Annotated in this window: 36 protein-coding genes and 1 pseudogene; 18 read left to right on the top strand and 19 right to left on the bottom strand. The window is 65.5% G+C overall.

Going from position 1 to position 41,870, the window contains the following annotated elements; translation table 11 throughout:
• Positions 1-166: 166 nt before the first annotated feature.
• From ACIPZ5_RS26780 to ACIPZ5_RS26770, 3 genes are all read right to left on the bottom strand, one after another.
• Positions 167-982, bottom strand: coding sequence for a sugar phosphate isomerase/epimerase (locus tag ACIPZ5_RS26780; protein WP_261943785.1), 816 nt, complete (start codon positions 980-982; stop codon positions 167-169).
• Positions 983-1,006: 24 nt separating this feature from the next.
• On the bottom strand, positions 1,007-2,059 hold the full coding sequence (locus ACIPZ5_RS26775; protein WP_400811526.1) for a Gfo/Idh/MocA family protein: 1,053 nt from the start codon (positions 2,057-2,059) through the stop codon (positions 1,007-1,009).
• 139 nt (positions 2,060-2,198) lie between these two features.
• Positions 2,199-2,975 (bottom strand): IclR family transcriptional regulator, encoded by a 777-nt coding sequence (locus ACIPZ5_RS26770; protein WP_400811523.1) that lies wholly within the window; start codon positions 2,973-2,975, stop codon positions 2,199-2,201.
• Positions 2,976-3,160: 185 nt separating this feature from the next.
• On the opposite strand from ACIPZ5_RS26770, the gene ACIPZ5_RS26765 reads away from it, so the two are divergent.
• The 3 genes from ACIPZ5_RS26765 (at position 3,161) to ACIPZ5_RS26755 (ending at position 5,669) form a co-directional block, all read left to right on the top strand.
• Complete coding sequence (locus ACIPZ5_RS26765) at positions 3,161-4,873, top strand: FAD-dependent oxidoreductase (protein WP_400811520.1); 1,713 nt, start codon at positions 3,161-3,163, stop codon at positions 4,871-4,873.
• Between the two features lie 87 nt (positions 4,874-4,960).
• Positions 4,961-5,347, top strand: coding sequence for a YidH family protein (locus ACIPZ5_RS26760; protein ID WP_400811517.1), 387 nt, complete (start codon positions 4,961-4,963; stop codon positions 5,345-5,347).
• Positions 5,340-5,669 (top strand): DUF202 domain-containing protein, encoded by a 330-nt coding sequence (locus ACIPZ5_RS26755; protein ID WP_261943780.1) that lies wholly within the window; start codon positions 5,340-5,342, stop codon positions 5,667-5,669. Before ACIPZ5_RS26760 ends, ACIPZ5_RS26755 begins: the two co-directional genes overlap by 8 nt.
• 10 nt (positions 5,670-5,679) lie before the next feature.
• On the opposite strand, the gene ACIPZ5_RS26750 is transcribed toward ACIPZ5_RS26755, so the two are convergent.
• Positions 5,680-8,523, bottom strand: a complete 2,844-nt coding sequence (locus ACIPZ5_RS26750) for an HD domain-containing phosphohydrolase (RefSeq protein WP_400811514.1) — start codon at positions 8,521-8,523, stop codon at positions 5,680-5,682.
• 245 nt (positions 8,524-8,768) lie between these two features.
• Here ACIPZ5_RS26750 and nhaA point away from each other — a divergent pair, with 245 nt between their 5' ends.
• The 6 genes from nhaA to ACIPZ5_RS26720 all read left to right on the top strand — a co-directional run bounded on the left by nhaA (position 8,769) and on the right by ACIPZ5_RS26720 (position 18,174).
• Positions 8,769-10,127 (top strand): Na+/H+ antiporter NhaA, encoded by a 1,359-nt coding sequence (gene nhaA, locus ACIPZ5_RS26745; protein WP_400811512.1) that lies wholly within the window; start codon positions 8,769-8,771, stop codon positions 10,125-10,127.
• A 125-nt stretch (positions 10,128-10,252) separates the two neighbouring features.
• Positions 10,253-11,632: an 8-oxoguanine deaminase gene (locus ACIPZ5_RS26740; protein ID WP_060485395.1), complete on the top strand. Its 1,380-nt coding sequence runs from the start codon at positions 10,253-10,255 to the stop codon at positions 11,630-11,632.
• A 134-nt stretch (positions 11,633-11,766) separates the two neighbouring features.
• Positions 11,767-13,278, top strand: a complete 1,512-nt coding sequence (locus ACIPZ5_RS26735; protein WP_400811509.1) for a nucleobase:cation symporter-2 family protein — start codon at positions 11,767-11,769, stop codon at positions 13,276-13,278.
• Positions 13,279-13,569: 291 nt separating this feature from the next.
• Complete coding sequence (mrdA, locus tag ACIPZ5_RS26730) at positions 13,570-15,462, top strand: penicillin-binding protein 2 (protein ID WP_261943772.1); 1,893 nt, start codon at positions 13,570-13,572, stop codon at positions 15,460-15,462.
• Between the two features lie 261 nt (positions 15,463-15,723).
• Positions 15,724-16,638, top strand: coding sequence for a transcriptional regulator FeaR (gene feaR / locus ACIPZ5_RS26725; protein ID WP_400811506.1), 915 nt, complete (start codon positions 15,724-15,726; stop codon positions 16,636-16,638).
• Between the two features lie 204 nt (positions 16,639-16,842).
• Complete coding sequence (locus ACIPZ5_RS26720) at positions 16,843-18,174, top strand: hypothetical protein (protein ID WP_400811503.1); 1,332 nt, start codon at positions 16,843-16,845, stop codon at positions 18,172-18,174.
• A gap of 142 nt (positions 18,175-18,316) precedes the next feature.
• Here ACIPZ5_RS26720 and ACIPZ5_RS26715 read toward each other — a convergent pair whose 3' ends face one another.
• A complete protein-coding gene (locus ACIPZ5_RS26715) occupies positions 18,317-18,829 on the bottom strand; it encodes a nuclear transport factor 2 family protein (RefSeq protein ID WP_400811500.1) in 513 nt (170 codons plus the stop codon).
• 7 nt (positions 18,830-18,836) lie between these two features.
• Positions 18,837-19,946: an amidase gene (locus tag ACIPZ5_RS26710; RefSeq protein WP_400811540.1), complete on the bottom strand. Its 1,110-nt coding sequence runs from the start codon at positions 19,944-19,946 to the stop codon at positions 18,837-18,839.
• Positions 19,947-20,120: 174 nt separating this feature from the next.
• Between ACIPZ5_RS26710 and ACIPZ5_RS26705 the strand changes: the two genes are divergently transcribed.
• A complete protein-coding gene (locus ACIPZ5_RS26705; protein WP_079228674.1) occupies positions 20,121-20,600 on the top strand; it encodes a MarR family winged helix-turn-helix transcriptional regulator in 480 nt (159 codons plus the stop codon).
• A gap of 29 nt (positions 20,601-20,629) precedes the next feature.
• Here ACIPZ5_RS26705 and ACIPZ5_RS26700 read toward each other — a convergent pair whose 3' ends face one another.
• The 7 genes from ACIPZ5_RS26700 to iacA are packed head-to-tail and all read right to left on the bottom strand — an operon-like array spanning position 20,630 to position 26,213.
• Entirely contained in the window at positions 20,630-21,127 is a 498-nt protein-coding gene (locus ACIPZ5_RS26700) for a flavin reductase (RefSeq protein ID WP_103446926.1), read from the bottom strand.
• An 11-nt stretch (positions 21,128-21,138) separates the two neighbouring features.
• The gene (locus ACIPZ5_RS26695) at positions 21,139-22,098 is read right to left on the bottom strand and encodes a PDR/VanB family oxidoreductase (protein ID WP_400811497.1); all 960 of its coding nucleotides are present in this window, start codon (positions 22,096-22,098) and stop codon (positions 21,139-21,141) included.
• Between the two features lie 48 nt (positions 22,099-22,146).
• Positions 22,147-22,878 carry an SDR family NAD(P)-dependent oxidoreductase gene (locus tag ACIPZ5_RS26690; protein ID WP_400811495.1) on the bottom strand — a complete coding sequence of 244 codons (732 nt, stop codon included), beginning with the start codon at positions 22,876-22,878 and terminating at the stop codon, positions 22,147-22,149.
• 10 nt (positions 22,879-22,888) lie between these two features.
• Positions 22,889-23,365 (bottom strand): aromatic-ring-hydroxylating dioxygenase subunit beta, encoded by a 477-nt coding sequence (locus ACIPZ5_RS26685; protein WP_400811537.1) that lies wholly within the window; start codon positions 23,363-23,365, stop codon positions 22,889-22,891.
• A complete protein-coding gene (locus ACIPZ5_RS26680; RefSeq protein WP_400811493.1) occupies positions 23,365-24,648 on the bottom strand; it encodes a Rieske 2Fe-2S domain-containing protein in 1,284 nt (427 codons plus the stop codon). Before ACIPZ5_RS26680 ends, ACIPZ5_RS26685 begins: the two co-directional genes overlap by 1 nt.
• 15 nt (positions 24,649-24,663) lie before the next feature.
• Positions 24,664-25,026: an IacB protein gene (locus tag ACIPZ5_RS26675; protein ID WP_261943763.1), complete on the bottom strand. Its 363-nt coding sequence runs from the start codon at positions 25,024-25,026 to the stop codon at positions 24,664-24,666.
• 17 nt (positions 25,027-25,043) lie between these two features.
• On the bottom strand, positions 25,044-26,213 hold the full coding sequence (gene iacA / locus ACIPZ5_RS26670; RefSeq protein WP_400811491.1) for an indole-3-acetate monooxygenase: 1,170 nt from the start codon (positions 26,211-26,213) through the stop codon (positions 25,044-25,046).
• 518 nt (positions 26,214-26,731) lie between these two features.
• On the opposite strand from iacA, the gene ACIPZ5_RS26665 reads away from it, so the two are divergent.
• From ACIPZ5_RS26665 to ACIPZ5_RS26630, 8 genes and pseudogenes are all read left to right on the top strand, one after another.
• Positions 26,732-27,655 carry a LysR family transcriptional regulator gene (locus ACIPZ5_RS26665; protein ID WP_400811489.1) on the top strand — a complete coding sequence of 308 codons (924 nt, stop codon included), beginning with the start codon at positions 26,732-26,734 and terminating at the stop codon, positions 27,653-27,655.
• Between the two features lie 270 nt (positions 27,656-27,925).
• On the top strand, positions 27,926-29,209 hold the full coding sequence (locus tag ACIPZ5_RS26660; protein ID WP_400811487.1) for a Rieske 2Fe-2S domain-containing protein: 1,284 nt from the start codon (positions 27,926-27,928) through the stop codon (positions 29,207-29,209).
• The gene (locus ACIPZ5_RS26655; protein ID WP_400811534.1) at positions 29,209-29,685 is read left to right on the top strand and encodes an aromatic-ring-hydroxylating dioxygenase subunit beta; all 477 of its coding nucleotides are present in this window, start codon (positions 29,209-29,211) and stop codon (positions 29,683-29,685) included. The genes ACIPZ5_RS26660 and ACIPZ5_RS26655 overlap by 1 nt, the downstream gene beginning before the upstream one ends.
• A 10-nt stretch (positions 29,686-29,695) precedes the next feature.
• Positions 29,696-30,655, top strand: a complete 960-nt coding sequence (locus ACIPZ5_RS26650; RefSeq protein WP_400811485.1) for a PDR/VanB family oxidoreductase — start codon at positions 29,696-29,698, stop codon at positions 30,653-30,655.
• Between the two features lie 126 nt (positions 30,656-30,781).
• A complete protein-coding gene (locus tag ACIPZ5_RS26645; protein ID WP_400811483.1) occupies positions 30,782-32,026 on the top strand; it encodes an OprD family outer membrane porin in 1,245 nt (414 codons plus the stop codon).
• A 22-nt stretch (positions 32,027-32,048) separates the two neighbouring features.
• The gene (locus tag ACIPZ5_RS26640; RefSeq protein ID WP_400811481.1) at positions 32,049-33,347 is read left to right on the top strand and encodes an MFS transporter; all 1,299 of its coding nucleotides are present in this window, start codon (positions 32,049-32,051) and stop codon (positions 33,345-33,347) included.
• A 525-nt stretch (positions 33,348-33,872) separates the two neighbouring features.
• Positions 33,873-35,147: pseudogene (locus ACIPZ5_RS26635) on the top strand (HAMP domain-containing protein); the annotation flags it as partial.
• A 102-nt stretch (positions 35,148-35,249) separates the two neighbouring features.
• Positions 35,250-36,005, top strand: coding sequence for a methyl-accepting chemotaxis protein (locus ACIPZ5_RS26630; protein ID WP_400811531.1), 756 nt, complete (start codon positions 35,250-35,252; stop codon positions 36,003-36,005).
• Here ACIPZ5_RS26630 and ACIPZ5_RS26625 read toward each other — a convergent pair.
• The 6 genes from ACIPZ5_RS26625 to ACIPZ5_RS26600 form a co-directional block, all read right to left on the bottom strand.
• Entirely contained in the window at positions 35,967-36,983 is a 1,017-nt protein-coding gene (locus ACIPZ5_RS26625; RefSeq protein WP_400811479.1) for a 3-hydroxybutyryl-CoA dehydrogenase, read from the bottom strand. The genes ACIPZ5_RS26630 and ACIPZ5_RS26625 overlap by 39 nt on opposite strands.
• Positions 36,980-38,080 (bottom strand): NAD/NADP octopine/nopaline dehydrogenase family protein, encoded by a 1,101-nt coding sequence (locus ACIPZ5_RS26620; RefSeq protein ID WP_400811478.1) that lies wholly within the window; start codon positions 38,078-38,080, stop codon positions 36,980-36,982. Before ACIPZ5_RS26620 ends, ACIPZ5_RS26625 begins: the two co-directional genes overlap by 4 nt.
• Positions 38,081-38,177: 97 nt before the next feature.
• A complete protein-coding gene (locus tag ACIPZ5_RS26615; RefSeq protein ID WP_400811476.1) occupies positions 38,178-39,137 on the bottom strand; it encodes an AraC family transcriptional regulator in 960 nt (319 codons plus the stop codon).
• 1 nt (position 39,138) lies between these two features.
• Positions 39,139-40,497 (bottom strand): spinster family MFS transporter, encoded by a 1,359-nt coding sequence (locus ACIPZ5_RS26610; protein WP_400811474.1) that lies wholly within the window; start codon positions 40,495-40,497, stop codon positions 39,139-39,141.
• A gap of 260 nt (positions 40,498-40,757) precedes the next feature.
• Entirely contained in the window at positions 40,758-41,693 is a 936-nt protein-coding gene (gene catA / locus ACIPZ5_RS26605) for a catechol 1,2-dioxygenase (protein ID WP_400811473.1), read from the bottom strand.
• Between the two features lie 51 nt (positions 41,694-41,744).
• The coding region (locus tag ACIPZ5_RS26600; RefSeq protein WP_400811529.1) for a muconolactone Delta-isomerase family protein at positions 41,745-41,870 on the bottom strand (126 nt) is incomplete at its 5' end.

Raw genomic sequence — 41,870 nt, 5'->3', positions numbered from 1 at the left:
AAGGCTGACAACCATGGCCTCACAGGCAAGGCCACGTTGCAACAAATGTAGGAGCGGATTTATCCGCGATGCGCCGCGCGGGCGGCGCTCGATCTCATAGGCGCTACACACCCCAAGGCAAGCACACCATGTAGTGGTCTACTAACCCCGGACACCTTTTATGAGCTCAGACGCTGGCGAGTACGGCCTTGGCCTTCTCCAGTGCCATGCGCGCACGCTGCTCACCACTGATGCCCTGCTCCATCAGCTGCCGGGTGGGGATCTCCAGGCTCAACGGTACGGTTGCCGGCAAACCACGCAACAGCCCCACCAGGTCGGCATCGCCCTCCCCCGGGAAGCGCCGTTCGTTGCGCGCCTGGCGCAGGATCTCGTCCATGTCGGCCGGCACCGGGCCGGCGACGTCGCACAGCTGGGCATAGCGCATGCACTGCGCGGGCAACTGCGCCAGGTCGTCCAGCGAAGAACGCGAGCGGTTGAAGTGGAAGGCATCCACCAGCACGCAGCCATTGGCCCGGTCGGCGTTGGCTACCACGCGCATGGCCTGGCGCAGGTCGCGCACGTCGGTCCAGGGCATGAACTCCAGGTGCGGGTAGATGCCATAGCCGGCAGCCAGGTCGCACAGCTCGGCAAAATTTGCGGTAAGGCGCGCTTCGTCCGGGTCGTTGCCAGCCACCAGCAATTCGCTGCCACCCAGCTCGGCACCGACAGCCAGTATCGCTTCGAAATCGGCCACGCAGGTGTCGGCCTTGAGCCGCAGGATTTCCAGGTCGAGCACCTTGATACCGGTGTCGCGCAGGCGCGCCTGGGTCTGCCGGCGCAGGTCGGCGTCAGCCACCAGCGGGAAGTGCTGCTCCTGCTCGGTGGCCGGCACCAGGCGCAGGCCCACATGGCTGTATCCGGCACGGGCGGCGGCTTCCACCATGTCTGGTGGGGAAAGTTCGAGCACCGTCAGGGCAGCCAGGGAAAAGATTCGGTCGGTCATGTCATTTACCTAGGGACAAAAAAATCAGGCGATGAGCGCTGGCGCACAGGCCCGGCCGGTTTCGGCGGCCTGGCGGATCGCTTCGACAAGGGCCAGGGTGCGGCCACCGTCGGCGGCATCGATCAACGGCGCTTCAGTGCCTTGGGCGACGCGGATGAAATGCTGCAGCTGCAAGGTCAGCGCCTCGCCTGCGGGAATGGCTTCCTCGCTCTGCAACAGCGGTGTGTGCCAGCCAGAACCCGCCTCGGCGTAATGCCAGCGCTTGAGTTGAGGAATGCTCAGTGCGCCCTCGGTGCCGGCCAGCAGATAGCAAGGCTGGCCTTCCTGGCGCGGGTAGATCGGGCTTTCGCCGGAGTCCAGCTCCCAGCTCCATGGCGCGGCCACCGCGTCGGAGCCGGTCAGGCTGCCCAGCGCACCGTTGGCGAACTGCAACAACACCGCCGCGCTGTCTTCGTTGGCGAAGCCGCGCACGTCGTTGCGGGTGAAGGCCTGCACCTGCACCACCTCGCCGCACAGGTGGCGCAGCAGGTCGAGGTCGTGGATCAGGTTGGTGAGCAGAAAGCCCGCCCCCGGCTCGCGGCGCCAGGGTGTTTCGAAGTAGCTGTCGGGCTTTTGCAGCTGCCACAGCGCGGTGACGTTGATCAACCGCCCCAGCTTGCCTTCGCCAATCACTTGGTGGGCCTTGGCGATCAGCGGGTTGTGCCGCCGGTGATGGCCGACCAGCACTGGCACGCCGCGGCGGCGCGAGGCCTCGACCAGCGCACGGACTTCATCGAGGTGTACGCCCACCGGTTTTTCCACCAGCACCGGTACACCGGCCTCGACACAATCCAAGGCGCAGGCCACGTGCAGGTTGTTGGGGTTGGCCACGATCACCGCATCGGGCCGGGCCTGCTCAAGCATCTGCCGGTGATCGGCGAAGCAGGCAACCCCGCACTCGGCAGCGAACGCTTCAGCCTGTGGGCCGGGGTCTGCCACGGCGCACAGTTGGGCTTGCGGCAGGCGGCGCAGGTGCTGGTAATGCTGGCGGCCCATGATGCCGGCACCGATCAGGGCGATTCGTAGGGGTGAGTTCAACGCACTGTCCTCTTGTCGTTATTGTGGCGCGGATTGTGAAACCAAGTTCCAGAATCAACACTACACAATGTAGAACCAAGTTCAGCTTTTAAGAACGTCCCACCCCACAGACTGTGCGATTACCGACCAGAAATGCGCCTCAGGCGAACAATTCGCTCGCCCGGCTGGCCGCCGACAGCTCGTCTGCCGCCGCCAGCAGCAGCGGTGCCAGCTCGGCCAGGCGTGTTTGCGCCAGGCGGGCGCTGGGGCCGGCCACGCTGAGCACGCCGATCACCTCGTCGCTCTGCGGGCGCCGCACCACGGCGGCCAGGGCGGAAGTGCCGACGGCCGAGGTCTGTTCGACCCAGGCATAACCGCGCTCACGGGCGCGGTGCAGGTAGGCCAGCAGCTCATCGGTCGAACGCGGCGCGTTGGGGCCGAACTGGGCGGGGTCTGCAATGCCTTGGCGCAGCACCATCTGCAGCGCGTCTTCATCGCTCAGGCTGGCCAGCCAGGCATGCCCGGAAGCGGTATAGAACAGCGGCGCGTCACGCCCCATGTCGGGGTCGTAGCGCAGCCCGGAGCGGGCACCCTGGGACTTGGCAATCCAGGTCTGGCGGTTGCCTTCGATCACCCCAAGGCGCACCAGTTCGCCGCTGTCCTGGGCCAGGCGGTCGAGAATCGGCTGAATGATGTCGGCGCCGCTGCTCGACAGGTAGCGAAAGCCCATCGCCACCAGCTTGGCGGACAGTTGATAGCGGCTGTTGTCGCGGTTCTGCCGCACGTAACCCAGGCGCACCAGCTCGGTGAGCATGCGGTGGCAGGCGCTCTTGGGAATGTCCAGGCGCTCGGCCAAGGTTTGCAGCGGCAAGCCGTGCGGCTCGCCAGTGAGGCTTTCAACAAGACTGAAGGCGCGTTCGATCTGACTACCAGCCATGATGCGGATCCCTGAAAATTTGCCGAATTCTAGAAGATGATTCCATATCGTCGATAGTCGTCGTGCCCGCCAGGCACTGAAGTGTCCGGTAATCGACCGAAAGTTGGTACTTGGCCTTGCAGTGCCGCCCGCATAAAAAGAATATTGTGGAATCAGGTTCCAATAATAATGCAGGAGATACCGCAATGCCCGCCGAACCCTTCCCAAGCGACTGCGACGTACTGGTCATCGGCTCTGGCGCGGCCGGGCTGGCAGCGGCGGTCACGGCCGCCTGGCACGGGCAGAAGGTCATCCTGGTAGAGAAGGACCCGGTCCTCGGCGGTGCCACCGCCTGGTCCGGGGGCTGGGCCTGGGTGCCACGCAACCCGCTGGCCCGGCGCGCCGGCATCAGCGAAGACATCGAGCAGCCGCGTACCTACCTGCGTCACGAACTGGGCACGCACTACAACGCCGAGCGCGTCGATGCCTTCCTCGAAGCCTGCCCGCACATGGTCGCCTTCTTCGAGCAGCACACCGCCCTGCAGTTCGCCGACGGCAACGGCATCCCCGACATGCACGGCGACACACCCGGCGCTGCCCTCGGCGGCCATCAGGTGATTGCCGCGCCGTACGATGCGCGCCAGCTCGGCGCGCTGCTGCCACGCCTGCGCAAGACCATGCGCGAGACTTCATTCATGGGCATGCCGATCATGGCGGGCGCCGACCTGGCCGCTTTCTTGAACATGACCCGCTCGCCGCGCGCCTTGCTGCACGTGTGCAAACGCTTCGCTCGCCACCTCTACGATCTGGCCCGCCATGGCCGGGCGATGCACCTGGTCAACGGGGTGGCGCTGGTGGCACGGCTGGCGAAGTCGGCGGATGACCTGGGTGTGCGGATGATCGAGTCGACAGCGGCCAAGGACCTGCTGATGGAAGACGGCAAGGTGCTGGGGGCCGTGGTCGCAACCGCGCAAGGCGAACGGGTGATCCGCGCCAGGGCCGTGGTGCTGGCCGCAGGCGGTTTCCCCAACGACCCCGCTCGGCGCCGGCAGCTGTTCCCGCGCGACGCCAGTGGCCATGACAACCTCGCCCTGCCCCCACCGTCCTGCTCCGGCGATGGGCTGCGCCTGGGCGAATCGGCCGGGGGTGTGGTGGCCACTGACCTCAAGTCGCCGGTGGCCTGGGCGCCCGTGTCGAAAGTGCCACACCGCGACGGCAGTGTCGGCCACTTCCCGCACATCATCGAACGCGGCAAGCCAGGCATCATCGGTGTGCTGGCCAACGGCAAGCGCTTCGTCAACGAAGCGCACGGCTATTACGACTATGTTTCCGCCATGGTCGCCGCCGTGCCAGAGGGCGAGGAAGCCTGCTCATGGCTGATCTGCGACCACCGCTTCCTGCGCCGCTTCGGCCTCGGCCATGCGCGCCCTGCGCCCCTGCCGATCAGCCCACACCTGCGCAGCGGCTACCTGAAACGCGGCGCCACCCTGGAACAACTGGCCCAGGCGTGCGGCATCGACACCGCCGGGCTGAGCGCCACGGTCGCTGAATTCAACCTGCACGCACGCCAGGGCCAGGATCCCGCCTTCGGCCGCGGCTCGACACCGTTCAACCGCAAACAGGGCGACCCGCTGCACAAGGGGCCCAACCCCTGCGTGGCGCCAATCGAGCACGGCCCGTTCTATGCGGTAAAAGTGCAGCCCGGCTGCTTCGGCACCTTCGCCGGCCTGCGCACCGACGGTCACGCGCGCGTGCTGAACGACGCCGGCCAGCCAATCAGCGGCTTGTATGCGGCCGGTACCGACATGGCCAGCGTGTTCGGCGGCTGGTACCCCTCCGGCGGTATCAACCTCGGGCCGGCACTGACCTTCGGCTATGTCGCCGGGCGGCATATCAGCGGCGTAACGGAGTACGAATAGCGTCAGCAGGAGGCAAACCATGGACATGGGCAGGGTTTGCCACTCACACTGGCGCCCACCGACCTTACCCGAGGAGGACCACTGCCCTTGAACAAGAACACCGAGCCCTCAAGGGGCTGGCTGGCCAGCAAGCTCCTCGCCGAGGGCCAGGAGCCAGACCCGCGCTTCACCCTGGCCAACGAGCGTACCTTCCTGGCCTGGATCAGGACCGCGCTGGCGCTGCTCGCCAGCGGCATCGCCGTGGACATGTTCACGGCCGAGATCTTCAGCCCCGGCACCCGCCGCCTGCTGGCGGTGGCGCTGATCAGCCTGGCCCTGCTGCTGAGCCTGCCGGCCTTCATCCGCTGGCTGAACGTGGAGCGGGCGATGCGCCAGAAGCGCCCGCTGCCCTTCCCGTTGATCGCCCCGGCGCTGTCGATCGGCGTGTCGCTGGTGATGGCGTTTTTTGCCTACGCGGTGTTCTTCCATGCCTGACCCGCAGCTGGTCCACGCCGATGACGGGTTGCAGCCGGAGCGTACGCTGCTGGCTTGGCGCCGAACCATTCTGGCGATGGTGGTGTGCAGTTGCTTCTTCCTGCGCTGGGTGCCGCACCATCACTGGCTGGCCGTAGCGCCGGCCGTGCTCTGCCTGTTGGCTGCCGGCGCTGCCTGGCTGCGCTTGCGCCGTAGCTACCAGCGCCATGTGGTCGGCCTGCAGGCTGAGACCATCGCCTCTGGCGTCACGGTGAATCTGCTGCTGGCGGTATGCGTTACCGCGCTGTGTGCGGTCGAACTCGCCGCGATCCTGGCCTGGTAGCCACGGCGCACTAGAACTGCCCCAGCCAGTACGCCACATCCACCTCATCGATCTGCTCGCGGCGCAGGAAGCGCCCGGCGTACTCCAGGTACACCCCGCTGCAGAGGAACAGCCGCAGCAGCTGCCCGTCGATGTGCTGGTCGCGGGCCATGAACACCAGGATCTTCACCGACTCGGACAAGCTTTTCGCCGGCTTGTACGGCCGGTCGGCGGCCGTCAGCGCCTCGAAGATATCGGCAATCGCCATCACCCGCTCGGCAACGCTCAGCTGGTCCTTGCCCAACCGACGTGGGTAGCCGCCGCCGTCCATCTTCTCGTGGTGGTTGCCGGCGATGTCCGGCACACGCCGCAGCTGGCGCGGGAACGGCAGCGCCGTCAGCATGATGATGGTCTGCACGATATGCTCGTTGATCTTGAAGCGTTCTTCATCGTTCAACGTGCCCCGGCGGATCGCCAGGTTGTACAGCTCACCCTGGTTGCTGGCATTGGCCGGCAGGCGCATGTCGAAGCCCCATACATTACGCGGGTCGCCCTTGACCACCGGCGGCTTGCGCGTCCCCCAGGGCTGCAGGTGTTCGGGGCGATCGGCCAGCAGCGCCTCTTCGACCGGCAAGGGTGCAGGCGCCGCGCCGGCAAAGCGCTGCTCTTCATCGCGGGAAAGGCCCAGGCGGTTATCGAAATGCCGCAGCCAACGGCGCTGGCCGATGCGCTGCAGGCGCTCGACATCCTCATCCTGCATGAACTCGCCACCGATATTGGCCCTGGCGACGAACGCGAACTCTTCCTGCAGCTCGGCGCGGCACTGCTCCAGCGTGCGTTGCAGCAGCGGCTTGGCCTCGCCGGCGGCCAGGCCTTGCCAGTAGGCAAGCTCGGCATCACGCCAGAGCACCTCGAAACGCATGCGGATTTCGTGAATGCGGTTGTACAAGGTCTCCAGCTTGGTCGCCTTGTCGACCACGTACTCGGGGCTGGTGACCTTGCCGCAATCGTGCAGCCAGGCGGCAATGCGGAACTCGTAGCGCTCGGCCTCGGTCATGCTGAAATCGGCAAACGGGCCGCTGTCGGCCTGCATGGCCTTGTCCAGCAGCATCTGCGCCAAATGCGGCACGCGCTCGCAGTGGCCGCCGGTATAGGGGCTCTTGGCATCGATGGCGTCGGCGAGCAGCTTGATCATTGCGTCCAGCAGGCGTTGCTGGGCTTCGACCAGTTGGCGCGTCTCGATGGCCACGGCCGCGGCACCGGACAGCTCCTCGACGAAACGGCGGAACGGCTCGCCCACTTCAGCAGCCTCGCCCTGCATCTGCAGGACAAGGATGCCGAGCAGCTCATGCCCCCGGTCGTTGAGCACCAGCACAAGACTACGCCCGCCCAGCGTCAGGGCCTGCGTGACCGCCCCCGCCAGGTCGGCTTGATCGGCCTCGCCGAACGCCAGCTCGTCGGGGTAACCGGTACCCCCGCAGGACGCGGACAGCCGCAGGCGAGCATGCGGGTCATCGAACAGGTACACCGCCCCGGCGCTGGCCCCGGCGGCCTCCACCAGATGCGTCAGCACGCCATCGAGCATGCGCTCCAGCTGGGTTTCGCGGCTGAGTGTCAGGGTGATTGCCTGGAAACTGCGGATGGTGCCGGACATGCGCCTGAGTACCCGGCTCAGCGCTCGCACTTCGGAAACCCGCGAGTCCACGCCCACTTCGCGGCTGAAATCGAAGTCGGCCAGGCCACGCACCTGCTCGGCCAACTGGTGCAGCGGGCGGCCGATGCGTTGCCCGAGCAGGCCGCCCAGCAACAGGAGCACGGCCATCAGCGCGGCCGTCCACACCAGTTGCTCGAACAGCACCTTGCGCGCCCCCGCCAGCAGTTCATGCGCCGGCACCGCGATCAGTACTTGCAGGTCCTGCCCGGCCAGGTTGGTCAGCGGCACGCGCATGCCGTACCAGCTTGCGCCATCGACCTGATAGACCTGTGGTCGCGTGCCTTGCGGCTGTCGGCTGTAGATCTGTTGCAGGCTGGGGATTCCCAGCTCGCCGAGACGCGACAGGCGCACGGTGTCGCCCTCGTGAACGATGACCCGCTGCAGGTCCGGGTACGCGACCACGTTGCCCTGGTCGTCGACCACGGCAATCTCGGTACCGGGCGTCATGCGCAAGTCGCGGGATTCGCTGGCCAGGTCGTTGACCGATACATCCATGCCGAGCACCGCCGCGCCGTCGACGCTGCGTTGGGCCATGGTCATGCCGATTTCGCGGGTGGTGAAGAAGACATAGGGATGGGTGAGCACGGTGCCGGGTTGTGCCGATGCATCGACGAACCAGGGGCGCGAGCGCGGGTCGTAGTGATAGTCCGGCATGGCCTGGGCCTTGAGCAGGGTCAGCGCGGGGTCATAGAAGCGCCATTCGCCGCGCATCGCACCACCCTCACCCAGGCTGACACTCTGCACCAGGAAGCGGCTGCCCGCTGGCGCGGCAAAGCGCGCCAGCAACTGCGGGTCGCGTAAGCGGCGCACCAGCAGGAACTCGCCGTTGGGGTACCCGACATAGGCGGCGCTGAGCATCTTGTTGGCATTCAGGCTCTCGACCAGCTGCGGCAAGCGCTCCAGGCGCTGGGCCAGGCTGCTGGCGGCCGGGTTGAAGGCCAGCAGGCGAATGCTGCTCTGCGCCGGATCGACCAGGCGCCGGGCACGTTCGTCGATGGTCTTGGCGACCTGCTGGGCAGCATCGCCGGCCGCAGCCACCAGGGCCTGGCTGATACCGCGGTAGCCCTGCCAGGCCAGGCCGGCGCCGAGCAGCAGCATGCCGAGCATGATGGCCAAGGCCACCAGCCATTGCAGGGAAATTGCGCGTGCTGGTTTGCTCATGGCTGCCCGGTCCCGGTGTGGCGATTTCAACAGTGTAATCAGCCAATGCGATCATGCCGGGCGGATGTCATGCGCTGCTGGCAAGGCAGCCCGACAGCAGTACAGCGCCACTACTGGTTTCAATGCGCCGTGCTTGGCCTCAGCGCACATGCCCGGTAGAATTGCCCCGGGTGCTAACTGCAAGGTGCAGTGATGCAGGTTAAAGAACAGTGCAGGTCGGGCCGCCTGCAGGAGTTCTTGTGCCTGTGCAAAAAACCAATTTGACCCGCGCCCAGCGCCTGGCCCAACGCGCATTCGCCAATTTCGAGCGTTTCCTGCATATCGAAGCGGTCAGCGGCATCGTCCTGCTGATCACGGCTGTCGCTGCCCTGATCTGGGCCAACTCCCCGGCCGCCGCCAGCTACGATGCGCTGTGGCATACGCCGATCAGCTTCGGCATCGGCTCGCTGAGCTTCTCGCAATCCCTGCACTTCTGGATCAACGATGGCCTGATGACCATCTTCTTCCTGGTGGTCGGCATGGAAATCCGCCGCGAAATTCACGAAGGCGCCCTGGCCAGCCTGCGTCAAGCCACCTTGCCCATGGCCGCCGCGGTGGGTGGCGTAGCGGTACCTGCGCTGATCTACCTGGCTTTCGGCCATGCGCCAGCCGAGCAGCAAGGCTGGGCCGTGCCAACCGCCACCGACATCGCCTTCGCGGTGGGCGTGCTGGCCCTGCTGGGCAAGTCGATCCCGTCCAACATCCGCGTGTTCCTGCTGGCCCTGGCGATCATCGATGACATCATCGCCGTGCTGATCATCGCCGTCTTCTACTCCGGTGGCCTCGACTACAGCGGCTTCGGCGTAGCCGCCATCGGCCTGCTGCTGGTGATCGGGCTGCAGAAGATCGGCGTCGGCTCGGCCTGGGCCTATGTCATCCCTGGCACCATTACTTGGGTCGGCATGCTGATGACCGGCGCCCACCCGACCCTGGCCGGCGTGATCCTCGGCCTGATGACCCCGGTTGCCGCCATGCCGATGGGCGAGCGCCCGCTGGATGCGGTGTCGCGCTTCACCAACGACCTGCTCGGCCGCGCCAAGGCCCCCGAGCAGGACACCGGCGACCTCAGCGCCCCACTCAAGCGCCTGCGCCTGGCCCAGCGTGAACTGGTGGCCCCGGTGACCCGTGTAGGCGGCGCCCTGCACCCGTGGGTGGCATACGCGATCATGCCGCTGTTCGCCCTGGCCAACGCCGGTGTCGGCCTGTCGGGCATCGACCTGTCGGCCGAGGGGCCGCACTGGGTGATGACCGCCGTGGCCGTGGCCCTGGTGGCCGGCAAGCCGCTGGGCATCATCGGCGTCAGCTGGCTGATGGTGCGCCTGGGCTGGTGCAGCCTGCCGGCCCAGGTCAACTGGCGCGGCATCACCCTGATCGGCCTGCTGGCCGGCATCGGTTTCACCATGTCGATCTTCATTGCCAACCTGGCCTACAGCGACCCGGCCTCGCTGGGCGCAGCCAAACTCGGCGTGCTGTCAGGCTCGGTGATCGCTGCCGTGCTGGGCCTCGCCTGGGGCGTCACAGGCCTGCGCAAAGGCGCCAGCAAGGCGCCCGTGCAAGTGGGTTGAAGCCATCCGGGGCCTGCGGGCCCCGGCATTTTTCTGTATACAAAAATTTCAAACTTTGCTTACATGCATGCCTGTGCGCCTACGACACCGGCCAACGTCGCTGCGTATTGCGCCAGGCATGAGACATGCAAGCTTCCCTGCAACACACCCCCAAGACCCTCCTGGTCAAGAACGCCGCACTGCTGGTCACCATGGACGGCGAACGCCGAGAGATCAAAGGCGGCGGCCTGTACATCGAAGATAACCTGATCAAGCAGGTTGGCCCCAGCGATACGCTGCCACAGCACGCCGATGTGATCCTCGACATGGCCGGCAAGGTGGTCATCCCGGGCCTGGTCAACACCCACCACCATATGTACCAGAGTCTCACCCGCGTGGTACCGGCGGCCCAGGACGGCGAGCTGTTCAACTGGCTGACCAACCTGTACCCGATCTGGGCGCGGCTGACCCCGGAAATGATCTCGGTATCGACCCAGACCGCCATGGCCGAGCTGATCCTGTCTGGCTGCACCACCTCCAGCGACCACCTGTACATCTACCCCAACGGCTGCAAGCTCGACGACAGCATCCATGCTGCCGGCGAGATCGGCATGCGCTTCCACGCCGCCCGCGGCAGCATGAGCGTGGGCCGCAGCCAGGGCGGCCTGCCGCCTGATTCGGTGGTGGAGAAGGAAAGCGACATCCTCAAGGAGTCGCAGCGCCTGATCGAGGACTACCACGATGCCAGCCACGGCTCGATGCTGCGCGTGGTGGTGGCACCCTGCTCGCCGTTCTCGGTCAGCCGCGACCTGATGCGCGAGGCCGCAGTGCTGGCGCGCAACTACGGCGTTTCGCTGCACACCCACCTGGCCGAAAACGTCAACGACATCGCCTACAGCCGAGAAAAGTTCGGCATGACCCCGGCCGAATACGCCGAAGACCTCGGCTGGGTCGGCCACGATGTGTGGCACGCCCACTGCGTGCAGCTCGACCAGCACGGCATCGAGCTGTTCGCCCGCACCGGCACCGGTGTCGCCCACTGCCCCTGCTCGAACATGCGCCTGGCCTCGGGCATCGCGCCGATCCGCAAGATGCGCGACCACGGCGTGCCGGTAGGCCTGGGTGTGGATGGCTCGGCCTCCAACGACGGCGCCAGCATGATCGGCGAAGTGCGCCAGGCACTGCTGCTGCAGCGCGTCGGCTTCGGCCCGGACGCGATGACCGCCCGCGAAGCCCTGGAAATCGCCACCCTGGGTGGCGCCAAGGTGCTCAACCGCAACGACATCGGTGCACTGGCACCCGGCATGATCGCCGACTTCGTCGCCTTCGACCTGGGCCACGTGGCCTATGCCGGCGCCCTGCACGACCCCTTGGCGGCCCTGGTGTTCTGCACCCCGACCCACGTCGACACCAGCGTGATCAATGGCCGAGTGGTAGTGCAGGATGGCCGCATCACCACCATCGACCTGCCGCGGGTACTGGAACGCCACAACCAGTTGGCCTACCAGCTCGTCAGCGGCGAATAACCCGAACCGCCCTGGCCGCTGCGCTCGAAAGAGCGCGGCGCGCCTTGTTGCGGCTGCGTTTTACCTGTTTCACCCCAATGCGACTGAAACCGTGCAGTTAGACGCGTGACAATAACAAAAGCGAGCTACTCACCATGACATCTACCGCTACACCTCGTCCGGAAGACGAGAACCTCGGTATTGGCGCCAACTTCGCCTACGGCCTGCAGCATGTACTGACCATGTACGGCGGCATGATCGCCGTGCCGCTGATCATCGGCCAGGCAGCCGGCCTGTCGCCGGCCGATGTCGGCATGCTGATTGCCGCCTCGCTGTTCGCCGGGGGCCTGGCCACCTTGCTGCAGACCCTGGGCCTGCCGTTCTTCGGCTGCCGCCTGCCGCTGGTCCAGGGCGTTTCCTTTGCCAGCGTGGCGACCATGGTCGCGATCATCGGCAATGACGGCACCAACGGCCTGCAGGTGGTGTTCGGCGCCGTGATCGTCTCGTCGTTGGTCGGCCTGCTGATCACCCCGCTGTTCTCGCGGATCATCCAGTTCTTCCCGCCGCTGGTGACCGGCATCGTCATCACCACCATCGGCCTGACCCTGATGCCGGTGGCAGCGCGCTGGGCAATGGGCGGCAACAGCCAGGCGGCCGACTTCGGCAGCACCGCCAATATCAGCCTGGCCGCGTTCACCCTGGCCTGCGTGCTGTTGCTCAGCAAGCTGGGCAGCGCCAGCCTGTCGCGCCTGTCGATCCTGCTGGCGATGGTGATCGGCACCCTGGTGGCCATGGCGTGCGGCATGGCCGATTTCTCCCAGGCGCTCGACGGCCCTTCGGTGGCACTGCCCGAGGTGCTGCACTTCACCCCCGAGTTCCAGCTGGCAGCGATCCTGTCGATGCTGATCGTCATCGTGGTGACCATGGTCGAAACCTCGGCGGACATCCTCGCCGTGGGCGAGATCATCGGCACCGACGTCAATGCCCGGCGCCTGGGCAACGGCCTGCGCGCCGACATGATTTCCAGCGCCCTGGCGCCGCTGTTCGGCTCGTTCACCCAAAGCGCCTTCGCGCAAAACGTCGGCCTGGTGGCGGTGACCGGGGTCAAGAGCCGCTATGTGGTAGCCAGCGCCGGTTTCATCCTGGTCACCCTCGGCCTGCTGCCGGTGATGGGCCGGCTGGTGGCCGCAGTACCGACCGCCGTGCTCGGCGGCGCCGGCGTGGTGCTGTTCGGCACCGTCGCGGCCAGTGGCATCCGCACCCTGGCCCAGGTGGACTACCGCAACAACATGAACCTGATCATCGTCGCCACCTCGATCGGCTTCGGCATGATCCCGATCGCCGCACCGGGCTTCTACCACCACTTCCCGAGCTGGTTCGAGACCATCTTCCACTCTGGCATCAGCTCGTCGGCGATCATGGCGATCCTGCTCAACCTGCTGTTCAACCACCTGCGTGCCGGCAACTCCGACCAGCAGTCGGTGTTCGTCGCCGCCAGTGAGCGGACCCTGCGCTACCACGATGTGGCCTGGCTCAACGAAGGCGACTTCTTCCGCGATGGCAAGCTGTTCGACTGTGATGGCAAGGAAGTGCCGATCATCGAAGTGGATGAGGGCCATGGGCATGCCCCGGCATCGGCCAGGAAACAGGCCGAACACGCTCACTGACAGGCAAACCTGAAACCTGATGAACAAATCTTCATGTTCGTGTTAACGCCCTGATGGTGGGCGGGATGCGTGATCCGGGGCGGTGACCGGGTCGCGCTTGCCTTGAGGCGCGGGGCCGGGTTGCGTAGCATCGCCGGCCCTGGGGCCGCTGGGCGGCCCATTCGCGGGACAAGCCCGCTCCCACAAGTACCGCGCAAGCCCAAGATCGGCGCAGTACATGTGGGAGCGGGCTTGCCCCGCGAACGAGGGCAAAGCCCTCGCCCGCCGAATTCGCTACTGTACAGAGCCCCCATGCCACAACCGATCCCCCTCAAGGACCACGAAAAGGAAAAACACCTGGTCAACCGCCGGCTCCTGGCCTGCGCCGCCCTGGTGTTCAGCCTGTGCGCCGTCCTGGTGGGCCGGCTCTACGTGCTGCAGGTGCTGCAGCACGACCAGCAGAGCGCAGTGTCGGAAAACAACCGCGTGCACATCCTGCCCATCGCCCCCGAGCGCGGGCTGATCTATGACCGCAACGGCGTGGTGCTGGCCGACAACAAGCCCAGCTTCGACCTGACCATGACCCGCGAGCGCGCCGGCGACTCGGCCAAGGTGCTCGACAGCCTGGCCGAAATCCTCGGCCTCGGTGAAGACGACCGCAAGCAGTTCGACAAGGACCTGCGCCGTGGCCGCAAACCGTTCGAGCCAGTCACCCTGATGGTCGGCCTGACGGAAGAACAGATCGCCCTGATCGCGGTCAACCAGTTCCGCCTGCCAGGCCTGGACGTCGAACCCCAGTTCATCCGCGAATATCCGCTGGCCGAACACTTCGCCCATTCGGTCGGGTACGTTGGGCGCATCAACGAAAAAGAAGCCAAGACCCTCGACAGCACCGAGTACCGTGGCACCCAGTCCATCGGCAAGACCGGCATCGAGCACTTCTACGAAGCCCAGCTGCACGGCCACGTAGGCTACGAAGAAGTGGAAACCAACGCCCAGGGCCGGGTGATGCGCGTGCTCAACCACAAGGACCCGATCCCCGGCAAGGACATCATCCTCAGCCTCGACTCGCACCTGCAGGTGGCCGCCGAAAAGGCCCTGGGCGACCGCCGTGGCGCCGTGGTGGTACTCGACCCGGCCAACGGCGACGTGCTGGCAATGGTCAGCAACCCGAGCTTCGACCCCAACCTGTTCGTCAAAGGCATCAGCTTCAAGCAGTACGCCGCGCTGCGCGACTCGATCGACCGGCCGCTGTTCAACCGCGTGCTGCGCGGCCTGTATGCGCCCGGCTCGACGGTCAAGCCGGAGGTGGCCATCGCCGGCCTCGACAGCGGCGTGATCACCCCCGGCAGCCGGGTGTTCGACCCGGGTTACTACGAGCTGCCCAACTACGACCACAAGTACCGCAACTGGAACCACAGCGGCGATGGCTGGGTAGACATGTACACCGCCATCATGCGTTCCAACGACACCTACTTCTACGACCTGGCGCACAAGCTTGGCATCGACCGCCTGCACGACTACATGGCCGAGTTCGGCCTGGGCCAGAAGGTCTCGCTGGACATGTTCGAGGAAGCCCCCGGGCTGATGCCTTCACAGGCGTGGAAGCGCGCCACCCGGCGCCAGGCCTGGTTCCCGGGCGAGACGCTGATCCTCGGCATCGGCCAGGGCTACATGCAGGTCACCCCGTTGCAGCTGGCCCAGGCCACCAGCCTGCTGGCGAGCAAGGGCGTATGGCACCGCCCGCACCTGGCCATGACCGTGGGTGGCGAGGCGCCGGTCGACCCCAACCCGATGCCCGACATCGTGCTGCATGACAAGCACGCCTGGGACCAGGTCAACGTCGGCATGCAGATGGTCATGCACGACCCGCGCGGCATCGCCCGCGCCGCTGCCGCCGGCGCCCAGTACCGCATCGCAGGCAAGAGCGGCACGGCCCAGGTGGTGGCGATCAAGCAGGGTGAACGCTACAACCGCAACAAGACCCTCGAGCGGCACCGCGACAACGCCCTGTTCGTCGGTTTCGCCCCGGCCGACCACCCCAGCGTGGTGGTGGCAGTGATGATCGAGAACGGCGAGGCCGGCGGCCGTGTTGCCGGGCCGGTGGTGCGCGAAGTCATGGATGCCTATCTGCTCGATGAGCAGGGCCATCTCAAGCCACAATATGCCGGTACGCCGGCGGCCAAGGCCGTGCCGCACAGCTGACGGGCCGCCGGGAACACTGGTGTCTCAAATTGCTACACTTCGAAGCGCCGGGCAGGCGCTTCATGCCTGCCCGGTGGGTTGAAAGCCCTTCGAATCCACCATTTACCTTATTGAAATCAAAGCCTTGCCTTGCCAGCAGCACAGCCGTCGCACGCTTCAGGCCTGCTTTTTGCTTGAATATTCAAGTGAATTGTAAGGCATACCCCGAAGACCAAGAGTCGCCCGAGCGATCCGCGTCAAGTCCTACCGTGCGAGGCATCCATGACCCCTGCAAGCCGTGTTTCCGACGACCACTTCCAGGCCTGGCTGAGCCAGGTCAATGAAGCCTGCGGCCATTTCAACGGCCGCAAGCTCGACGCCGGCTTCGTCGGCCAGCTGGAAAAGTGCCAGGCAGGCCAGATCTCCATGAGTATCGTCGACATGACTCAGGTCAACCTGTTCCGCGGCCCGCGGGAAATCCGTGCCAGCAGTGCCGACCACTACTACGCCGTGCTGCAGATGGCCGGCACCTCGCGCATCGAGCACCAGGATGCCCGCATCGAACTGCAGGCCGGCGACCTCACCCTGATCGATGCCAGCACCCCGCTGGACATGCACTTCCACCAGCGCTCGCGCCAGCTGTCGCTGATCCTGCCGCGCAGCCAGGTGCAAAGCGGCACCCGGGGTATCGGCGTGGCCTGTGCCAGGCGGATCGAGGCCAACACGCCGCTGGCCAGCATGGCCCGGCTGATGATGCTCGAAGCCGGCCGCACCCAGCACATGGCCAACCACGAGAGCCAGGCGGTGCTCGACGCCCTGATCACCGTGCTGCGCCCGGCCATTGCCCAGGACGCCATCCCCGGCAGCCATGAACGCATGTTCCGCAAGGCCCTGGCGCTGATCGACCAGAACATCACCTGCGAAGGCCTCAGCCCCGAGTTCATCGCCCGCGAAGTGGGCATTTCGATGCGCAGCCTGTACCGCATCTTCGCCAAGCACGAGCTGGTCATCGCCCAGTACATCCGCAACCGCCGCCTGGACTTCTGCGCCGAGAGCCTGCGCAACCCGGCCATGGACCAGAAGGTTTCGTCGCTGGGCTACGCCTGGGGCTTTTCCGATTCGAGCTATTTCAGCACCGCGTTCAAGGCCCGCTTCGGCATGAGCCCCGGCGAGTACCGCAAGCGTCACGCCAACTGACCAGCCGGGCAAACCGGCCTCAAGTAACCTCTTGTTCTACCAAGGCCCCGCAACGGGGCCTTCGGCGTTTCAGCCCTGCCGTCACCTTGGCACGGTGCCAAAGGCAACTGGCAGCCAGCACAAAAACTGCTACCAGTGCTTCCTGCATGATCGTTGGCATGTCTTCGGAACTTCTGCCAAACCCATAACAAAGGAAGCCAGACCATGCACCACCGCCCGTTCCGTCTCACCCTGGCCGCGGTCCTCGCCGCACTCCTGGCGGGAGCCTCGCTGGAGGCGTCCGCCCTGGAGCTGTACGGCGATGACGAGCGCCACCTCAATGCCAACGTGGAGGCCGTGTTCGGTGCATTCCACAGTGAAGAAAGCTATGCCATCGCCCGCGACCAGCCCGGCTCCACCTCATGGCGCGAGGGCTACATCAAGTACGGCCTGAGCGGCGACCAGCGCCTGGGGGGCAGCGGCTCGCTGTACGGCGCCTTCGCCCTGCTCAGCTCCGGCACCTGGGGCGATGGCGACGCCGCCGGTTTCAGCGACGGCAGCGAACGCACCACCAAGATCGAGGATGCCTACCTGGGCTGGAAGTCCGGCAACCTGGTGCCCGCACTGGGCGAGGACGGTATCGACCTGTCGTTCGGCAAGCAGATGATCGCGGTCGGTGACGGCTTCCTGATCCAGGGCGACTCTCTTAACGTCGGCCACGGCCTTGCCGATGGCCAGTTCAACCGCGGCGGCGCCTACTACCTGGCGGCGCGCAAGAGCTTCGACAAGACCGCCGTGCTGCGCCTGGGCGGCAAGCAGGGCTGGCGCAGCGACCTGATGTGGCTGCAATCGGACAACCGCGCCCAGGCCAAGACCGAAATGCACGTCGCCACCCTGGAGCACGTGGCCGATGCCGGAACGGTCGGCCTGACCTACATCGACACCACCCACGTCGACAAGGCATTTGCCTCGCCCCAGCAGCTGGAGCGCGACGGCATGAAAACCTACAGCCTGCGCGGCCAGGGCAATGCCGGGGTGGAGAACCTGTTCCTGTCCGGCGAGTACGCCAAGCAGGACAAACCGCACACCGCCACTGAGGATGCCTGGTACCTGGAAGCCGGCTGGACCTTCGCCGACGTGCCGTGGCAACCGAACATCAGCTACCGCTACAGCCGTTTCTCCGAAGGCTATGACACCTTGTTCTACGGGCTGAGCCGCGGCCTGGGTACCTGGTTCCAGGGTGAAGTGGCCGGCAACTATGCCGGGCCGTTCAACAGCAATGCGCGCATTCAGAAAGTGGGGCTGAAGGTGAGCCCTACCCCGTCGCTCAACGTCGGGATCCTGGGTTTCAACTTCGACACCATCGACCGCAACCTGGGCAATGCCGACGGGCATGAGGTGGATCTGTATGCGGAGTGGACCATCAACGAGCACCTGATGATCGTGCCGCTGGTGGGCTTGTACCAGCCTGATCGCAGTGCCGAGCAAGGCGGGACGCAGCTGGGCAATGACAACCGCAACCTGTATAGCCAGGTGGTGTTTGTCAGTACCTTCTGAGTTAAAACCGGGGGGCTGCTTTGCAGCCCATCGCCGGCAAGCGCGGCTCCCACAGGTAAGTTACTGCCCTTGAACCCGGTGGTGTCCCTGTGGGAGCCGCGCTTGCCGGCGATGGGCCGCAAAGCGGCCCCAGTAGCAGGGACTAACGCTCCGGCACCGGCAAAGGCGCCTCACTGTTCCAGGCGGTCACCGGCCGGCTGAACAGGTTCTCGGTCTGGAAGTGCGCCATCCGCCACTGCCCTTCCTCCTGCGTGAAACGCACCGTCAGGCGCGCCGCATTCAGGTGCGAAGCACCGTCGGCAAAGGTGCTGGTCTGCAGCATCACCCACCGCCCCAGCCCCCGCCCACCGTCCACCTCGATGACCTCGCTGGTCAGGAAGTGCACGTTCAAGGCGAAGTGCGCCGGGGTCTTCATGTAGGTGGCGAACATCGCGCCAATCGCCTCACGCCCCCGGTAGCCCCCAAAACTCGCGGCGTACTTGGCACCCTTGCCCTCCCACACGGCCTCGCGGGTGAACAGCCCGGCCAGCTCATCCAGCGGCGTGCTGGCGTCGAGCTGGTCGCACAATTCCATGTAGCGGTTGATGCACACGCGAATGGCCTGCTGGTCTTCGAAGCGCTGCAGGCGGGCCTGCAGTTCATGGATATCGCTCATCGCCACCTCAGTACAGGTTCAGCAGCAAACGCTCGGCCACGGCCAGCAGTTTCTCGTCGGCGCCCTTGGCCGCCACCAGTTGCAAGCCAACCGGCAGGCCGGCTTCGCTGCCCAGCGGAATGCTCAAGGCCGGGTGCCCGGACAGGTTGAACGGCCGCACCAGCGAGGTCATGCCCAGCACCGCTCGTGTGTCGGCAGCGTCTTCCAGGCGCAGCGGGAAGTCCGGCATGGTCGGCAGCGCCAGCACATCGTAGGTGGCCAGGGCCTGGTCGACTTCCGCGGTGAAGCGCCGGCGCACCTCTTGCGCTTCAGCCAGCGCAGTGTCGGTGGTCTGCCCCGCCGCCGCCAGGCGCCCGGCGATGTCGGCACCGACCTTGCCGGTTTCCAGCAGGTGGCCACAGCCGGCGAAGGTTTCGCGGTTGATCACCACCATGCCGGCCTCGTAGGCCGCACCAAAATGCTTGAACTCGACGTTGCCCAGCGCCAGGCCACTGGCGGTCAGGGCGCCCTGCACCACTTTGTGGATCGCCGCCTCGGCGGTAACCCGTAGCACGCCGATACGGGCCTTGGCCGGGACCTGCGCCGGGGTGAAAGTCGGGTCGATCATGCTCATCGCCCGCACCAGCATCGGCAGGCTCGCGGCAAACGGGCCGACGCAGTCGAGGCTGGTTTGCGCCGGCATCACACCTTTGCGGCTGACCCGGCCAAAGGTCGGCTTGAGGCCGAACACACCGCAGCAGCAGGCCGGTACCCGCACCGAGCCACCGGTGTCGGTGCCCAGGCTGAAATCAGCCAGGCCCGCCGCCACTGCTGCCGCCGAGCCGCTGGAAGAGCCACCCGGAATGCGCCCGGGGAAGCGTGGGTTGGCCGCCGTGCCGGTGTAATGGTTGATGCCGGTGGTGCCGAACGCCAGCTCATGCAGGCTTACCTTGCCGGTCAGCCGCGCGCCGTTGGCCAGCAACTGGCTGACCACCTCGGCATGCCGTTCGGCCAGCGGGGCGTGCTCCAGCGCCTGGCTACTGGCGCGGGTCGCGGTACCGGCGACGTCGATGGTGTCCTTGACCACGACCCGGGGGCCGCTGCCGCCCAGGTCAAGGGGTTCAACTATGATTGTCATTTTCATGGAGCCCTTTTCAAGAATGGATGCCGGACCGTGGCCCAGCCATGAACATGCGTGCTAATTACTGGAAATGTCAACTGAACATTCCCGTAATTGCTGGCACGCTCGCGGTGGTCAAATGCGCGGAAAGGTCTATGATGTCGCGACTATTTCCGCACAAGTAGTGAATCAATGAGCACGTCTAAAAACAAAGGCCACAGCCATCACGACCCGGCCAGCGATGAATTTCGCAAGGAAGATTTCCCCTTCTACTGGCTGGCCCGTGTGCACGGCCGCTACACCCAGAACATGGAACGTCTGCTGAAGAAGGTCGACCTCGACGTGCCGCGCTGGCGCGTGCTGTGGATCCTCAACGAGAACGGTGAATCGAGCATTTCCGAGATCTCCACCCATGCCATCGCCAAGCTGTCGACCATCACCAAGATCGTCTACCGCATGAAGGAAGATGGCCTGGTCGATACCGCGCCCAGCCCCGAAGACGGGCGCGTGACCCAGGTGCGCATCACCGAGGTCGGCCTGCAGAACATCGAGCGCATGCAGGATGTGACCCGCGAGTTGTTCCAGCGCAGCTTCAAGGGGTTGACCGAGGCGCAGGTGCAGCGGTTGAACAAGATGCTGGAAGTGGTGTTCCACAACCTCGAAACCTTGTGACTACCGGGGCCGCCGTGCGGCCCCCGCTTTCAGCAAGCCTTCGACGACTCGCACACCCGGTGATAGGCGCGGTTGAAATACACCAGCCCGTCATCGGCACCGCCGTGGCGGATGTCCTGGATCTCGCAGTAGAAGATGCTGTGCGAGCCCACCTCATGCACCTGGGCAATCCGGCAATCGAAGTTGACCAGCGCTTCCTGCATCACCGGCGCGCCACTCTCCAGCACCGTCCAGTCGGTAACGGCAAAACGCTCGTCCATGTTCAGGTTGCGGTTGGCAAACGCCCCCGACAGTTCCTGGTGGGTGCCGGCCAGCACGTTCACGCACAGCGCGCCGTTGGCCTTGAACTGCTCGTTGGAGTACGAAGAACGGTTCATGCACACCAGCAAGGTGGGCGGCGAGTCCGTCACGCTGCACACCGCCGAGGCGGTGAAGCCGAAGCGGCCGGCCGGGCCATCGGTGGTGATGACCGATACGGCACCACCGAGCAGCGCCATTGCGTTGCGAAATTGCGATACGTCTACCATGGTCATGCTCCTCAGATATCCAGCACCAGCTTGTTGGACTTGGCCCGCGAGCAGCACACCAGGATCTGGTCGTTCGCGGCTTTTTCTTCATCGGTCAGGTACACATCGCGGTGGTCCGGCTCGCCTTCGAGCACTTCGCACATGCAGGTGCCACACACGCCCTGCTCGCACGAGATGTCGATCTTGATGCCCACCTGCGCCAAGGCGTCGAGAATGCTCTGGCCCTCGGCGACCTGCACGGTCTTGTTGCTGCGTGCAGCGACCACTTCGAAGCCGGCACCGCTGGCGTCGACCTCGACCTGGAAGTACTCCTTGTGGATGTGCGCCTCGCTGTAGCCTTGCTGGCGCGCGCCATCGATCACCCAGTCCATGAAGCCCGACGGGCCGCAGGTGTACAGGTGGGTGCCGGGCGTGCCGCTGCCGAGCACATCCGCCAGGTTCAGGCGCTGGGAGGCCTCTTCATCGTCGAAGTGGGTGAACACCCGAGCGGCGAACGGCGCGCTGGCCAGCGCATCGAGGAAGGCACTGCGGCTGCGCGAGCGCCCGCAGTAATGCAGTTCGAAATCGGCCCCCTGCTGGTGCAGGGCATGGGCCATGGCGATCATCGGCGTGATGCCGATGCCGCCACCCAGCAGGATCGAGCGGCGCGCATCGGCCGCCAGCGGGAACAGGTTGCGTGGAGTGCTGATCTGCACCTCATGCCCTTCCAGCAACGTGTCATGCACGCTCGCCGAGCCACCGCGGGAGGCCGGGTCTTTCAATACGCCCAGGCGATACACCGTGGCATCGGCCGGGTCGCTGCACAGCGAATACTGGCGCACCAGGCCCGGGGCGACATGGATATCCACATGCGCGCCCGCCTCGAAGGCCGGCAGCGCCGCGCCATCGGCCCGGCCCAGGTCGAGCACGACCACGTCAGCCCCTTGGATCTCGCGCTTGCGCACGACTACGTTCAACAGTTGTTCATTCATGGCCGGTGTCCCGCCTAACAGAGGGGCGCGTGGGCGCCCCGGAAAATATCAACGCATGAACAGGCCGCCGTTCACGTCCCAGGTCGCCCCGGTGGTGAAGTAGGCCTCGGGCCGCGCCAGTTGCACGATCAGGTCGCCAAGGAAATCGGCATCGCCCAGGCGCTGCACCGGGATGTTCGCCAGCAACCCCTGCATACGTTCGGCCGGCACTGCGGCGTGCACCGCAGGCGAGTCGATCGGGCCAGGGGCAATGGCATTGACGGTGACGCCGCGGCTCGCGAACTCCTTGGCGAAGATCTTGGTCAAGGTGACGATCGCGCCCTTGCTCGCCGCGTAGTGCGCACCGGTGGCGGTGCCGCCGTTCTGCCCGGCCAGCGAGGCCATGTTGATGATCCGCCCGTAGCCGGCTTCGGCCAGGTGCGCGCCAAGCACCTGGCAGCCGAGGAACACGCTGCGCAGGTTGAGGCCGACCACGGCGTCGAACTCTTCGGGGCTGATCTGCATCAGCGGCGTGGTCTTGGTGACGGCGGCGTTGTTGACCACCACGTGCAGGGCGCCGAAGTGCTCCAGCACCTGGGCCAGGGCCTGCTCGAAGTCGGCCTTGTCGCCGACGTCGAGCTTGACCGCCAGGGTGCACCCGCCCAGCGTTTTGGCGGTGGCCTGGGCCAGCGCCAGGTCGCGGTCCGAGACCACCACGTCGAAGCCTGCGGCGAGCAGCCGGGCACAGAAGCGCTGGCCGAGGCCCTGGCCGGCGCCGGTTACCAATGCGACTTGATTCATGGCGCGCTCCTCAGAGGATGTAGCCGATGCCGGCAAGGGCATCGTCGCTGTTGATCAGGCTGATCACCTTGCGGTGGATCCTGAAGCCGCCTTCGGCGCGGACCAGGGTGTAGGTCAGGTCGGCGCTGTAGTGCTTGAGGCTTTCCTTGCGGAACTCGCGGATGTTCTGCGCGGCCCGCACGGTCACGTTGACGCCGTCATCATTGAGCACGCGCAAACGCGAGATCGTGCGCACGGTGCGTGGCTGCGGGCTGGTGGAGATCGACTCGCCACCGATCAGCCGCTGCACGCGCAGGCCACGCATGTGGTGGTCGTCGTAGGCGTAGTTCAGGGTGTTCTCGTAGTCGGTCTCTTTCGGGTTGATCGGGATGATATAGGCCCCTTTCTCGGTCCACAGGCTCAGCCAGGTGTCGTATTCACCGTGGTCGAGCATGTCGCCTTCCTGCCAGATGAACGCGGTGACTTCGTTGAGCAGATTCAGGTTCATCATTTGGCCTCCGCGGTCATCATCTTCTTCCACTGCTGGTACGCCGCCCGCATGCCGGTTTCGGCACTGACGTCGGAGACCAGGCCATCTTCGCTGGGCTTCTCGCCCGGCAGGCCGCGGTTGAGCATGATCCACAGGTTCTCGCCGGCATTGGCGCCTTTCTGCACCCGCTCCCAAGCCTCGGAATCGTCCGGCGTGCCGAAGCCCATCGGGCCCTGGAAGTGCTCGTGCAGGCGCAGGCGGTAGCGGTTGGCCGCCGCCGGGCCGCCGTCCATGGTGATCACCGAGTGGTGGATTTCCGTTTCCGTGACCGAGATCGGCTGCAGCACGCGGAAGAACGCCATCGAGCAGGCGACGTTGGGGAACAGGTTGAGGTTGAAGCCCGAACCGCCGACGGCGCGGACGATACGGCGCACCTGCTGCTCCTCGATGCCCTCGTCACGCAGCTCGGCGGCCAGCGACTCGAAACGCTCGGGGATCGGCTTGTCGAGGTCGGCTTCCAGGTCCACCAGGTCGGGGATCATCACCATCACGCTGTGGCCGTTGCCCAGGTCCTCGACATAGCCGGGGCCTTTGACGAAGTCGAACAGCTCCAGCGTCTGCTCGTCCACCGAGGACAGGAAGCTCTTGTGCACCAGCGGGAAATGGTAGGCGTCGGTGGTGTTTTCCAGCTGGATCTTCCAGTTGCCGGGGAAGCGGAAGCGGTGCTCGCCGGGGACCTTGATGCCGTAGCCGGCGCCTTGCTTCATGAACAGGTCCATCCACTTCTTCGCCGCACCGAGGAAGTCTTCCAGCGGCTCGATATCATCCTTGAAGGTGGCGAAGACCATGCCGGCGTAGCTTTCGGTGCGCAGGCTGACCAGCGGCAGCTCGGCCTTGTCGATGCAGTCGCCGTAGCTTTCCGGGTGCGGGATGCCGCGCAGCGAGCCGTCGAGGGCGTAGCCCCAGCCGTGGTACGGGCAGACGAAGCTGTTGGTCTTGCCCTTCTTGTGCTCGCACACGGTGGCGCCGCGGTGGCGGCAGCGGTTGAGCAGCACGTTGATGGCTTTCTTGCGATCACGCACCACGATCACCGGCTGCTTGCCGATGTAGGTGGTCTTGTAGCTGCCGGCCTCGGGCACTTCGCTTTCGTGGGCGACCCAGATCCAGGTGCTGTGGAAGATCTTTTCCAGCTCGGCGTCGAACAGCGCCGGGTCGGTGTACAGGGAGGTGTGGACGCGGTCGGGCTGCACCAGCTCGGCCGGGTCGACCGTCAGGTTGATGGCGGGGATCAGGTTGGTCACGGCAGAGTCCTCGAATCAGGCGCGCTGGATGATCAGTTCGCGGCCGACACGGGCCTCGACCTTGGCATAGCGCCACAGCTTGTACGGCCCCTCGCCCACCGCAGTGGTGCGGAACAGGTTGCAGGCGGCGTGCACGGTCTCGATGTCTGGCACGTCGGCCAGCAGGTAGGTGGTCCAGGGGAAGCCGTCGGACGGGCCGACCATGCTCTGGTCGTCATCCATGTTGCCCAGCACCTTGACCCCGGCCAGGTCGTGGATGCCGTTCCACATCGCGCTGAACGCGGCCCACACTTGCAGCTGCTCCTCACGCGGGGCGTCGAAGAAGTTCTGGTTGATGCCCATGCAGAACAGCACGCGCAAGGCTTTCTTATCGCTCATGTCAGTAATCCCGAAAGTTACAGGTAGCCCGGCAGGGGCTGTTTGCCGAAGAACATCGCCCCGGCGTTCTGGTAGGTGACGTCGCCCATGAAGGCGTGCTGGGTCACCACTTGCGCGTCGTTGACGCAGCGGGCCAGCGGGCTTTCGTTGTAGATGCCGGTCATGCCCGAGAGCATCTGCGCGCTGCGCGCCACTTCGGCGGCCACGCGCGCGGCATGGGTGGAGGACAGGCGCAGCAGGTTGGTGACCTCGATCGGCACCGGGTCGCCGGCGAGCACATGTGCCCAGGCCTGCTCGATGGACTCGTAGAAGAACGCCCGCGCCGAACGCAGCGCCGCCTCGGCCTTGGCCACGTCGACCTGGGCCAGTGGGCGGTCGGCCAGCGCCGGGGCGCCGGTTACCGAGATACGCCCGCTGGCCATGCCCGACAGCTCGTCCAGCGCGGCACGGGCAATCCCCAGGCCGACCACCGAGAGCACCTGGGTGGCGAATGACAGCGACGGGTAGCGGAAGAACGGCTCGTCGAGGTTGGGCTTGCCACCGCGGACGAATGTCCACTGCTCGCCGACCACCACATCCTCGACCAGCAGGTCGTGGCTGCCAGTACCGAGCAGGCCGACGGTGTCCCAGGTTTCTTCGATGCGCGCCTGGCTGCGCGGCAGCACCGCCAGGCGCGGCAGGTCGAGCTTGTCGCCATTGCGCGGAGCGATGCCGACACCGACGATGTCGGCCCCCATCGAGCCACTGGAGTACTTCCAGCGGCCGTTGACCTTGAAACCGCCAGGCACGATCTCGGCCGGTTGCGGCGGGAAGATGCCACCGGCGAACACGGTGTCGGGGCTATTGCCGTAGATTTCGGCGATGGTCTCCAGCGGCAGCGCCGCCAGGTACACCGGGCTCATGCCAAAGCTGGCGACCCAACCGGCCGAGCCGTCGGCATGGGAAATGCGCTCGATCATTTCGCAGAAGGCACCCGGCGAGCATTCCAGCCCACCAAAGCGTTTCGGCACCAGGGCGCGGTACACGCCATGGGCCTTGAAGGCATCGATCACATCGCGGGAAATGTGACGCTGGCGATCGAACTCACCCAGGCGGGCACGATCACGCACCCCATCAAGCAAGGCCTCGAAGGCAGGGCCAGAGGCGAGCGCCGACACAGGCGCGGCACGCAGGCAAAGCGAATCCATGGACATTCTCCGTCTCAGGCGCGGTTTTCGTGTTGTTTGGCAGGCGGCGAAATGGCCAGGCTCGGCAAGGGCGAGCAGCGGCCACGCAGGGGGGCAAAGGCTGGGTCGGGCGGCATGGTTCTGTCTCTCTTGTTTTGGCTGCCGGTGACAAAAATTTGCGACCGATTACGTGAATTGTCAATTGAATTTTCACGCTAAAAATCACCACTACCTCTTGAGCTTTCATCCTGAAAATCAATCAAAAATGCTCTAGCCAATTGATTAATATCGGCTTTTACATCAATTGCTGGTCATGAAAACTCAGCTAAAAAAACTAACCGCGCACGGCAATATGCCGGAAAATTTTTAGTCGACTTTTCACATGATTCCGGAGAGAAAAAAGCTGGTGTAGGATGGCCAGGCAAGGAGCGCAACAAGGCCGGCCACCCGCGCCGCGCCCATAAAAACAACAGCTAGCGCCCCACCAGGATCGATGGGGACACGCCAATGCCTGCCGTGATTACCCCGAGGTCGAGGCCATGCCCACCCGCCACATCGACTTGCAGGACCATCGCCTGCGCTATCTGCACCTGAGCCACGACAAAGGCTCCATGCGCGCCGCCGCCGAAGCCCTGGGCGTCGCCACCTCATCGGTCAGCCGGCAGATCGCCCGGCTGGAAGAGGAACTGGACATCGAACTGGTCCGCCCTGGCACCCACCGCATCTGCCTGACGGCTGCCGGCGAGGCTGCCGTGGACTACTACGTCGAACGCATCCGCCAGCACGCCCAACTGGTCGATCGCCTGGACCAGCTACGCGGCCAGCAGCAGGCGTCGACCGTAATCGCCATCGGCGAGGGCCTGCTGGGTGCCCGGGCGATCAATTCGCTGCAGGGTTTTCTGCATGCCCATGGCGCGCACAAGGCCGAAATCATCAGTGCGCCCTCGCTGGAGGTGCAGCGCCGGGTACTGGCCGACGAGGCGCACCTGGGGGTGATCTTCGCCCCCAGCGCCACCGCGCGCCTGACCCGCCTGTTCAGCCTGGCCCAGCCACTGCGCATGATCGTGCACCGCGACAGCCGGCTGGCTGCGCGTACCACGGTCAGCCTGGAAGAAGTGGCGCGCGAGTCGCTGGTGCTGCCGGGTGCCGACTTCCGCGTGCGTGAACTGGCGGATGCGGCCTGCAAGGACCAGCCGTTCGCCATCGTGCCCACGCTCACCTCCAATTCGCTGGCGGTGATCCTCGACTTCGTCCGCTCCGGCATGGGCGCCACGTTGCTGGCCGAATTGCCGATCATCGACGAGCTCAAGAGCGGCACGTTCAAGGCACTGGCCATCGATTGCCCGGCGATGAATGCGACCGATATCCAGATCGTTACCCGGCGCGGGCGCACCCTGGATGGATTGAGCCGCGAGCTGGCCACGGAGATGGCGAGAGCGGTACGCATGGCAGCTAACGCCTGACCGAAAGACGACGCGATACCTGTAGGAGCCGCGCTTGCCGGCGATCGAGGGCGTAGCCCTCGCCTGCTGCCTGAAGGACTCCCGAAATGCCGAAAATCCTGGGGCCGCTTTGCGGCCCATCGCCGGCAAGCGCGGCTCCCACAGGGGATCGCAGCAGCTTTCGAAGTTGTTGCGCAAAACGCAACGACTTTGCCCGCCGCTGTCATTGAGCCCCACCCCCCTGCCCTTTAGCGTTGCTCACATAAGAAATCGCCCTACATAGGTGACCCCGTGAGCAACCTGATCCCCACCGTCAACCTGACGCTCGACCCGGCCGAGCTGGTGCAGCCCGACCGCGTCCACACCTCCCTGTACACCGACCCGGCGCTGTTCGACGCCGAGCTGGAAAAGATCTTCCACAGCACCTGGATCTGGGTCGCCCACGAAAGCGAAGTCCCGGACGCCGGCAGCTACAAGACCACCTACATCGGCAAGCAGCCGGTGATCGTGGTGCGTGACCGCAAGAAAGCCATCAACGTGCTGCTCAACCGCTGCCGCCACCGCGGCGCCACGGTCTGCGAGCACAAGAAGGGCAAGACCAACAGCTTCGTCTGCCCGTACCACGGCTGGGGCTACGCCCTCGACGGCTCGCTGCGCGGCATCCCGCACCCGGAAAGCTACGGCGACTGCATCGACAAGGCCGAGCTGCCGCTGGTCAGCCTGCGCACCGAAAGCTACGCCGGCATGGTCTTCGCCACCTTCAAGGATGATATCGAGCCGCTGGAAGACTTCCTCGGTGCGGCGAAGAAGTGGATGGACCTGTTCATGAAGCAAGGCGCCGGCTACGGCATCAAGGTCCCCGGCGAGCACCGCTTCCGCTTCCCCGGCAACTGGAAGATCCAGCTGGAAAACACCACCGACGCCTACCATTTCCCGCTGGTGCACAAGAGCTTCCTGTCCTCGGTGGACGAGCAGACGCTGGAGCTGTTCGACTTCGTCAAAGGCCCCGGCTACGTCGAGGACCTGGGCAACGGCCACAGCGTGATGGTGATGATTCCCGAGCTGGTGGACCTTGAAGCCGACCTCGACAAGCCGATCCCTGAGCGTTTCGAGTCGCTGGCCGCCGAGCTGCGCGATGAGGGCATCGAGGAACAGCAGGTACGCCGCATCGTGCGCGCCGTCGGTGGCTCGGGCTTCAACCTCAACCTGTTCCCCAACGTCGCCTGTTCGATGGCGTTCTTCCGCGTACTGCAGCCGATCTCGGTCACGGAAACGGAAATCCACCACTCGGTGATCACTATGGACGGCGGCCCGGCGGCGGCCAATCGCTACCGCCTGCGCCTGCATGAACACTTCCAGGGCCCGATGGGCTTTGGCACCCCGGACGATTCCGAGGCTTGGGAGCGCGTGCAGAAAGGCGCCAATGCCGGCGAGAACCTGTGGATCATGCTCAACCGCGGCCTGCCGGGCGAGAAGCCCAGCGAAGATGGCCTGGTCTCCGACGTCAGTGCCGAAACCGGCATGCGGGCGGCGTACCAGCAGTGGAAGAAGATGATGACGGCGGAGGCCAAATGATGAACCTGCAATTGCTCAATGAAGTCACCGCGTTCATCTGGCAGGAAGGCGACATGCTCGACCACGGTGAATACGACACCTGGCTGAACCTGTGGACCGAGAAAGGGACCTACATCATCCCGATCAACCCGAAAGAGACCGACTACGAGAACACCCTGAACTACGCCTACGACGACCACCACATGCGTGGCCTGCGCGTGCAGCGGCTGATCGGTGGCGAGTCGATCTCCACCAGCCCGCAGCCACGCACCGTGCGCACGATCTCGCGCTTTCGGGTGCTGGCCGACGACGGTGTCAACGTCACCGTGCGGGCCGCGCAGAACATCCGCGAGTTCCGCAAGGAAAGCCTCAAGCACTACAGCGCCGACCTGACCTACACCCTGGTCCGCGCTGAAGGCGGCTTCAGGATCCACCGCAAGGTGATCAGCCTGATCAACAGCGACGATGCCCTTGCCGGTATCGGCTACATCCTCTGAGGCCAGGCTGATGAACGATCAACTGCTCGATGTGATCGTCCAGGCCCGCGAGGTGCAAGGGGGCAACGTGGTCGTCCTGGAACTGGCCGCCGTCGATGGCCGGGCGCTGCCGCGTTTTGCCGCCGGCGCCCACGTCGACCTGCACCTGGCTCCCAACCTGGTCCGCCAGTACTCGCTGTGCGGCGACCCGGCACAAGCCGATGTCTATCGCCTCGGCGTGCTTAAGGACAACCAGTCCCGCGGCGGCTCCGTGGCGGTGCACGAACAGCTACAGCCCGGCACGCCGATGCGCATCAGTGCACCGCGTAACCTGTTCCCGCTGGCTGGCAATGCGCAACGCTCGATCCTGCTGGGTGGTGGCATCGGCATCACGCCGATGATCGCCATGGCCCATGCCCTGCACGCCCAGGGCCAGCCGTTCGAGCTGCACTACCGCGGCCGCTCGCGCAGCCGCTGCGCCTTCGTCGATGAACTGCTGGCCGCGCCGTTCGCCGCCAGCGTGTTCACCCATTTCAGCGACGAAGGCCCCGAGCAGCAACTGGACCTGGCCCGCGTGCTCGGCCCGGGCAGCCCCGGCGTGCACCTGTACACCTGCGGCCCGACGGGCTTCATGGACTGGGTGATCGAGGGCGCACGCCGGCAAGGCTTCGATGAGCAGCATATCCACCACGAGTACTTCCAGGCCGAGGTCGACACCTCGGGCGACAGCTTCGAGGTGGTCGCCGCACGCAGCGGCAAGACCGTGCAGGTGCAAGCCGGGCAAACCCTGACTGCCGCCCTGCGCGAAGTAGGCGTCAAGGTCGAGGTGTCGTGTGAGCAAGGTGTGTGTGGCACCTGCCTGTGCGATGTGCTCGAAGGCGAACCTGATCACCGTGACCATTACCTGACCGATGAGGAGAAACAGAGCAACGAACAGATCGTGCTGTGCTGTTCCCGGGCGCGCGGCAAGCGCCTGGTGCTGGATATCTAGAACAACAAAAACAATACGTGACAGACAAGCGGGCCATAGACCTGCAGAGCGCCTCTGCCCAGTTGAACCACTGCCGAGACTTTGTACTGATCACATTTCCAGGATTACGCTTTCCAGGATTACCCCATGGATCTCAAATGGCCGTTGCGTGCGAAATCGTTGTGCTTGTGTGTGGGCACCGTGTTACCCCTGACCAGCTTCGCCGATGTGGTGGATGACAGCCACCTGTCGCTGAACTTCCGTAACCTCTACCTGAACCGCAATTTCACCAATTCCAGTGCGCCGGTATCCAAGGTCGGCAACTGGTCGCAGGGCTTCGACCTGCAGTTCGAGTCCGGCTACACCGACACCCCGTTGGCCGTTGGCCTTGATCTCAATGGCCAGTATGCCTTTCGCCTGGACTCCACCGGCAACGACGGCTCGCTGCCGTTCAGCCAGCATCGCCAACAGGCCGCCGATGACTACAGCCGCGGCGGCGCGACGCTGAAGCTCAAGTACGCCAAGACCCAGGTGAAGATTGGTGACCAGAAGCCGTTCTACCCGGTCGCCTCCAACGACCCCAGCCGCCAACTCGACACCATTTACCAAGGTGCGGTGATCGAATCGCGCGACATCGACAACCTGACCCTGGTGGGCGGGCGCTTCTGGTCGATCGTCACCCGCGAGTCGTCCAACCACGAGCGCCTGTACCGTTATGGCACCAACGATAGCCTGGACAGCGATGGCCTGGACTTCGCCGGTGCCACCTACAACTTCACCCCAGACCTGCAGGGCAGCTACTTCCACGGCGTGCTCAACGACATCTACAAGCAGGACTACGGCGGCATCAAGCACACCCTGAAGTTCGCCGACGGCTACCAGCTGAAAACCGACGTCGGTTACTTCAACAACCGTGAAGACGGCGCCGCGCGCAGCGGCCCGGTGGACAACCGCGCCTACTTCGGCCTGGTGACCCTGGAAAAGAGCGGCCACATGGTCGGCGCCAGCTACCAGCGCATGACCGGCGACACGGTGTTCCCGACCCTGAACGGCTACGTGCCGCAACTGTGGCTGCCGAACTGGGCGAGCATCCCCTTCATCCGCCCGGACGAGCGCAGCTGGTCGGTGCGCTACGGCTACAACTTCGTCGCCATGGGCATACCCGGCCTCAAGCTGTTCACCCGCTACATCAAAGGTACCGACGTCGATCGCGGCCCGGGCCTTGCACGCGACCAGGAAAGCGAGCGCGACATCATGCTTAGCTACGTGGTCCAGAGCGGCCCGCTCAAGGACCTGTCGTTCGACCTGAAGAACATGCGTACCCAGCAGAAGTACGGCAACGACTACACCGAGTACCGCCTGATCACTTCCTACACCTGGAAGTTCTGGTAAGTGGCCCGCATGGAGATGGCTCATGACTAACCTCAACACCAGCATCACCCGCGATACCGACCCCCGCACCATGCGCCGCATCGTCATTGCCTCGGTACTGGGCAACGCCCTGGAATGGTACGACTTCTTCCTTTACGGCACGGCCGCGGCGCTGATCTTCGCCCCGTTGTTCTTCCCCGCCGGCACCGACCCGGTGCTCGGCACCCTGGCCTCGTTCGCAGGCTTTGCCGTGGGCTTTCTCGCCCGCCCGCTGGGTGGCCTGATCTTTGGCCACATCGGCGACAAGGCCGGGCGCAAGAAGGCCCTGGTCATGACCCTGGCGATCATGGGTGCAGCGACCTTCGCCATGGGCCTTTTGCCCACCTTCGAACAGGCCGGCTACCTGGCACCGGCGTGCCTGGTGATCCTGCGCGTGCTGCAAGGGGTGGCCTCGGGCGGTGAATGGGGTGGCGGCGTGCTGCTGCTCAGCGAAAACGCACCGAAGGACCGCGTCGGTTTCTATGCGGCCTGGAGCCAACTGGGCGTGTCAGGTGGCTTCGTGCTGTCGGCGGCGGCCTTCTACCTGGTGCAGATGCTGCCCCATGAAGACATGATGAGCTGGGGCTGGCGCGTGCCGTTCCTGGCCAGCATCCTGATCTTTGGCGTCGGCGTGTACATTCGCCGGCGCCTGCCGGAGAGCAAGGCATTCGTCGAGGAACAGGCGCAAGCGGACAAGCCTGAGCACATGCCGGCCATGGAAGTGCTGCGCAAGCACCCCAAGGCGGTGCTGCAGGCCATGGGCATCCGCATCGCCGAGAACGGCAGCGCCTACCTGTTCCTGGCGTTCACCATCGCCTACGCCAAATTCACCGGGCTGGATACGCAGCTGGTGCTGGCCAGCGTGATGGTGGCGATGATCGTCGAGGCCGGCACCATCGTGTTCTGGGGCTGGCTGTCGGACATCATCGGCCGGCGCGTGGTGTATGCCATCGGCTCGGTCGGTTTGATGGTGCTGGCGTTTCCGTTCTTCTGGATGCTCGATACCCATTCGCCGGTGTGGGTGTACCTGGCGGCGTTGCTGGGCATGGCTTTCTGTCATGGCGCGATGATCGGCACCCAGCCGGCGCTGATGGGTGAGCTGTTCCCGCCCAAGGTGCGTTATTCCGGGTTGGCCATGGGGCATGAAATCGCCTCGATCTTCTCCGGAGGGTTGGCGCCCTTGGCAGCGACGGCGTTGTTCAGCCTGTACAAGGATGCCTGGCCGGTGTCGGTTATGCTGGTGGTAATGGGGGCCATTACCACCCTGGCGGTGATTACCATCAAGCCACAGGCCAAGGCCTAGATTCGCTCGGTTTTTTGCCCGGGCCTTTCCGTGCGGGGAGGGTTCGGGCTTTTTATTGGGGTGGGGCTGGCAGGTGCCTGGCTTGAGGGTTGTGGTGCCTGTGAGATCGAGCGCCGCCCGCGCGGCGCTTCGCGGGGCAAGCCCGCTCCCACAGTCTGTTTCCGGCCAATCTCTCCTGTGCAATTACCGCTGTCCGCCTTGGTGCATGACAGAAGACAGATGGAAAGCAACTGCGCCCACCCCAGATATCAAAGGGGACAACCAAGGCGGACAGTGGAGACCTCACAGGAGGGATTGGCCCGAAACAGACTGTGGGAGCGGGCTTGCCCCGCGAAGCGCCGCGCGGGCGGCGCTCGATCTCACAGGCACCACAACCCTCAAGCCAGGCACCCTGAACCCCAATCAATTTGCCCACCTGTGCCAACCTCTTGCCCCTGCCTGCCAATCCACCCTCAAGCCATTCCGCCCTGCGCCAAGCCCCGGTAGCCTGCCGCGAGCCCTACTCGCGTCGCGGAAAACAACAACATGACCAACGCCTTGAGCATCCACAACAAGATCACCCTGCTCGCCAGCTTGTGCCTGGCTGCCGTCGTCGTGCTCCTCACCGCACTGGCCCTGGCCCAGCGCCAAAGCAGCGAAGATCAGGTCGGCAGCAGCGCCAGCGACATGCTGCTGGCCGCCGCGCGCAACAACCTGCGTGCCGAAGGCCAGGCCCAGGCACTGCAGATCCAGCAGGGCTTCGCTCACGCCTACACCTTTGCCGAAGGCGTTGGCCGCCAGGTCATGCACCTGCGCCAACGCGCAGGCATGCCCGCGGCCGAACTGCGCCGCGACCTCACACAGGTGCTGCGCGATGCCCTGGCCGGGCGCCCGGAACTGTTGGGGCTGTTCATCACCTTCGAGCCAAACGCCCTGGACGGCCACGACGCCGACTTCCCTGCCCGCCTGGACCTTGGCAGCAACGACAAGGGCCGCTTCGCCCTGTACTGGCTGCAACCAGGCCCCGGCCAACTGCAGGCAGTACCGGGCGACGAGAAAATGCTGGCCGACACCTCGCCCGGCCCCAGTGGCGCGCCGTTCAATGCGTTTTTCAGCTGCTCGCGCGCCAGCGCCAAACCCTGCCTGCTCGAACCCTATGTCGACAGCTCCAGCGGCACCGCGCGGCTGGTCACCAGCCTGACCCTGCCCCTGATCGACCAGGGCCGTGTGGTTGCAGTGATCGGCCTGGACATCGACCTGGCGACGCTGCAACGTGATGCCGAAAAAGCCACCGCAGCGCTGTACGGCGGCCAGGGCGATATCGCCATCGTCAGCACCGCCGGGCTGCTGGCCGGTGACAGCAGCCACCCCGAACGCCTCGGTACGCTGCTCAAGGCACGCCACCCCGAACAGGCCGCTGCCATGCTCGGCGCCGCAGCCGCAGGCCATACACAGGCGTTCGAGGATGCCAGGCACATGCGCATGCTGGTGCCGATCCAGCCCCTGCCTGAAGCCAGCCCCTGGGCCGTGCTGGTCAGTGTCGGCAAGGACGTGCTCGGCGCGCCGGTCACCGCCCTGCAGGAACAGATGCGCACCCAGCGCCTGCGCAGCCTGGCCCTGCAGATCGGTCTTGGCCTGGGCATCGCACTGCTGGGCGTGGCGATGATGTGGCTGACCGCGCGCAGCGTCAGCCGCCCGCTGCTGCGGGTCGCCTACCTGCTGGAAGACATCGCCGAAGGCGAAGGTGACCTGACCCGCCGCCTGGCCTACCCCGGCAAGGATGAACTGGGCCGCCTGAGCCGCGCCTTCGACCGCTTCCTGGAGCGCCTGCAACCGGTGATCGCCCAGGTCCAGGGCGGTGTGCGCGATACCCGCGACACCGCCGACCAGTCGGCGCGCATCGCCAGCCAGACCAGCGCGGGCATGCAGCAGCAGTTCCGCGAAATCGAACAGATGGCCACCGCCTTGCACGAAATGTCTGCCACTGCCCAGGCCGCAGCCCACAGTGCTGCGCAAGCTGCCGAGGCGGCGCGCCATGCCGACCAGGCCACCGGCGCCGGTGTGCAGGTGATCGAAAGCACCACCCAGGGCATCCAGGCCCTGGCCACGGGCATGAGTGACGGGATGCAGCGCCTGAATGCACTGGCCGCGAGCAGCGAGCAGATCGGTGCGGTGATGGGTGTGATCCTGTCGATTGCCCGGCAGACCAACCTGCTCGCGCTCAATGCGGCCATCGAAGCAGCCCGCGCCGGTGACGCCGGCCGCGGGTTTGCCGTGGTCGCCGACGAGGTGCGCGGGCTGGCCCAGCGCACCCAGGCCTCGGTGGAAGAAATTGGCGCGATCATCGACAACCTGCGCAACGGCACCCACGAGGTGACCGGCGCCATGCAGCACAGCTACCAGCAGGCCCAGGCCAATGCCGAGCAAGCACGCCAGGCCCTGCAGGCGCTGGCGCAGATTCGTCAGGCGGTCAGCGTGATCACCGACATGAACGTGCAGATCGCCTGCGCCGCCGAACAGCAGAGCAGCGTGGCCGAAGAGGTCAACCGCAACGTCGAGGCGGTGCGCGATGTCACCGCCTCGTTGTCCGGCCAGGCCGAGCGCTCGGCGGGGATCAGCCAGCAGTTGAACGACCTGGCGTCAGAGCAGCAAGGGCTGATCGAGCGCTTCAAGGCCTGAGGCAAAGCGCGGCGCCAGCCCGGCCTGGTGCAGGCGCTGCACCAGGTTCGCCAGGCGCGCGTGGCGGTAGGCATCAAGGTCGGTATCGCGGTAGTCGTAGAACCCCACGCCATCGCGCAGGCCGTTGCGCCCGCTGGCCATGTTCTCCAGCACTGAAGGGGGCGCCTGGTAGCGCTCGCCCAGGTGGCGGCTGAGGTAACGTGAGGCGTGATGCAGGATGTCGCCACCGCCCCAGTCGATGAACTCCAGCAGGCCCAGTACCGAGAAGCGCAGGCCAAAACCGGTACGTACGGCCAGGTCGATCTGCTCGGCGCTGGCCACCCCCTCCTCGACCATGCGCGCCGCCTCGTTCATCACCAGCGCCTGCAGGCGCGGCACGATGAAACCAGGGGTGGCGTTGCACAGCACCGGTACCTTGCCGATGGCCTGCAAGGTGGCCAGCAGCTCGGCAACCACCGCGTCGCAGGTTGCAGCGCTGCGAGAGACTTCTACCAGCGGCATCAAGTGTGCCGGGTTGAGCCAGTGTGCGTTGACCATGCGCCCAGGCGCGCTGACCATGGCGGCCAGCTCGGTGACCAGGAAGGTCGAGGTGGTGGAGGCGATGACCGCGTCCGCGGCCACATGCCGGTCGATCCAGGCAAAGGTCTCGCGCTTGGCTTCGAGCACTTCGGGCACCGCTTCGAACACCAGCCGGCAACCTTGCAGCGCCTGGCCGCCCTCCCCCAGTGTCAGCAGTTGAACCCGCGACAACAATCGCTCGGCCTGCTGCGCGCCGATCAGTTCGAGGGCCACCAGGCTCTGCGCCTCGACGGCAAGGTTACGCCTGACCGCCTCGAAGTAGCTGGCCTGGGCTTGCGCCTGCCGCGCCTTCAGGTCGATCAGGCTGACATGGACGCCGGCCTGGGCGAAGGCCAGGGCGATGCCCTCGCCCATCCGCCCGGCACCGACCACGGCGATGCGCTGTAATGGCCCGCTCATGGCGCAACACCGTCACGCAGCAGGGCCGCCATCTGTGCGCGGTCGAGCGCCGCCAGGCCGAGGTTTTCCAGGGTGCGGCCTTCGCCATACAGGTCACGCCCGGTCACCGCCGAGGCCAAGGCTAGCAAGCCCTGCGCCACCGGCGTAGGCACACCGGCCCAGCGCCCGACCGAGACCAGCAGCGACAGCCCCAGGCGAGTGTCTTCGAGCATGTAGCGGTGCTGCTGCAGGTCGATCTTCTCGCGCCAGTCACCGCTGTCGGTGAGCTTGCCATGGGCACCACGGCCGTACATCCACTCATCGCCCTGGTCAGTGTTGTAGTGGTCGGCCAACGGAAAGTGCGGTGCCGGGTAGCCCAGCGCCTCGCGCACGCGCATGCGTTCGGCGTCCAGTGCATTGGTCACTCGGCGGATCGAAGGCTGGGTGCCTTCGTTGTGGATGTCCCACGACGCGAAATGCTCCAACGGCCCGGCATTCATCAGGATCAGCGGCGGGTGAATGACCGGCCCGGCGTTCATCAAGGCACCACTCAGGGCATCTTCGATCGGCTCGACGCTGGGATACGCCTCGCGCAGCACGCTGAAGGCATGCGCCGACAGGCGGCTGGGCAACACGCCGGTCGGCAGGCGCGTGGCGTAGGCACTGATCACCAGCTGGTCGGCGCCATGCTTACGCACCAGGTACGGCAAGGTCCCGGTTTCGGCGAAGGCCACCTCGGCAGGGTTGCCACAGTCGCGCATGGCCTTGGCGAAGAGGTAGCTGCCGAAGGTGCCTGGCGGCAGGAACACCACCTGGCCGGCACTGAGCAACGGCGCGACTTCAGCGGCCAGGGCTGCGTGACTGGTTGCCGGCAAGGGGATGATCACCAGGTCCGCGCCCTGCAGTGCTGCTGCCAGGTCGGTGACCAGTTGCAGGTTGTCGCCAAGGGGCAGCCGGCGGGTGCCGCGGTAATCGCGTACGCTAACGCTGCCAATCGCCTGCAGTGCCTGCAGGGCCGCCGCGTCGCGCCGCCACAAGCGGGTGGCATGGCCGCGCTCGGCCATCTCGACAGCCGCTGCATAGCAGCCGTGGCCGCCGCCAAGAACAGTGATTTGCATGGGTGGAACTCCGCGTGGGTAAGGTAGGCCGATGCTAGCCATCACGCGCTTGGCCGGCGCTGCGGATCGCGCAGGCAGGCTACCGATTGCGCAGCTTTCAGCCCCTGAGCGTGGTGGAGGGCAGGCAACCGAAGCGCTGCCGGTACTGCTGGGTGAAATGCGCGGGGCTGTTGATGCCGAAACGCAGCAGTACCTCGGTCACGCTCCCCTCGCCTCGCTGCAATGCCGTGTGCACCGCCTGCAGGCGCCGATCGCGGATGTACTCGACCGGCGTCTGCCCGAGGAACTGGCGAAAGCCATTCTGTAGCGTGCGTACCGAAACGCCACTGAGCGCACACAGGGTGGCCAGCGCCAGCGGCTGGTCCAGGTTTGCCTCGATGTGCTCGCGGGCCCGGCGCACATGGCTGGGCAACGGGGTGCCTGCCGGTTGCAGCAGCGCGGCGCAATAGTTGTGCGGCAGCTGGGTCAGCAGCAGTTGCACCAGGTGATCCACCAGGCCCTGGCGCAACGGCGCCAGGCTCAGTTGCAGGGCGAACAGCCGGCACAGGTAATCCAGTGTCAGGCCCAGCGCATGGACACCTGGGTGGTCGGCCGCCAGTGGCACGTCGAACGCCAGCGGCTGCCTCAGGCTGCGTCCCAGCAACTGCTGCAGGGGCAGCTCCAGCGCCTCGCGAGGTATGCTGAGCACGGCATTGCGGCAAGTGCCCCCGGTAACGATACGGCTGCTGGCGAACGGTGAGCTGACGCTCAGCCCGCCTGGCGCCACGGCCGCATGCTCGCGGCCGTGGCTGACTTCACACTGCCCCTGCAGGGTGGTGCGGAACAGGTACTGCGCGCCTGTACCCTCCAGGCTGACTTCCACCGGAGCATCGTAATGCAACTGCAGCAGCCGCACGCCGGCAAACTCCACGCCGCTGACCTGCAACTGCGGCGCAGCATCGTCCAGCACCCGCAGCCGATGCGGGCAGAGGTAGCGGGCCAGCTGCACCTGCATCTGGGCCACATCCTGCGAGTGAAACAGCGGAAAGCGCTCCAGCAGCTGGATGTCCGCCAGCATCTCAGGCCTCGGCCGAGTGTTCGCGGCGCATGCTGTCACGGAAGCATTTGCAGCCCTTGGCCAGTAGCACGATGGCCAGCAACGAGGCAGCGAAGCTGACGATCGACATCGACGAACCGACCGCTGCCGGGGCGCCAAAATAGCGGTCGGTGATCAGCGCCACCAGCGTGGTACCCAGGCCCAGCCCGAGCAGGTTGCTGATCAGCAGGAACACCGCCGACACCTGGGCGCGCACCTGGTTGGGCGAGAGGATCTGCATGGCGGCCGTGGAGGCCGGCATCGGGAACGAGGCGAAGAACATCGCCGGCACCAGCAAGGTCACCGACAGCCACAGCTGGTCGACCTGCGAATACAGCACCGCCGGCACGATCATGCCCACTGCGCCGATCACCCCGGTGCGCATGGCCGCATCACTGCGCCCACGCTTGGCCAGGTGGTCGGTGAGCCAGCCGCCGAACACCACGCCGGTGGTGTTGGCCAGCAGCAGGATGGTGCCGAGCATGAAACCGGCCTGCTCGGGGCTCATGCCGAACTTGCGGATGTACAGCGCCGGGGTCCAGCTCATCATGCAGAACAGCGCCATGGCGTAGAACGAGAAGCCCAGGTAATGGCAGCCGAAGGTCGCTCGGTGGCGGCCGATGAAGCGCAGGCCATCGCTGAGGCGGACCTTGCGGACGTTACCGTCGGCGTCCAGTTGCGCGCCCTTGCGCTGCGGGTTGCGCACGGTCAGCCAGACCAGCAGGCCGACGATCACCCCGGGCAGGCCGACAATGAAGAACGCCAGCTGCCAGGCTTTCATCGCACCGAGGAAGGCCACTTCGATGGTTTGCGCGTCCTTGAGCAGGGTGATCACGTAGCCGCCGACCAGGAAGGCGATGCCGCCACCGACGAACGAGCCGATCGAGTAGATACCCACCGCGCGGCCGAGTTTCTCCTTGGGGAACAGGTCGCTGAACATCGAGTAGGCCGAAGGTGACAGGGCCGCCTCGCCAACCCCGACGCCGATGCGTGCCAGGAACATCTGGGTGAAGTTCTTGCTCAGGCCGCAGGCGGCGGTGGCGAAGCTCCAGAAGATCACCCCCACGGCGATGATGCGCGGGCGCGAGAAACGGTCGGCCAGGTAGGCGATGGGCATGCCCATGAAGGCGTAGAACAGCGAGAACGCCAGGCCGTGCAGCAGGCTGAACTGAGTGTCGCTCAACTGCAGGTCGGCTTTGATCGGCTCGATCATCAGGGCGAGGATCTGCCGGTCAACGAACGAGAAGATGTAGGCCACCATGCACAGGATGACCACGTACCATTCGTAGAGATAGCGCTTGTTGTGCTGCTTGAGGTGTTGCTCTTGAGTGAGGGTATTCATGCTCGCGAATTCCTGATGGGACAGCCTGGATAGGGATTACAAGGCAGTGACCTGTCAGTAACAGGCGAGCGCACGCAGGGCGGGATTACACATGACCAGTGACCTTTATTGTTATTGGAATGGTGTATGGCGGTAGAGCATCTTCAGCTTGCACCGGCATCATCGCCGACAAGCCGGCTGCCACAGGTACAGCGCAGCCTTCTGGAGCTGCATCAATCCTGTGGGAGCTCGCTTGCCGGCGATGAAGCCGTCACAGGGACTCAGGCACTCTGCAGTGCCCGAGGTCGGTGGCTGCGTTCCTCGGCCTCTGGCGCCTTGGCGGTCTGCAGCCGGAAGTCGAACGACAGCTCGGCAAAGCGCTCGCCCTGCACGCCTCGGTCACGGGCCGCTGCGGCATCGTCGACAAAGCGCAGGTCGCCGATCAGGCCATCGCGGGTGGCATAGGCGAAGTCGTCCCACAGGTATTTGTCGCCGGCGAAGTTGATCTGCGTGGTCAGGTGGCGGTGGCCCGGTGCCGAGATGAAGAAGTGCACGTGGGCCGGGCGCTGGCCGTGGCGGCCAAGCAGGTTCAGGCATTCCTGGGTCGGGCCCTGGGGATCGCAGCCATAACCGGACGGCACGATGGAGCGCGCACGGTAGCGGCCCTCGGCATCGGTGACGATGCGTCGGCGCAGGTTGTACTCGGACTGGGTGGAGTCGAAGTACGAGTAGGTGCCCTGGGTGTTGGCATGCCACAGGTCCACGGTGGCACCGGCCAGCGGTTGGCCGTCGGCATCGAACACCTGGCCCTGGAGGAACATCACCACGCCCGGATCGGTGCCGTCGTCCATGCGCGCCTCACCCACGGACAGCGGTGCACCGGCCACGTACAGCGGGCCTTCGATGGTGCGCGGGGTGCCGCCGGTCAAACCGGCTTCGGCATCCTTGGCATCCTGCAGCAGGTCGAGGAAATGCTCGATGCCCAGGCCGGCCGCCAGCAGGCCCGCCTCGTTGCGCCCGCCCAGGCGGTTGAGGTAGTCGATGGCATGCCAGAACTCGTCCTCTGTGATTTCCAGGTCTTCGATCAGGCGTGCAGTGTCCTGCAACACGCGCAGGATGATCTGCTTGAAGCGCGGGTTGCCCTCGGTCTGGCCAAGGCCGGCCACTTGCTCGAAGAACGCCTGGATATCGGCAGTGTGGGAAATCTTCACGGTCATTTCTGCTTACCTCGAATTGTTCTTGTCTGGTAGTCGTGGTTCAAGGGTGAATCAGCGGTCGTCGCTGTGGATCGACGACGGATGGCGGCACAGGCCGTCGACCTCGATGTCCATGTACGGGAACAGCGGCAGCTGCATCAGCGTGTCGTGCAGCGCCTCGACGCTGGGCACGTCGAA

The sequence above is a fragment of the Pseudomonas sp. NPDC089428 genome (genome assembly GCF_044749325.1).
Taxonomy (GTDB): Bacteria; Pseudomonadota; Gammaproteobacteria; order Pseudomonadales; family Pseudomonadaceae; genus Aquipseudomonas.
Note: the sequence above shows the minus strand (reverse complement) of the source record. Positions and strands in the feature narration are given on the sequence as shown.

What these genes read in the sequence shown, in the direction of transcription:
- ACIPZ5_RS26780 (WP_261943785.1), bottom strand. Translation starts at nt 982, where the DNA reads ATGACCGACCGAATCTTTTCCCTGGCTGCCCTGACGGTGCTCGAACTT.
- ACIPZ5_RS26770 (WP_400811523.1), bottom strand. Translation starts at nt 2,975, where the DNA reads ATGGCTGGTAGTCAGATCGAACGCGCCTTCAGTCTTGTTGAAAGCCTC.
- ACIPZ5_RS26765 (WP_400811520.1), top strand. Translation starts at nt 3,161, where the DNA reads ATGCCCGCCGAACCCTTCCCAAGCGACTGCGACGTACTGGTCATCGGC.
- ACIPZ5_RS26755 (WP_261943780.1), top strand. Translation starts at nt 5,340, where the DNA reads ATGCCTGACCCGCAGCTGGTCCACGCCGATGACGGGTTGCAGCCGGAG.
- ACIPZ5_RS26750 (WP_400811514.1), bottom strand. Translation starts at nt 8,523, where the DNA reads ATGAGCAAACCAGCACGCGCAATTTCCCTGCAATGGCTGGTGGCCTTG.
- ACIPZ5_RS26740 (WP_060485395.1), top strand. Translation starts at nt 10,253, where the DNA reads ATGCAAGCTTCCCTGCAACACACCCCCAAGACCCTCCTGGTCAAGAAC.
- ACIPZ5_RS26735 (WP_400811509.1), top strand. Translation starts at nt 11,767, where the DNA reads ATGACATCTACCGCTACACCTCGTCCGGAAGACGAGAACCTCGGTATT.
- mrdA (WP_261943772.1), top strand. Translation starts at nt 13,570, where the DNA reads ATGCCACAACCGATCCCCCTCAAGGACCACGAAAAGGAAAAACACCTG.
- feaR (WP_400811506.1), top strand. Translation starts at nt 15,724, where the DNA reads ATGACCCCTGCAAGCCGTGTTTCCGACGACCACTTCCAGGCCTGGCTG.
- ACIPZ5_RS26720 (WP_400811503.1), top strand. Translation starts at nt 16,843, where the DNA reads ATGCACCACCGCCCGTTCCGTCTCACCCTGGCCGCGGTCCTCGCCGCA.
- ACIPZ5_RS26715 (WP_400811500.1), bottom strand. Translation starts at nt 18,829, where the DNA reads ATGAGCGATATCCATGAACTGCAGGCCCGCCTGCAGCGCTTCGAAGAC.
- ACIPZ5_RS26710 (WP_400811540.1), bottom strand. Translation starts at nt 19,946, where the DNA reads ATGACAATCATAGTTGAACCCCTTGACCTGGGCGGCAGCGGCCCCCGG.
- ACIPZ5_RS26705 (WP_079228674.1), top strand. Translation starts at nt 20,121, where the DNA reads ATGAGCACGTCTAAAAACAAAGGCCACAGCCATCACGACCCGGCCAGC.
- ACIPZ5_RS26700 (WP_103446926.1), bottom strand. Translation starts at nt 21,127, where the DNA reads ATGGTAGACGTATCGCAATTTCGCAACGCAATGGCGCTGCTCGGTGGT.
- ACIPZ5_RS26695 (WP_400811497.1), bottom strand. Translation starts at nt 22,098, where the DNA reads ATGAATGAACAACTGTTGAACGTAGTCGTGCGCAAGCGCGAGATCCAA.
- ACIPZ5_RS26690 (WP_400811495.1), bottom strand. Translation starts at nt 22,878, where the DNA reads ATGAATCAAGTCGCATTGGTAACCGGCGCCGGCCAGGGCCTCGGCCAG.
- ACIPZ5_RS26685 (WP_400811537.1), bottom strand. Translation starts at nt 23,365, where the DNA reads ATGAACCTGAATCTGCTCAACGAAGTCACCGCGTTCATCTGGCAGGAA.
- ACIPZ5_RS26675 (WP_261943763.1), bottom strand. Translation starts at nt 25,026, where the DNA reads ATGAGCGATAAGAAAGCCTTGCGCGTGCTGTTCTGCATGGGCATCAAC.
- iacA (WP_400811491.1), bottom strand. Translation starts at nt 26,213, where the DNA reads ATGGATTCGCTTTGCCTGCGTGCCGCGCCTGTGTCGGCGCTCGCCTCT.
- ACIPZ5_RS26665 (WP_400811489.1), top strand. Translation starts at nt 26,732, where the DNA reads ATGCCCACCCGCCACATCGACTTGCAGGACCATCGCCTGCGCTATCTG.
- ACIPZ5_RS26655 (WP_400811534.1), top strand. Translation starts at nt 29,209, where the DNA reads ATGAACCTGCAATTGCTCAATGAAGTCACCGCGTTCATCTGGCAGGAA.
- ACIPZ5_RS26650 (WP_400811485.1), top strand. Translation starts at nt 29,696, where the DNA reads ATGAACGATCAACTGCTCGATGTGATCGTCCAGGCCCGCGAGGTGCAA.
- ACIPZ5_RS26645 (WP_400811483.1), top strand. Translation starts at nt 30,782, where the DNA reads ATGGATCTCAAATGGCCGTTGCGTGCGAAATCGTTGTGCTTGTGTGTG.
- ACIPZ5_RS26640 (WP_400811481.1), top strand. Translation starts at nt 32,049, where the DNA reads ATGACTAACCTCAACACCAGCATCACCCGCGATACCGACCCCCGCACC.
- ACIPZ5_RS26630 (WP_400811531.1), top strand. Translation starts at nt 35,250, where the DNA reads ATGCAGCAGCAGTTCCGCGAAATCGAACAGATGGCCACCGCCTTGCAC.
- ACIPZ5_RS26625 (WP_400811479.1), bottom strand. Translation starts at nt 36,983, where the DNA reads ATGAGCGGGCCATTACAGCGCATCGCCGTGGTCGGTGCCGGGCGGATG.
- ACIPZ5_RS26620 (WP_400811478.1), bottom strand. Translation starts at nt 38,080, where the DNA reads ATGCAAATCACTGTTCTTGGCGGCGGCCACGGCTGCTATGCAGCGGCT.
- ACIPZ5_RS26615 (WP_400811476.1), bottom strand. Translation starts at nt 39,137, where the DNA reads ATGCTGGCGGACATCCAGCTGCTGGAGCGCTTTCCGCTGTTTCACTCG.
- ACIPZ5_RS26610 (WP_400811474.1), bottom strand. Translation starts at nt 40,497, where the DNA reads ATGAATACCCTCACTCAAGAGCAACACCTCAAGCAGCACAACAAGCGC.
- catA (WP_400811473.1), bottom strand. Translation starts at nt 41,693, where the DNA reads ATGACCGTGAAGATTTCCCACACTGCCGATATCCAGGCGTTCTTCGAG.